Raw genomic sequence first — 57,671 nt, 5'->3', positions numbered from 1 at the left:
CTTCAATCACGATGTCGACTTCTTTAAACTCGTCATAGCTTAAAGTCGGGCGGATACGTGCCAGGGTTTCACCCATTTGCGCCGGTTTCATCTTCTTGCGTTCAACCTGCTTGGTCAGCAGTTTGTTTGCTTCAGACATACCTAAGGCCAGTTGCGGGTTACCAATGTCTTTCATGATAATTGGTGTGCCTTTGCTTGCCGCCTGGTAAGCAATACCACCACCCATAATCCCGGCACCTAAAACAGCGGCCTGGTTAACAGGATGAGCACCTTTTTCATGTTTTTTTGAAGTTTTCTTTACGACCTGGTCGTTCAGGAACAGACCAATTAAGGCACCCGCTTGTGGGGTGACCGCAGCTTTGGCAAAACCTTCCGCTTCTGCTTTTAGGGCATCATTACGGCTCAGGCCAGCGCCGGCTTGTAATGAATCGAGTAACAGTTTTGGTGCCGGATATTGAGCCGGATTGGCTTTGGCCAGTACCGCACCTTTGGCTGTGTTGAACGCCATCATCTGTTCCAGCGGGTTCAATTTCACCGGATCGAGTTTTTCCTGACGCTTGGCTTTCCAGTCCAGACGGCCAGCTGCTGCCTGTTTAGCCAGATCAACCGCTGCTTCAGTCAGTTTGTCTGCGGCAACAACGGCATCTACTGCACCATCTTTTAATGCTGCGGCTGGTTTTTTCGGATTGGCCATTGCCATCCATTCCACCGCATTGTCGATCCCGATTAAACGGCTTAAACGTACTGTACCACCAAAGCCCGGGAAAATTCCCAGTTTGATTTCTGGCAGGCCGACTTGCGCCTGTTCGGACATGACACGGTAGTCACAGACCAGACACATTTCAAAACCGCCACCCAGCGCCATACCATTAATGGCAGCCACTTTAGGAATATCTAAATCTTCAAAGCTGTTGAAGATGTCGTGAACAGGCAAGGCCCATTCTACAATTGCTTGTTCGCCTTGTGCGAAGTTTTCACCAAACTCAGTGATATCTGCACCCACGATGAAGGTCGATTTACCTGAAGTGACCACCAAGCCTTTAATTTCACTATTGGCTTTGACAGCGTCAATTGCAGCTTTAAAATCTTCAATCGTTGCACGGTTAAATTTGTTGACCGACTCACCTTGTAAGTCAAAGCGGAATTCTGCAATTCCGTCCGAAAGCATTTGGACGGTAATGGCATTGCCAGCGTGGATCATGCCTGATCTCCTTTATTTTGGAGGATTTCTAAGTTGATGTTGTGAAGCGAGTGTGCATTTCCCGCACACTTCTATGCCTCGCTAATCTTACGATAACTATATCGAAAAAGAACATAACAAGTTGTATCAAGCCGTGACGCTAGGGTCATCAATTTTTCTATGCCCAATCAAGGTCTTGTTCCCTTTCTTCTCCTGCTTATTTCGCTTAAAAGCCAATGAAGTACTTGTTTCGGTTTTACTTTTTTGGCGCAGTTGCCCTCTGTTTATAACGGAAAAAGCTGGCGCTGCCCATGCCGGAGTTGTGGTGTTTTGGTCAAAAAAGTCAATTCGTGTGAATGGGCAGGGCAGTACAGGTACCTGAACAGCGCCAGTTTTGCAACGCTGTGTCTTAAACGACCGGCTGATTGGCCTGGCTAAATTTGTTATGCTCGCCGATATTTTGGCTTGTCTGTCGTACCTGTACAGGGCGGCAATTTCCCGGATGTTGCTATGCTTAAGTGGATTATTCTGGCCATCTTTGTCATTTCAGCGTTTTATATCCAGCAACGCGGCAAAGTTCGGCATTCGTTTTATCGTCAGTTCTTTGACCATTCGACCCTGTTCGCCCCGATTAATTTTCTGATGTACCGTTTTTCACGCGTACCGAATCAGCCCTACATCGACACCCAGCATTTTCAGGATTTAAAAGTGCTGGATGAACATTGGGAGATGATTCGCGATGAGGCCAAAGCGCTGTATGAACAAGGCGGCATCAAGGCCTCCAGCAAATATGATGATCTGGGGTTTAACTCTTTCTTTAAAACCGGCTGGAAACGCTTTTACCTGAAATGGTATGACACCGCGCATCCTTCTGCGGCCGAGCTGTGCCCGAAAACCACGGCTTTATTAAAAACCTTGCCAAGTATTAAAGCGGCAATGTTTACCGAACTGGCACCGGACAGCCGCCTGGTCCGGCATCGCGATCCTTATGCCGGTTCGCTGCGTTATCATTTGGGCTTAATGACCCCGAATGATGAGCGCTGTTTTATTGATGTCGATGGCCAGCGCTATTCATGGCGTGATGGTGAAAGTGTGGTATTTGATGAAACCTATATTCACTATGCTGAAAATGGCACTACGCAAAACCGGATTATTTTCTTTGCCGATGTCGAGCGGCCGTTAACTACCCGTTGGATGCAAAAGTTTAATCACTGGTTTGGTAAAAAGGTGATGACGGCAGCCAGCTCGCCCAATGAAGTTGGCGATCGTACCGGCGGCCTGAATAAAGTCTTTGCCTATGTTTATCAGATCCGGATTCAGGCCAAGGCCCTGAAAGCTAGAAACCGGACCCTGTATTACATTTTAAAATGGGTGCTGATGCTGGGGCTATTCTTCCTGATTTTTATCCGGCCTTATCTGTTTTAAGATGACATGCTGATCTTTTGCACTCCAACCCAAACGCCCACATGGGCGTTTTTTTCTGCACGGCCGAATACAGCAGCCCCCATAAATTTTGTGTAAGATACAGACAGTAAAGGGGAAAATAATGCAGAAATTTCGTTCCAAAATTGACTGGTGGGTGCTGGCTTTTCTGATCTGTATGACTGGGCTGCTGGTGCAATTGTTGCTGACCATGCAGGCCAAAGGTACCATGCAAGCGTATCCGGTGCATACTGCGGTGTATCTGCTGACCATTGTGGTGATCTGGTGGCCGGTGTGGAATACCCGCTATCGTGTGAGCGAAGACTGCCTGACCATCCGCTGCCTGTTTTTAAGCTGGCGCATCCCATTGGCGCAGATTCAAAAAGTATCATCGACCAATAACTCGGTGGCATCTCCGGCCATGTCCTTAAAACGCTTAAAGATTGACTATCAGCAAGATGGCGTGAACAAGTTTGTGCTGGTGTCGCCGCGGCATCCGGAGCAATTCTGCGCCGCGATTAAACAGCCTTTATCGTCCTGATTCAGTGCTGGTCGCTGGGTCCGGCTGAATCAACAGCTGCTGATCCTGACAGTCCAGACACAGACTAAGCTGCTCTGGATGACTGAGGAAATACAGCGCCAGAATCGGTTCCAGTTCGGTGCGCATGCGGCGGCCCAAATGCCGGGCGCCATAGCGAATATCATGTCCTTGATAAAAATAAGCCTTGGCGGCATCGGTCAGCTGTACCTGACGCTTCTGATGCTGCAGGCGTTTGTTCAGTTTTTCCAGTTCAATCTCGACCAGTTGCGGCAGGGCATTTTCCTGGACCGGCGCATAATGCAGGGTCCGGTCAATCCGGTTGAGAAATTCCGGATCAAAACGGCGCTGCATCACCTTTTCAATAATCTGTCTGGCCGGCAGACGTTTTAGACAGAGGTCCTGCATTTTTTTCGGGAACAGATTCAGCTTGTCCAGATATTGCTGCGCAGCTTGGGCACCGACATTACTGGTCATGAAAATCATGCAATTGCGAAAGTCGATGGTTTTGGTGCCAGAAGTCAGGGTCAGTTTGCCGGTGTCCAGCACATTCATTAGCCCGCGCAGTACTTCAGTCGAGGCTTTTTCCAGTTCATCAAACAGTACAATGCCGGGGCGGGTGTGACTGCCTGCAATCGCAGTTTCATCAAACAGGCTATGGCCTTCTTTGGAGCCAACATAGCCCGGCGGTGCACCGGTGAGTGCTGCTGCATAATGTTCCTGTGCCAGCGTGTTCATATCAATCCGGCAAAAAGCATCCGGGCGGCCATAAATCGCTTCACTGATCAGCCGGACAGTTTCAGTTTTACCGACGCCAGTTGGCCCCAGCATTAGCGTCACTGACAGCGGACGTTCCGGGCTGGAAAAATCTGCCTTGACCACATGCAGCATTTTTTCAATTTCATTTAAGGCTGCGTCCTGTCCAATAATCCGGGTTCTAAGCAGCTGCATCACTTCACGTGGTTCAAAATGAAAGCGCGGTTTGCCAATCAGGCGGTCTTTTTCCGATGCCGCATGCATTGAGGTGGCCGGCTGAATAATATGCATGGCAGAGTGGGCGGTGTGCATAAACTGAATCCTGAACGGGACAAGCTGTTCAGCATAGCAAAATTTGCCTGTGGCACTAAGACTTTGTAGCAATCATGTCATTTCTGCCGGCATGCTTGCGCGGCAATGCTTGAAAATAGCAGAATCACCATCACATCATGCTAGAGCAGACGAGATCGATAAATAGGCTGAATGTGAACGAAAACGCACGCGAACATATTGTCAAAATTCTGGCCAATATGACCACCTTGCCCGGTATTTACCGCATGCTGGGTAAAGATGGGGAACTGTTATATGTGGGCAAGGCCAAGAATCTTAAAAATCGCGTGTCCAGCTATTTCGTAAAAACCATCGAACATCCGAAAACCCAGGCGCTGGTGGCGCGGATTTATGATATTGAAACGCTGGTGGTACGCTCTGAAACCGAAGCCTTGCTGCTGGAACAGAACCTGATCAAGCTGCATCGGCCGCCGTATAACATCATGCTGCGCGATGACAAATCTTATGTCTATATTTTTGTCTCCAGTGACAAGCCTTATCCGCGGATTGCCAGTGGCCGTGGCAAAGGCAAGCATCAGGTCGGTAAATTTTTCGGGCCTTATCCAAGTGCCTACAACGCCCGCGATACTTTAATCGTGCTGCAAAAGCTGTTTAATGTGCGCCAGTGCGAAAACAGCTATTTTTCCCAGCGCAAACGTCCCTGCCTGCAATATCAGATCAAACGCTGTTCGGCGCCTTGTGTCGGGCTGATTTCACCGGAAGCCTACCAGGAAGATGTGCAGAACTCGATCCGCTTTTTACAGGGCGATACCCGTGAACTGAATCAGGAACTGATTGCCAAAATGGAAGCCGCGGCGGAAGCACTGGAGTTTGAAAAAGCGGTGTTTTATCGGGACCGGATGGCCTTGCTGCGCGATGTACAGGCACAACAGGCCATTTATAAGGTCAAAGGCGAAGCCGATATTCTGGCAATTGCCTATCAGGCCGGGGTGACCTGTGTGCAGATTATGCATGTGCGCAATGGCAAGATGCTGGGCGGGAAAAGCTATTTCCCGGATATGCTCGGAGATGATCAGGGCCAGATGTTGTCCGATTTTATCGCCAACTTCTATTTTCAGGTCGCCGATGAAGTACCGGCCGAGCTGATTGTGAATGTGGAACTGCCAGATGTCAAAGAGCTGGAGCAGGCGCTACAGCAGCAGTTTCAGCAGAAAGTCCAGATCAAGCACAAAGTCCGCGAAACCCGGGCCGAATGGCAAGAACTGGCACAAATGAACGTGCAACACGCGATTAAAGGCAAGCTGGCCAATCACTTCGAGTTGAATGAGCGTTTTCATCAGCTGGAGCAGGTGGTGGGGCGTCCTATTGACCGGATTGAATGTTTTGATATTTCCCACACCATGGGCGAAGCGACCGTGGCGTCTTGTGTGGTGTTTGATTCGGGCGGTGCGCGCAAACGCGATTATCGCCAGTTTTCCATCAATGACATTACCGAAGGCGATGACTATGCCGCAATGCGTCAGGCCCTGACCCGACGCTATAAAAAAGCCATGCTGCCGGATTTACTGCTGATTGATGGCGGTAAAGGCCAGCTGCATATGGCGATGGAAGTGATGCAGGAACTGGGACTGGAAGCCTTTATGGTCGGCGTGTCCAAAGGCGAGGGGCGTAAACCTGGACTGGAAACCCTGCATTTTACCGATGGCAGCAAAATCCAGCTGCCGGAAGACCATAAAGCCCTGCATCTGATTCAGCAGGTACGGGATGAAGCGCACCGTTTTGCCATTACCCGGCATCGGGCCAAACGTGATAAAAAACGTGGCAGTTCGGTGCTGGAAGTGATTCCCGGCCTGGGACCAAAACGCCGCCGTGATTTGCTGACCCATTTTGGCGGGATTCAGGGCGTGCTAAAAGCCTCGGAAAAAGACTTGATGCTGGTACCGGGACTGGGGCAGGTTATGGCGCGGACCATCTATAAAATTCTGCACGAATAAGTCCGGCATATTTGACCTATTGGCAAAAATAGTCACTGGCCAGTATACGATTGACCATTCACATCCACACTGAAAAGCTGCAAGATGAAGCGCACTCAATAAAAAGGAAAATATATGTCGCTGCGTTCTGTATTTGCCGCAATCGAGCAGGATGAATGGATTCAGATTCCAACAGGCTGGTTACAGGGCCGAACCATCTATGGCGGACTGGTGGCCGGACTGATGATGCAGAAAGCCCTTTCGGTGATTGCCGACCCGGATAAACGCCTGCTCAGTGCATCGGTGACCTTTGTCGGGCCGGTACGGGAAGACCGGGCCAGAATCAGTGCAGAAATTTTGCGACAGGGCAAGTCGGTGACCACGCTGGAAGTGCGCTTATGGCAGGATGATGCGGTACAAAGCATCTTGCTGGCCAGCTTTGGCGCGGCGCGTGAATCCAGTATTCAGGTACAGCAGGAACCGCTGGCGCCGGATTATCCTGCACCAGCGCAGCTTAACTATTTACCAGTGCATCAGCTGATGCCGGAATGCTATCAGCAGTTTGAAGTGTGCTGGGCCGAAGGCGATTATCCGTGTACCGGCAGCCAGCAGTCCGATTTTGGTGGCTGGTGCCGCTATACGCCAGAAAAACATGCCAACCGCGACTTTACTGTGGCCGATCTGGTCACACTGATGGACATTTGGCCACCGGGTGTACTGCCTTTATTTAAAACCTTGTCACCGGCCAGTTCGCTGACCTGGCATATTACTTATGTGCATCCGATCCGCCACCAAGTGCATGATTGGTTTAAATATAAAGTGATTACCGAGCATGCGGCAGATGGCTATTCTACTGAAACGGCGCATCTTTGGGATGCTGAAAACCGGCTGATTGCCATTTCGCGGCAAACCGTAACGGTCTTTGCCTAGTGACACTTTCTGCCATTTCGTATAAAGTGAAGCCTATTAACGATGGATAAACCCTCAAAAAATATGTGCATTTAGCTCGTGCATAACGGGGAAGCATTGGCGGTGTCTATGACAACAGGTCGAATCCTGAACATTCCAAATATTTTAACTTTAGCGCGTATAGCCTTAATTCCCGTATTTTTATTGGTGGCCTACTGGCCGCCTGCCATGGGAATCCATGATCATGATGCAGGGATGACCCGGCATCTGATTCTGACCGCTATTTTTGTGATTGCTGCCGTCACTGACTGGTTTGATGGCTATCTGGCACGAACCTTAAACCAGACCTCAGCCTTTGGCCGTTTCCTGGATCCGGTGGCGGATAAACTGATGGTGGCAGCCGCCCTGATTGTCTTGGTGCAATGGCAGCCGACCATTTCCATGGCCTTTGCCGCGATTGTAATTATTTCACGTGAAATTACCGTGTCGGCCTTGCGTGAATGGATGGCAGAACTTGGCGCGCGTACCAGCGTGGCGGTCTCTACCGTCGGGAAATATAAAACTGCATTTCAGATGATTGCGATTTCCGTGTTCTTGCTGAACTGGGAGCCACTGGAATTGCTTGGTTATGCCTTACTCTATACTGCGGTGGTGCTGACTTTGTGGTCGATGTTTATTTATTTAAAAGCCGCCTGGCCGTATTTAAAACAGCCTTAAGGCAAAAAAGCTCCTGTACAGGAGCTTTTTTTATGGATTAAAAAATACAGAATCATTCCTTCATCTTTAACCGGATTGCGGTTTAACTATGGGTTTCTTCTTCTGCGTCATCTTCAAAGGTTCGGGCAATCTTTTCAATATTCAGGCTTTTGGCCATCGCATCAAAAATTTCTTTATAGACACCGTCCTGATGGTACAGCGTGTCATGTTCGCCGTGTTCGGCAATCGCGCCTTCTTTCATGACATAGGTGTAATCGGCATCAATAATCTGCGACAGACTGTGTGAGATAATCACCACGGTACGGCCCTGTTTAATTTCATCCAGACTCTGCTTGATCTGCTCGGTGGCAATGGCATCCAGACTGGCGGTTGGTTCATCCAGAAAAATAATCGGTGGATTTTTCAGGAACATCCGCGCCAGTGCAATCCGCTGCTGCTGACCGCCCGAGAGCATCAGGGCATCACTGTCATAGCCTTGCGGGAGCTGCAAAATCTGCTCATGAATCGAGGCTTTCTGGGCGGCCTGTATCACTTCTTCCTGAGAAGCATCGGTTTTGCCATAGCGGATATTGTCAAAAATACTGCCCTGGAAAATATGGTTTTTTTGCAGCACCAGTCCGATATGGTCACGCAGGTATTGGGTGTCGATGTCTTTTAAATCCACTCCATCTAACTGAATGCTGCCCTGCTGTGGTTCATAGAATTTATCCAGCAGGCTGATCAGGGTCGATTTCCCTGCACCGGACAGGCCGACCAGCGCGGTAATCTTGTTGGGCTGAATGCACATCTCAATATTTTTTAAGGCATGATGCCCGTTCGGATAATAAAACTCGACTCCGCTTAAATTAAATTGCCCGCGAATTGCCGGTTTTTGTGCACCGCTGGCTTCAATTTCATCATCAGCCTCCAGAATCTGGAAAAAGCTTTCCGAGTAGATCATGGCATCATTCACTTCATCATAAATCCGGTGCAGTGAACGGATTGGTGCAGATACGTTATTAAACAGCAGCACGTGATACATGATCATACCGATACTCATCTGGCCATCCAGCACAAAATAGGCAGTCAGGATAATAATCAGCACAATCCCGATCTGTTCAATAAAGGTTTTCAGGCCATCAAACAGGAAGCTGGTCTGCCGGGTATGCATCTGGTTATCGGTCAGTTCCTTTTGCAGTTTTAGCTGTTTGTCCGATTCGATATGTTCCCGGTTAAAGGATTTGATCACGGTAATCGAGTTGATAATACTCAGAATGCCCTGGCTTTTCCGTTCACGGCCATCACGTAAATTGCGGCGCCAGCTGCCAAGTTTCTGGGCCTGTTTATAGGTCAGCCAGAAATAAATGGGCACAATGGCCGAGGCTACCAGCCCGACATAGAAATTGGCCCAGTACATCAGCCCTAAGGCAATAATCGCACTGGTAAATAACGGTAAAATATCAATAAAAAAGATTTGTACCAGCCGGGTGAGGGAGCCAATGCCGCGATCAATCCGGGTTTGCAGCTTGCCGGCCTGATTGTTGTCCTGATTAAAAAACGCCAGCCGGTAAGTCAGGAACTTTTCAATAATACCTTGGGCCAAATCCTGCGACACAAAAATCCGCAGTTTTTCACCATAAAATTTCTGCCCGAATTGGACAAAGGCATTAATGATTTCCTTGCCCAGTAAAATGGCGCTAATGGTTATCAGAATCTGCCAGCCTTCAGCCAGCCCCTGACCAGCTTCTACCAGCCGGTTAATGCTGTCGACGGCATATTGCAGGGTCAGGGCATTGACCTGTGCGGTCAGAGAACCAATTAAAGTCAGAATCAGCGTGGCAATCACCAGCAGCCGATACGGCCGCACAAAGGGCTTGAGCTTCTGAAAGAGCTGCCATAAGTTCATAAGCAATTATTTTTTATTCTAAAACCTGTTTTTCAGTCTATGTCGATTTGGCGTGGCTCACAAGCACAGAGAATGTTTTGATTTGTGAAGCCGTTTTGGGTTTAAACTGAAGTTCCGCTTCGCAGGAAAACGCCACAATGAATCTGGAACTGTTTCCGCCTGAGCCGCGGCAGAATCTGTTGCCCTATGAGGGGATCGTGCAGGATTATGGGCTGATTCTGTCCGCTGAGGACAGTCACGCTTACTTGCAGCAATGTTTACAGCAGCTGGCCTGGCAAGCCGATGAAGTCACCTTATTTGGCAAACATTATGTCACCGCGCGGAAAATTGCCTGGTATGGTGATGAGTATTATCAGTATCGTTATTCGGGCAGTTTGAAGCAGGCGCAGCGTTGGCATCCGGCTTTGTGGCAGTTAAAACAGCAGATTGAACAGATCGTGGGACATCCATTTAATTCCTGTTTAGCCAATTTATATGCAGATGGCAGTCAGGGACTGGGCTGGCACAGTGATGATGAACCGAGTCTGGTCGCAGCTCCGGGTGCAGAAACGGTGATTGCTTCTTTAAGTCTGGGTGCAACCCGTAAATTTAGCTTTAAGCACAAACACAGCGCAGCAAAAGTTGAACTGCTGCTACAGAGTGGCCAATTAATTGTGATGCGCGGGCAGACCCAGCGCTACTGGAAGCACAGCCTGCCCAAATCCAGCCGTGTGGTGACGCCGCGAATCAATTTAACCTTTCGCTATTTTTATCCACTCTAATGCTGGTTGTGATCCAAAGGCCGGGCAGGGCAGAGATTTATCTCACCACGCTGATCTTAACAGCTGTATTTTGATAAAGATCAAGTTAAGCGTGTGGATTCAGACTTTCAACTTTCTGTTCAATCAGCGCGGCATTTTCCTGCAAAATGGCAATCAGCTTTTCGACATTGACAAATTCAAAGCGGTTTTTGGAGGCCAGTAAGGTCAGGGTGAATGGTGCTGTTTTATTGGAGAGTCTGATCGGCACCGACAAGCCGGCCAGTTGCGGTTCCAGTTCACCACTAGAATAGTAATAGCCCTGTTTTTTGATCTTTTTCATTTTGCTGATGAACTCGGCTTCATCCTGGGCAAAACCGGACTGACGGAACTGCACGGCAAAACGCTGATAATAATTCAGCATTTTCTGTTTTGGTAAATGCGCCAGCATGATTTTCGGTGACGAACCCATATACACCGGACGTGGGCAGCCGCGGCCATAGGACAGCAGATTCATATGCTGGAATACTTCATCATGCAGGTCGATACAGGCATCCTGATTCAGATAGGTCAGTACGCAGCAAAATTCGGTACGCTGCACAATATCCTGCATAAACGGAATGCTGATTTGCACCAGTGGATCGGTGGTGCGGGAAATATAATCCAGCACTGCAATTTTCGAGCCGAGGGTGTAATCGCCCGAAGTCCCACTTAAACGCTGCAATAATTCGGCCGAAACCAGTTCTTTTAAATAGCGGTAGCTGGTCGGTTTGGACAGGCCCAGTTCTTCACTGATCATATCGACATTAATCACCGGACGTGACACTGAAAATAAATTCAGAACCATCAAAATTTTGCCAAAACTCGATATTGCCATCAGCGATTACTCTACAACGTGAAAAAAGATCAATGAAAAAATCCGGTACTGACTATCATAACAGACCGGATTGAGCTGAAAACCAAGAGAAAGGGGATTTGGACGTCAACAGCGAGATTTTAAGGCTGGACGCCTTGCGGATAACGATACCAGCTTTCAATGAACAGGGCGGCCGCAATACTGTCGGCGGCAATTTTTTTACCACGTCCCTGGGCCTGATAATGATCCAGTTCATCACGGGCTTCACGCGTGGTCAAACGTTCATCTACCATCAGGGTTTCAATATTGGTCTGATGACGCAGACGTCGGGCAAACTTGCGCGCCCGGGTCGACAGCTCTGACTCGCTATCATCCATGTTCAGTGGCAAGCCAACCAGAAATAAATTTGGCTGATACTGTTTCACCAGTTTCAGCAGTTCATCCCAGTTTGGAATACCATCTTTCATGGGAAACAGGGCCAGCGGCGTGGCGCTTTCAATCAGGGATTGACCCACCGCCATGCCCATTTTCTGGGTGCCAAAATCGAAGGCCATAATCAGGTGTACAGCAGACTCAGGCATGGCCAATCTCTGATGCAAGCCAGGTGCGGTCAATTCCGATTTTCCGGTAGGCGGCATCCCAACGGTCGCTATAGGGCAGGTTAAAAATCAGGTCCATATCTGAATCACAGATCAGCCAGTCACCACGCGAAATTTCTTCTTCCAGCTGGTTTTTACTCCAGCTGGCATAGCCGAGGGCAATCTGGTAACGGCCTACGCCTTCGTTATGGGCAATGGCATCCAGAATATCTTTGGAAGTGGTAATACAGACATTTTCACCAACCGCAATGGATGAATGCCAAGTTGGCTGGCCAGTATGCAGCACAAATCCGGCTTCCGGACGCAGCGGCCCGCCTTGCAATACTTCATGTGGATGGACATGATCGGCTTCAATATCCAGATCATTCAGTAACTCTTTAATTTGAATCCCTGCCGGACGATTGAGAATAATGCCTTGCGCCCCGTCTTCATCATGACGCGCCAAATAAATGACAGTATTCGCAAAAAAGTCATCATTTATCTCGGGTGGCGCAATAAGACAGCGATGTGTCAGATATTGTTTGGTCACCTAAGCCTTTCTCCTAAAATGTATGTTCTGATATAGATATAGGTCTTAATCATCACGTTACAAGAGGATTGCTATTTCACCAAACATTTTTTGTGGTTTTTCAGTGATTTTATGCGCCAGATTGAAACTTGAGCTGACGCAACTGCTTGGCATGCTGCAAGGTGGTTTCGTTAATTTCGACGCCACCGGTCATCCGCGCCAGTTCCAGAATCCGCTCTTCTTCTTGCAGCATTAAAATAGTACTGCTGGCCGGATCGGTCTGCTGTTTTTTCACCAGCAGGTGCTGGTCAGACTGAGCCGCAACCTGCGCCTGATGGGTAATACACAGAATTTGTACATGCTGTCCCAGACCGGCCAGTAAACGACCCACAATTTCCGCCGTACCACCACTAATCCCGACATCAATTTCGTCAAACACCAGCACTTCTGCTTCGGTTTTTTCAGCATTCATGACCTGCATCACCAGCGCAATACGTGACAGTTCACCGCCCGAAGCGACACGCGCCAGTGGTTGTGCTGGAATGCCTTTATTGGCTGTAAACAGCAGCTGGATAAAGCTTAAGCCTTCACTCGATGGCTGCTCTAAAGGCTCAAATTTAAATTCAAAATGTGCTTCTGGCAAGGCCAGCTGTTTCACCTGTTCGGTCAGCTGTTTGGCCAAAGGTCCGGCAGCTTCACGTCGAATCTGGTCTAAATGTTCGGCCTTGGCCAAAAAGTCCTGATAGGACACTTCGACCTGTTCGGCCAAGGTTTCCGGATCTTCCAGCTGATGCAGCTGTTCCAGCTCGGCCTGCCAGTTGTCATATTCGGTTTTCAATAATTCTGGCTGGGTGCGATATTTACGGGCCAGACGATGGAAAATTTCCAGTTTGGAATTCAGTTCTTCCATCCGCTCCGGATCGAAACTCTGCCGGTCAATAAAATGACGCAAACTGGCGGTGGCATCTTCAATTTCACTTTGCGCATTCAGCAGGGAAGTATAAATTTCTGACAGCTGTTCACTACGGCCGGCATGGCTTTCCAGACGCCGTAAAATCGAGGACAGTTCCTGGCTCAGGTTTGGCTCTGCTTCATCCAGCCCGTTCAGACTATAGGCACAATCCTGCATAATCGCTTCATGATGGCTTAAGCGATCAAATTCCTGTTCAATATCGGCATAATCGACCTGGACCACTTCTTCTAATTCTTCCAGCTGCAATTCCAGTGTGTCGATGCGCTGTTTACGCGTCGCCTGGGCATCCAAAGCCGCCTGATGCTGGCGAATATCTTTTTGCCACTGGCTATAGGCATCGCGTACGGCCTGGGCTGGCGCATAAAAATTGCTATAACGATCCAGCCAGTGTTTTGGATAAGGCGGTTCTAACAGCTGCTGCTGGCTGTGCTGGCTATACAGCTGCACCAGCAAACGGCCAATTTCTTTGAGCTCAGACAGACTGCTCGGACGGCCGTTAATCCAGGCCTTGCTGCGTCCGGTGGCGAAAATTACCCGGCGTAAATGGATTTCACCCGATTCATCATCCAGTTCCTGCTGTTTCAGCCACTCGGCTTCCGGACTGCCGTCATGATAACTGAAGGTGGCAGTGACATCGGCCTTGTCTGCGCCATAACGGACATAATTGGTGTCGGTGCGTTCACCTAGACAGGCCGAAAGCGCATCCAGCAATAATGATTTTCCGGCACCTGTTTCCCCGGTCAGGACGTTAAAACCAGATTCAATATCAATGGCTAAACGGTCGGCTAAGGCAAAATTGATCAGGGTTAAATGTGTCAGCATAAACGCATCCAGGCTGCGAAAAGTTTGAGTTGAAGAGTGTCAGGTTGGGCAGTGCAAAGCATCGCCCTTTATTTTAAGCAACTGAAAAAACACGATCATTCTAGCTTAATTTTTGCAGAAAAATAAAACTTCTCGGTACAGAATATTCAGCGGCATGCTGTGAGCAGAGGTTCTACATCCACCATGTAGATCAAGTCGCTACTGTTGCAATCGAAAGATCAGCTGTTATCTTCATCTGAAACAGAAAACTGTGTCCAGTTTCATGTGCTTGCAATACAGCGCCGGCAGAATGGTGCATAACTTTATCTGCCAATCATCAATTTTTTGTGATTATCAGACAAGCTGAAGACGAGCAGGAAGGTGCTCACTATATTTAGAGATTCAGATGAAAATCAGTCAGATGCATAACCCGAATTGAACCAGTTCGGCGCAGGATTTGTCAGGCTGAAAATACAGATGGTCGGAGAGTGCAATGGGGGCGTTGAACTTTAGTTCATCTGCGATTAAAAGGTATTTGTACTTGCCTGAAAGTTGATTTAGACTCTCGCAAAAATGAGGTGAATTTATTCGCGTGCCAGGCAAAATGACTTGCCTGAAACGACAGGAAATAGAGTGATTTACCTTAGATGAAGATTGATTGATTAGTTCAGTAGGCAGCATTACACTACCTCAATCATAAAATATAAAAACGCGTTAGCTGGAGAATACGCATGTCAGCTCAGTTTGATCATGTATCAGTGGTAAAAAAATCCAATGTTTATTTTAGCGGGCTCTGCATTAGTCATACGGTACAATTTGAAGATGGCACCAAAAAGACGCTAGGTGTGATTTTACCGACTGAACAAGCCTTAACTTTCGAAACGCATGTTCCTGAACGGATGGAAATTATTTCAGGTGAATGTCGTGTGCAAATCGCCGATAGTGAAGAAAGTGAGCTTTTCCGTGCCGGTCAGTCCTTCTATGTACCGGGCAACAGCCGTTTTAAGATTGAAACTGATGATGTACTGGACTACGTTTGTCATTTAGAAGGCTAAGCATTTTTAGCTCAAATCGGTTAAACTAGGCCGACACAGAAATCCTGTAAAGTTTCCTTTGCAGGATTTTTCTTTTGGATTTACAGCACAGCGTTGAGGTCATTCATGGCAAAACCAGAATATTATTATGGCGTTCATTCGGTAGAGTCATTGTTAGAACTTGAACCGGAGCGTGTATTAACCCTGTTTACCCTCAAAGGTCGTGATGACCAGCGTTTACAGCGTATTCTGGAACTGGCAGAGCCGTTTGGTATTAGCGTACAAAAAGCCAGTCGTGACAGCCTGGAAAAACTGGCCGGTTTGCCATTTCATCAGGGCGTGGTGGCTGCGGTGCGTCCGCATCCAACCTTAAATGAAAAAGATTTGGAACAGCTGTTGCAGCAGTCCAATCAGCCACTGTTACTGGCTCTGGATCAGGTCACCGATCCGCATAATCTGGGCGCCTGTATCCGTACGGCAGCAGCCATGGGTGTAGAAGCGGTGATTGTACCGCGTGACCGTTCAGCCAGCCTGACCCCAACGGCGCGTAAAGTGGCTGCTGGTGGCGCCGAGAAAGTTAAATTTATTCAGGTTACCAATCTGGCCCGTACTTTGGGGCAAATCAAAGAGCAGTTTAATGTGCGCGTGGTCGGCACCATGCTGGATGAAAAAGCCTTGCCGATCCAGAAGTTTGACTTCACCGGTACGGCGGTGTGTGTGGTGATGGGAGCCGAAGATACCGGTTTGCGCCCAATCACCCAGTCGCAGTGCGATCAAACCGTATATATCCCGATGATGGGCAATCTGCAAAGCCTGAATGTTAGTGTGGCCACTGGTATGGCGCTGTATGAAGCCTGCCGTCAGCGTCAACCGGCTTAAGCGCTCTTTCCATCTTAATGATCAACGCACGCCAGCAAGGCTATCTGTTACTGGCCATCACCATGTGTATTTGGGGTGGCTTTACCCTGAGTACCCGTTTAAGTGCCCTGTGGGGCATTAGTGCTTGGGATCTGGTGGCCTTGCGTTTTATGTTGGCCTTTTGCCTGCTGATGCCGGTTTTGCTGTATCGCAAAGATACGGCATTTTTATGGACCCGACAGTCCTTTATCCTGGCGATGATTGGCGGTGTCGGTTACTGCCTGACGGCTTATAGTGCATTTCATTTTGTGCCAGCGGCGCATGCGGCGATTTTCTTGAATGGCTGTATTCCCTTATGTACTGCACTGGCGGCCTGGTTGCTGTTTCGACAGCCCTTTGACCGGCATACCTGGATCAGCGTATTGATCATGCTGCTGGCGATTGCTGCCATGAGTCTGCTGATGTATCAGGAAACCGGTGTCGCTTTCGGTTTTGGCGATCTGCTGTTTTTCCTGAGTGCCTTGTGGTGGGGCGTCTTTACGGTGCTGTTGCGGCAATGGAAGCTGTCGGCCTGGCATTCTATGGCCAGTGTAGCCATCTGGTCAGCTTTGGTGTATGTACCTATTTATTGGCTATTTTTTCCGAAAAACCTGAGTGGTCCTGAACCACTGCATTTAATTGGTCAGACCCTGTTTCATGGAATTTTTGTGGTGATTATTGCCACGCTCAGCTATGTCGAAGCGATTAAGCGTTTAGGTGCTTTTAAGGCTGGCAGTATTGTGACCTTGGCACCGTTTATTGCCGCTATTCTGGCGGTACCGTTACTGAATGAGCCATTGAGCCTGGCGATTGTCTGTGGTCTGCTTGGTATGGGCATTGGGGCGTTACAGCCTTGGCGCTGGTGGGGCCGGAAAGACAGCTTAAGCCAGCAAATCGAACGACAAAACAAGCCGTCTTAAACCGACTGCTGCTGTTGCGCCAAAGTCATATAGTGTTGATGTAAGGGTTGAAGCTGGGCATAGAGATGCTCCAGATGACCATCATTCAGCACAATATCATCTGCCCGCTGGCGTTTGTCTGCGCGTGACATCTGTACCTGAATAATCTTGCGAATTTGTTCAATACTTTGTCCATCGCGTTGTGAGGCGCGTTGAATCTGCAGTTCTTCAGAGGCATCAATTAACAGGTTGCGCTGGGTCAGTTCATGCTGGTTGCTTTCAAATAACAGTGGAGACACCAGCACCACATAGGCACTGCGGGCTGCCTGTAACTGCTGGATGATCGACTGGCGAATGGCCGGATGGGTAATCGCTTCCAGGGTTTTGCGTGCTGCCGGTTCTTTAAAAATATGCTCGCGTAAGGCACGGCGGTTGAGCTCGCCATTGAGCAGGACCCAGTCGCCAAAGGCCTGATGAATCTGGGTCAGGGCCGGCTGGCCTGGCTCAACCACTTCACGTGCCACCACATCTGCATCGACCACCACAATGCCTTGGGTTTCAAACCAGTGACTTGCTGCCGATTTACCGCTGCCAATGCCGCCAGTTAAACCCAAAACAAATGTCATCCTGTTGTCCTTATTGACCTAAATAAAGCTTCATGATTGCATCACCCCACAAAAAGGCGATCCAGCCGGCAATGGCAATATAAGGGCCAAAGGCAAAAGGCTGGTTCTCTTTGCGGATTTTCAGCAAAATAATGCCAATGATTGCACCAACCAGAGAAGATAGCAACACAATCAGCGGCAGCATCAGCGGGCCCATCCAGGCACCTAAGGCGGCCAGCAATTTAAAATCGCCATAGCCCATACCTTCTTTGCCAGTCACCAGCTTAAACAGGTAATACACCACCCACAGACATAAAAAGCCAATGATATATCCCCAAATGGCAGAGCTAGCGGAGGTGTACAGGGCATAGCTGTTCACCCCCAAGCCGAGTGCAGCCAGGGGGAGGGTATAGCGGTCAGGCAGCAGCTGGGTGTCAAAATCAATAAAGGTCAGGGCAATTAACACATAGGTCAACACCAGGCCAAACAGCATTTGCAGGGTCGGGCCAAAAACCGCGACTACGGTTAAGGCACACACTGCGGTCAGCAGTTCAATAAAAGGATAACGAATACTGATCGGGTTTTGGCATTGGCCACATTTGCCACGTAGAAGCAGCCAGCTGATTACTGGAATATTCTGATACCAGCGAATCGGGCTGTGGCATTTCGGACAGGTCGAGGCTGGCTGACTGAGGCTGATTTTGCTTTCATCAATGATGGCCTGTTCAGGATGCAGCAGCATTTGACAGTCATTGCGCCATTCCTGTTCCATCATTTTTGGCGTGCGGTAAATCACCACATTCAGAAAACTGCCAATACATAAACTAAAAATCCCAACTACGAAATACAGCGCAGTTGGGTGTTGAATCAGATAATGAATGAATTCTTGCATTAAACCACAGAGCCCATTTGGAAGATTGGGAGATACATCGCGACCACCAGACCGCCGACCAGAATCCCGAGAACGGCCATAATCAGTGGTTCCATCATCGAGGTTAAGCCATCGACGGCGTTATCGACTTCGTTTTCGTAGTGGGTCGCGACTTTATCCAGCATCGCATCCAGCGCACCGGATTCTTCACCAATCGCAACCATCTGCACGGCCATCGAAGGGAATTTATCCGTGACCCGCATGGCAAACTGCAACTGCTGACCGGTGGCGACATCTTCACGGATTTTCATTACCGCTTCTTCATAAACCACGTTGTTGGTGGCGCCGGCAGTGGATTCCAGTGCATCAATTAAGGGAACACCGGCAGCAAAGGTGGTGGCCAGGGTACGGCTATAACGCGCAATAATCGCTTTATAGACCAGATCACCAAAAATTGGCGCTCTCAGGGCGGCTTTGTCCAGCAGGTCACGGAATTTCTTGCTGCGTTTCTTGGCTTCCAGAAAAGCTGCAATGGCAAAGCCGATGACAATAATCAGCACAAACCAGTATTTCTGGGTCCACTGCGACATATTTACCACCATTTTGGTGAAGGCCGGTAAGTCGGCACCAAAAGAGGTGAAGAGTTCTTCAAATACCGGTACCACTTTGACCATCAAAATAATCGTGACAATCACGGCCACCACAATCACCGTTGCCGGGTATTTCATGGCTTTCTTGATTTTTTGTTTGAGTAATTCGCTCTTTTCTTTATAGATCGCTACCCGGTCCAGCATAGTTTCTAGAGCACCCGACTGTTCACCCGATTCAACCAGCGAGCAAAACAGATTATCGAAATGTTGCGGATATTTACGCAGTGCACCAGCAAAGGTATTGCCCCCTTCGACTTCGCCTTTAATCCCCAATACCACTTCACGCATGGCCGGGTTTTCCAGACCTTCAGCCACAATTTCAAAGCTTTGCACCAGCGGTACACCGGCTTTCATCATGGTCGCCAGCTGGCGGGTAAAAATCGTGATGTCCAGGGTCGAGACTTTTTTCTTCATCAAGCCTTCAAGAATATTTTTCTTCTTCTGGCGGATGGTTTTGATGGTGATCCCTTGCTTGCGCAACGTGACCTTGGCCAGCGCCATATTACGTGCTGGCAGTTCCCCTTTAAGTTTTGCCCCTTTGCGGTCAATCCCTTCATAAATAAAGGTGGGCATCATCTGTGCTTTTTTGACAGCCATGCGTGTTTATCCTTATTTTAAATGCTTCATCTATTCGCTGGTCACACGATTCACTTCCTGTAAAGAAGTGACCCCCTGCATGACCTTGATTAATCCTGAACGGCGTAAATTGTTAAACCCGGATTTTGCCGAGGCTGCTGCAATCTGCAAGGCATTGCCATCTTCCATAATAATGCGTGAGATTTCCGGGGTGACTTTCATCACTTCATAGACCCCGACACGGCCTTTATAACCTTCACGACATTCCGGGCAGCCAACCGGCTGATACAGCTGGAACTCTGGCTGGTTTAAATCTTCTTCGGTAAAGCCGAGCTCCAAGAGGCTCTGGCGTGGAATCTCCACCGGGGCCTTGCATTTCTGACACAGACGACGTGCCAGACGCTGGGCAATCACCAGGTTCACCGAGGTGGCGATGTTAAATGAGGGGACGCCCATGTTGCGTAAACGGGTCAGGGTTTCGGGTGCACTGTTGGTGTGCAGCGTCGACATGACCATGTGACCGGTTTGTGCAGCTTTAATAGCAATTTCTGCAGTTTCCAGATCACGGATCTCACCGACCATAACAATATCCGGATCCTGGCGCAGGAATGATTTTAGTGCTGCGGCAAAGGTCAGACCCACTTTCGGATTGACGTTGACCTGATTAATCCCTTCCAGGTTAATTTCCACCGGATCTTCGGCGGTAGAAATATTGGTGTCTTCGCGGTTGAGGATATTTAAGCCGGTATATAAAGACACGGTTTTACCGGAACCGGTCGGACCGGTAATCAGTAACATGCCTTGTGGTTTGTCCAGCGCCTCCATAAACAGCTCTTTTTGCTCCGGTTCATAACCAAGTGCATCAATCCCCAGCATGGCGCTAGATGGATCGAGAATACGTAGTACAATTTTTTCTCCAAACAGGGTCGGCAATGAGTTGACACGGAAGTCGATGGCTTTGTTTTTTGACAGCTTGAGCTTGATCCGGCCATCCTGCGGAATACGTTTTTCTGAGATGTCCATTTGTGACATAACTTTTAAACGTGAGGCGAGGCGTGTGGCCAGCTGTAACGGAGGATTGGCAATCTGGCGCAAAACGCCGTCAATCCGGTAACGGACCCGGTAGCTTTTTTCATAAGGCTCGAAGTGCAAATCCGAGGCGCCCATACGGATTGCATCGACCAGTAACTTATTAATATATTTGACGATTGGGGCTTCATCGCCTTGTGGCTCATCGTCATCTTCTTGTGTTTCGGGAGCGTTGTCGCCAACTTCCAGATCAAAGTCTTCATCAAAGTCAAAGGTGCTGTCTTCGGTAAAGTTCTGTTCAATCAGCCGTTCCAGCTTGTCATGCTCAACAATCACCACTTCAATATTCAGCTTGCTGTTAAAGCGGATCGCATCAATGGCTTCGATATTGGTTGGGTTACTGGTAGCAATATAAAGCTGATTGTGACGTCGGAAAATGGGCAGAATCCGGTATTTGGTGAACAGTTTTTCATCCAGACCTTCACGTACAATCAGACGCGAATCGTACACGGCTAAGTCAAAAATCGGCTCACCAAATTCATAGGAAATTTTTTCAGCAATAGTCAGCGGTGAAATCTGCAACTGCTGAATTAAATACGGCACAATATCGGTCTCAGCTTTTCTTGCCGCGACAATGGCTTGCTGCATATTTTCAGCCGTCACAAGCCCTTCTTCGACCAGTCGCCGAATAAAACCTGTAAATCTAGGCATTGCTTGTTGTACTGACATTCCCCAACGTCCTTAAAAAAAATCAAAAAAGTTTGTTTATAATTGGTATCACAAAATTATACTTTTGTTGCATAAAAATACCATATCTGAAAATGATGTCACCACCTAAGTATCCCCTAAAAGCATGAACCAGTCGCAATTAATCGGCAAAGATTTTTGTTAAGCCGGTGTTCGGATGGGCCTATTTAGACTGCAAATCTAAAAATGCCGCAACAAATTGTTCTGTCCTGAACCGATTTACGTGTAGAATGTGCGCGATTGAAACATAGGTATTTGAATAGGTATTGTATGTCGGGTTCGGCGATTACGCCTTGGGTGATTGGCAATTGGAAAATGAACCCAGTGCAAGCAGAAGCGCAACAGCTGGTTTCAGAATTTAAAACATTATTAGAACAGCAGGCCATTGATGCCGCACAGTGTCATTTAGGGGTTGCACCGGTTGCAATCGCATTGGGCAGTGTTCAGGAGCAGCTGAAAACTGCGGTACGTCCGGTGTATACCGTGGCACAAGATGTTTCACGTATTGCCGGTTTAGGTGCTTATACTGGTGAGGTGAGTGCCGAGCTATTAAAAGACAGCCAGATTGGCTTTGTACTGGTCGGTCACTCAGAACGCCGTGAAATTTTTGCTGAAAATCTGCAAATTCTAAATGCAAAAATTCAAAATGCACTGGCAGCCGGTCTGACCGTAATTTACTGTGTCGGTGAAAGCCTGCAGCAGCGTGAAAGTGGCCAGGCCGAGCAGGTGGTGTTACAGCAGATTTGTGACATTGCGGCAGTGGTCGAGGCAGAGCAGTGGCAGAATATTGTAATTGCCTATGAGCCAATCTGGGCCATTGGTACTGGTAAAACCGCTTCGCCTGAAGATGCGCAGGCCATGCATGCCAAAATTCGTGAAGGTCTGACCCAGCTGACCAGCTATGGTCCGCAAATGGCTATTCTGTACGGTGGTAGTGTTAAGCCGGAAAATGCAGTAGAGTTAGCAGCCTGCCCAGATATTAATGGCGCGCTGGTCGGCGGTGCTTCTTTAAATGCAGCATCGTTCCATCAAATTGCGCAGGCCTTTGCCAATACACAATAATTAGGAGTTCAGCATGCAAACTTTTGTGCTGGTAGTACATATTATTTTAGCCGTCTTGATGATTGTGCTGATTCTGGTTCAGCACGGCAAAGGGGCAGATGCTGGTGCTTCTTTTGGTGGCGGCGGTGCGGCGACCGTATTTGGTGCCTCTGGTTCGGGTAATTTTATGACCCGTTTGACTGGAATTTTAACGGCTTTGTTCTTTATCACCAGTCTGACCCTGGCGGTATTTGCCAAACAGCAAACCACCGATGCCTACAGTTTAAAATCAATTCCGGCGACCACAACTGCGCCGGCAACATTGCCTGATTCTTCACCAACTACACCTCAAACTGGCGAATAATTGCAATTAGGCCTTTATTTTTCGCGGTGATGCGACTAGAATGCGTCACAGCTGCGGTGGTGGTGGAATTGGTAGACACGCTACCTTGAGGTGGTAGTGCTTTCGGGCGTGGGGGTTCAAGTCCCCCCTTCCGCACCAAACTTATAATCCAGAACATAAGTTTGGTGTATGCAGCAAAACTTCTGTTGATGCGGGATGGAGCAGTCTGGTAGCTCGTCGGGCTCATAACCCGAAGGTCGTTGGTTCAAATCCAGCTCCCGCTACCAATCAATCCTTTTTAAAGATGCAAACTTTAAAAGGCGGCTTAAGTTTCTTGAGCTGAGAAGAGTTATTTGTACGCTGATGCGGGATGGAGCAGTCTGGTAGCTCGTCGGGCTCATAACCCGAAGGTCGTTGGTTCAAATCCAGCTCCCGCTACCATTTTTAATGGTTGAGTAATATATTTCATGTTGGTTGAATCTGACGCTTGTTACTCATTCTTCAGCGATAAATAACGCCATATACAGGACATACGATTTTCATTGAAAATTGCGCATATTTTGTATATAATTTTTGCACGTTGATGCGGGATGGAGCAGTCTGGTAGCTCGTCGGGCTCATAACCCGAAGGTCGTTGGTTCAAATCCAGCTCCCGCTACCAAGTTTCTTAAGAGGCTCACAACAAGGTGGGCCTTTTTGCACAGTGGACATTGGTTTTTCTGTGTAATAATAGGGGCGATTTACGCCCTTTTTTATTGGCTATCGTGTAGTGTCGATATGAGCCGGATACGGCATAAACTCAAGTGTCATGTTTCACTACTACTATAGCTTGAATGAGACTGTAGTGGTCAGATCAGGCCATTGAATCGCACCCATATGACGAGAGTAAATGAAGCTATCAAATAAAACCCAGGCACTCCAGGACTTGATTGCACCCGCAGTTGCAGCCTGTGATGTAGATTTGTGGGGAATTGAATTCCTGCCACAAGGTAAACGCTCACTATTGCGTATTTATATCGACAAAGCGGTTGATGAAAATGCCGCACCGGTCCTGAATGAAGACGGTGAACTCGAGCAGGGTCGTGGTGTAGGCGTACAGGATTGTGTGCGCGTGACTCAGCAAGTGGGCGCCATTTTGGACGTTCATGATCCGATCTCAGGTGAGTATGCACTCGAAGTGTCTTCACCAGGTTGGGATCGTCCGTTTTTCCAGCTGGAACAGCTTCCTGCCTATATTGGCCAGACCATCGCCTTGCGTTTGATTAGCGCGGTAGAAAACCGTCGTAAATTCCAGGCGAAACTGGTGGCAGTTGACCTTGAAAATGAAACCATTCAGGTTGAAGTTGAAAAACAGCAAGTGTTGGAAATTGACAGCCACAATATCGATAAGGCCAATCTGGTTTATCAAGATTAATTCAATAAATAAGAATCTAAAATAGGTGACTTATGGCACGCGAAATTCTTACCGTTGTTGAAACGGTTAGTAACGAAAAAGGTGTAAGTCGTGAAGCAATCTTTGAGGCGCTAGAGCAGGCTCTTGTTGCTGCGACGAAAAAGAAATTTTACGAAGGCACAAATGCGGAAGAAGCACGTTTACGTGTAGAAATCGACCGTAAAACAGGCGACTACCGTACTTTCCGTCAATGGGAAGTGGTGGCGGATGAAGATCATGAAATGCCAGCATGTCAGGATGCGATTTCTGATGTCGATCCGGCACAGTGGTCGATTGGTGACATTCGCGAACTTGAAGTGGAATCAATTGATTTCGGTCGTATTGCAGCACAAATTGCCAAGCAGGTAATTGTTCAGAAAATTCGTGAAGCAGAACGTGCGCTTGTTGCCGATGCTTATGAAGCCAAAGTGGGCGAGCTGATTTACGGAGAAGTGAAGAAGCAGACCAAAGATGGCTTTATCATTGATTTAGGTGACAATGCCGAAGCGTATCTGGCACGTGAAGAAATGATTCCAAAGGAAATTCTGCGTCCAAAACAGCGCGTGAATGCCATTTTATTTAACGTTAACCGTGAAGGTCGTGGTGCGCAATTATTATTGTCGCGTGCAAAACCTGAAATGCTGATGGCGTTAATGAAAAAAGAAATTCCTGAAATTTCTGAAGAAATCATTGAAATCAAGGCGGCTGCGCGTCAACCAGGCGTTCGTGCTAAGATTGCAGTGAAAACCAACGATCATCGTATTGATCCGGTTGGTGCATGTATTGGTATGCGTGGTACGCGTATCCAGGCAGTCCAGCAGGAACTTAATGGTGAACGTATTGATGTGGTGGTGTGGTCAGATGATCCGGCACAGTACATTGCCAGCGCTTTAGAGCCGGCTGATGTATCGAGTATCGTGATTGATGAAGATGCACGTACTGCTGACATTATTTTTGCCACCAGCGATCAATTGGCCCGTGCCATTGGTTCACAAGGTCAAAACGTACGTCTGGCATCTGAACTGACCGGTTATAAACTGGACATGATGCTGGAAGAAGAATATTACGCGCGTCAGCAAAATGAAGCGCAGCAATATCTGGATATGTTTGTATCGCGTTTGGACATTGCAGAGGACCTGGCGATGGCACTGGTTGAAATGGGCTTCACTTCACTGGAAGAGATTGCCTATGTACCAGCAGAAACATTTGATGAAATTGAGCTTGATGCCGAGCTGGTTGAATTATTGCAAAGTCGTGCCAAAGAAGTGGCTTTGGCAGATGCGTTAAAACAGCAAGAAAATATTCAGGATCCGAGTGACGAACTTCTGGCAATGGAAGGGATGACACAAGAGATCGCCTATGCGCTTGCTGCTCGTGGTGTAGTGACCGTTGATGACTTGGCAGACCAGGCCACCGACGATATCGCAGATATTGAAGGTCTAGGTGCTGACAAAGCGGGTCAACTCATTATGAAAGCACGCGAATCATGGTTTAACTAGGAGGTAATGTATGACGGACAAGACGATTAAAGAGTTAGCGCTCAGCGTAGGACGTCCAGTTGAGAAACTCCTGGAGCAGATTCGTGATGCAGGTTTACCGCAACGTAAAGCTGACGACATTATTTCCACTGAACAACAAGATACCCTCGTGACCCACTTGAAAAAAGTACATGGTCAAGATGCGGGTAATGCAGGACAAATCACGTTGAAACGTAAAACTACCAGTACTGCTAAAGTGGCAAGTACGTCAGGTAAGGCGAAAACGATTAATGTAGAAGTGCGCAAGAAGCATACATTTGTTAAGCCAGACCCTGAGCAAATCAAAGCAGAAGCTTTGGCCAAAGCACAGGCTGAAGCAGAAGCCAAAGCAGCTGAACAGCAAGCCCGTGAACCGGCGAAGCCAAAAGCTGCGCCAGAAGCGGCCAGTAAAGGCGAATCTAAAGCCAAACAGGCCTTAGAAGCGATGCGTGCTGCTGCGAAACAGGAAACTGCCAAACAGGAAACGTCTAAAGCCGCTGTGGTGGTGAAGCGTAAATCAACCAACAAGCCAGTGGTGAAAGCCCAGGTTAAAGTGGTTGAAACGCCTGAGCAAAAACGCGCCCGTGAAGAACAGGCAGCACAGTTGAAAGCGACTGAAGAAGCTGCACGTCGTAAGGCAGCTGAAGAAGCGCAGCAACGTACCCTTGAGCAAATGCGTAAAATGGCATCGAAGTATTCATCTGATGATGCTGCACCGACCATTCGCGTAATTGATGATTCTCCATTGGCCGCAGGTCTGGTGGGTCAGGCGTATGAAGATTCATTTGCCAAAGAAGACCGTGAAATCAAACGTGGTGGCGGAACCAAAGATACCCGTGGCCAGAAGAAAGGCGGCCGTCGTGGTGAAGAACAGTCATTCCGTGACAACTCGCATAAACGTGGTTTAAAAACCAGTCAGGCCAACAAGCATGGCTTTGAAAAACCGGTAAAAAAACAGGTTTATGATGTAGAAATTGGTGAAACCATTATTGTGGCTGACTTGGCTGCGAAAATGGCAATTAAAGTACGTGAAGTAATCAAGACCCTGATGAAGATGGGTGAGCTGGTCACACAAAACCAGGCCATTGATCAGGATACTGCGGTGCTTGTGGTTGAAGAAATGGGCCACAATCCGGTGCTGGTGTCTGAAACTGCGGCAGAAGACAACCTGCTGGAAGCGGCTGAAGAAGCACGTGGTGAGCAAACTACGCGTCCACCTGTTGTTACCATCATGGGTCACGTTGACCATGGTAAAACCTCGCTTCTGGACCGTATCCGCCGTGCTAAAGTGGCACAAGGCGAAGCCGGTGGTATTACCCAGCATATCGGTGCTTACCATGTGACAACAGACAAAGGTATCATCACCTTCCTGGATACTCCGGGTCACGCCGCGTTTACCGCGATGCGTTCACGTGGTGCCAAAGCGACTGATATCGTGGTGTTGGTGGTTGCAGCAGATGATGGCGTGATGCCACAAACTGCAGAAGCGATTGACCATGCGCGTGCAGCGGGTACGCCAATCATTGTTGCCATCAACAAGATGGACAAAGATTCAGCTGATCCAGACCGCGTACTGAACGAATTAACCACCAAGGAAATCGTGCCTGAAGAATGGGGCGGTGATGTTCCAGTCGCCAAAGTTTCCGCGCATACCGGTGCCGGCATTGACGAATTACTTGACCTGATTTCAATTCAAGCAGAAATGATGGAATTGAAAGCCTCTGAAGAAGGTGCAGCACAAGGTGTGGTGATTGAAGCACGTGTTGATAAAGGCCGTGGTGCAGTGACCTCGATTCTGGTTCAAAACGGTACCCTGAAAGTGGGTGACTTGGTACTTGCCGGTTCATCTTATGGCCGTGTACGCGCCATGACCGATGAAAACGGTAAACGCATCAAGTCTGCTGGTCCATCAATTCCAGTGGAAATTCTGGGTCTGCCAGAAGCGCCAATGGCGGGTGATGAAGTACTGGTGGTCAATGACGAGAAGAAAGCGCGTGAAGTTGCTGATGCGCGTATGGATCGTGAACGTCAGAAACGTCTTGAGCGTCAGTCTGCAATGCGTCTTGAGAACATCATGGCGTCTATGGGCAAGAAAGATGTGCCGATTGTGAATGTGGTACTGAAAACTGACGTACGTGGTACGCTGGAAGCATTACACGTGGCACTGGCCGAGCTTTCAACGGATGAAGTGAAAGTCCGTGTGATTGGTTCAGGTGTCGGTGCGATCACTGAATCTGACGTAACGCTGGCTGAATCTTCAGAAGCGGTACTGCTGGGCTTTAACGTTCGTGCCGACAATACTGCACGTCAAAAAGCCGATGCTGACGGTATCGACATCCGTTACTACTCGATCATCTATCAATTGATTGATGACGTGAAAGATGCGATGAGCGGCAAGCTGGCACCAGAACACCGTGAAACGATTCTGGGTGTGGCTGAAGTCCGTGAAGTATTCCACTCAAGCAAGTTCGGTGCAGCAGCAGGCTGTATGGTACTGGAAGGTACTTTACACCGTAACAAGCCGATTCGCGTATTACGTGATGATGTGGTGGTGTTCCAGGGCGAACTTGAATCTCTGCGTCGTTATAAAGACGTGGTGGAAGAAGTCCGTGCCGGTATGGAATGTGGTCTTGCAGTCAAAGGCTATAAAGACATCAAAGTACAAGACAAGATTGAAGTGTACGATGTCCAACTAATTAAACGGAGTCTTTAATGGCGGGTAGTCAGCGTCTTAAGCGAATGGCAGATACGGTACAACGCGAGTTGTCCGACCTGATCCGCCAGGAGCTGAAAGATCCACGTCTGGGTGGTCTGGTGACCATCTCGGCGGTGAAAGTCAGCCCAGATTTAGGCTATGCCGAAGTGTATGTGACCGTAATGGGTCGTGAACTTGGCGATGAGCAAAGTGAAGCGGCAAACAAGGAAACCCTGGATGTGCTTAACAAAGCCTCCGGTTTCCTGCGCCATGAGCTGAGCCGTCGGATCAAGACCCGGATTACGCCGCGTTTGCGTTTCCATTACGATAAAACCAATGCCTACGGTAACTATATGTTTGGTCTGATTGCAGAAGCAGTAAAAGATTTACCAGCTGCCGATGCAAAAAAAGATGAAGAATAAGTAGGCCAGCAGGTCTATGCAAAAAAAGCCACCTTCGGGTGGCTTTTTTTATGTCATCCGTAATTGCTTAACTTGCTTATCTTCCAGCAGAAACAAGCGCTTTAAGATTGCAATCAGGCAAGGGCAGGGCGGTTGAGACAGCACATAAAAAACCTGACCAGGAACAATCCGGGTCAGGTTTTTTTAGAAGATGACGCGAAGACTTATTCGTCTTTAGAGGGTTTGATTCTGCCTAGTGGTTCACGATCACTAAAGGCACGGCGACGGCTACGCTGCCATGGCAGTGGTCGTTCCAGGGTTTCTGGGACTTCACCACTCATCGAGCGCAGACGTAAATGCAGGGCTGCCTGTGCCATCAGGTTGGCCGATACTGGCGCGGTAATAAAGGCAAACAGGGTAATCAGCACTTCGGCAAAACCGAAGCGACCCAGATAAGCCGAATAAATAATGGCAGCAATCAGGAAGCTGCCCAGACCTAAGGTACTGGACTTGGTCGGGGCATGCAGGCGCATAAACAGGTCCGGCAGACGAATCATGCCAATCCCGCCAACCAGCATAAAGAAGGTGCCGATTAACAGGAAAATTGAGACCAGGATTTCCATCATCAGTTGCATGCTGTTCTCCTAATCAATCACGTGGCCAGAGGTGAAGTAACGGGCCAGGGCAGCGGTTGAAACAAAGCCCAGCATCGCCACCAGTAATGCACCTTCAAACAGTGAAGTGCTGGTCCAGTAAATGCCCAGCACCACAATCAGACAGGTTGCATTTAAAAACAGGGTATCCAGCGCCAGCAGACGATCCACAATTGACGGTCCCATAATCAGGCGAATCAGGCACATAAACATCGAACCGGCAATGGCAATCAGGCAGATGCCAAGCGCATAAGGCAATATCATCATGAGGCCGCTCCTGTCTTGACGTTAAAGATTTCAATCAGCGGCTGTTCATAACGGCTCTTGATCAGGGCAATTTCAGCTTCTTCATCATCGGTACTTAAGGCATGCACCAGAATATCGCCGCGGTCCTGGTCAATACCGGCCGTGACCGTCCCCGGCGTGGTGGTAATGATCATCGCCAACAGGGTATTGACCTGTTCATGCTCGGTCTCCAGCGGTACACGGAACCATTTCGGATGCAGCGCATCGGTGGGTCCCAGCACCTGTTTGGCGACACGGATATTGGACAGGATAATGTCCCAAACCACCACCCAGAACAGTTTAAAGGCTGGCACCCAGTGGATATTCGGGGTGCGGGCAATAAACGGTTTGACCATCAATGGAATCAGGATACTCAGGATCAATGCCATCAGCAGATTGCCGGCAGAAACACTATGTGCCAGTAACAACCAGCTAATGGCCACAATCACCGAAACAAAGGGATGTGGCAGCCAGATATCCCAAAACGATGTCTTTTGCATAGTTATGGCTCCATAGGTTTAAGTTGTGGCAGGTCGTTGCTGGCGGCGTCCTGCTCAATCTGCTGATTGATCTGACGTTGTTTATAGTCCGATATATGCTCACCTTCCAGTGTATTTGGACTGATCACATACGGAATCAGCTTGGCATTCGGGTCCGGTTTTTCACCACTGTATTTGGTTTCTGGCAAATAGTTCGGATCATAAGGCTGGACGCTAATCACCTGACCGGTTTCATCCTGCTTTAACACCGCCATTTCATACAGACGGTTGTTCTGCATTTGCTGGGCTGTGCTAAAGGCATAACGCTGGATTGGGTTGGCAAAAACCACATAAGCCACCAGTGCCGCCAATAACAGGTAAATGGCCTTGTCATTGCCTTTCGGTGCCTTGGCTGGCAGGGCCTGGTAGCTGTGATAGGCGTCATTGTCCGGATCATCTTCCGGACGCGATGCGCGCCAGAACAGGATAAAGCCAACCCGGGTCAGGGCCAGAATGCTGAGTAAACCGACCAGCAGCACCACCGCAATAATAATGCCCTGATAAGGCGCATCAGCGGTGGCCTGTAACAAGAACACCTTACCGAGGAAGCCACTAAAAGGCGGCAGGCCGGCAATCATCAGTGCAATCAGCAGATAGATAATAGACATCACTTTATGCTGTTTCATTTGCGGGGCGATATTAAAGTGATCCTTAAATTCACCGCGCTGCGCCGTGACCCAGCCGCAGAACAGATAGAAGGCCGCGGCAATTAAGGTACTGTGTACCAGATAATACAGCGCTGCTGTCCAGGCCTGGGTGCTAAACAGGGCAATCGCAATCAGGATGGTCCCAATCGACGACAGCATCATAAAACCGACAAAACGGCGTAAGCGTTCTGCCCCAATTGCGCCAATGACGCCATACAGTGAGGTAATCAGGCCAATTGGCAATAACCAGTTGCTGAGAATTTTCTGGCTCAGTTCATCATCAAAGACCGTCCCATTGACCCTTAAAATCGCATAAATCCCGACCTTGGTCATAATGGTAAAGATCGCCGCCACAGGGGTGGCTGCTACGGCATAGGTTTTCGGTAACCAGAAGCCGACTGGCAGCATCGCCGCTTTAATCCCGAACACAATAAACAGGATCAAGCCGCCGACCACCGCCAGACGATGCTGATCTTCTGCCAGCGTCGGTATTAAACGGGCCACATCGGCCATGTTGAGGCTGCCGACACTGCCGTAAATCATGCCCAGACCAATCAGGAACAGCGCTGAAGCCAGCAGGTTGATGGTGACGTAATGCACCCCAAGCTGAAAGCGCGGTTTGCCCTGACTGTGCAGCAACAGCACATACGAGGCCAGCAGCAGTACTTCAAAGAATACGAACAGGTTAAATAGGTCGCCGGTGAGGAAAGCCCCACACAAGCCCATCATCAGGAAATGGAACATGGCATGGAAGTAGCGGCCACGTTCATCCCATTGCTGACAGGCGAACCACAGCACTGGTAAGGCCAGACCGTAAGTCAGCACCAGCATTAGCGCAGACAGCTGATCCAGCACCAGTACAATCCCGAATGGAGCTGACCATTCGGACAGGTTGTAGACGGTAATCTGGCCAGTTTTGGCCAGCATCAGATAGCTGATCGCCAAACCCAGTCCGAGAATAGTGGAAATCAGGCTGATGCCACGACGCCACGGCTGGCGCCAGTCATACGACAGCGAACCCGAACCCGGGTTGCCCAGCAGCACCAGAATAAAACCGGTAAAGGCCGGCAGCAGGATGCTGAGAATAGGAGTGTGTTGCACCCAGAATTGGATAAAGTCATGCATTATGGCTCATCCTCACGTGGGTCAAGTAAAGCAGGATCATCTTTGGCATCCACATGGTCGGTTCCCGATTCATAACGGCTGCGTAAGGCCAGCTGCACCACAAAGGCAGTGGTGGCAAAGCCAATTACAATAGCAGTCAGCACCAGTGCTTGCGGTAAAGGGTCGGTGGATTGTACTGCCGTGGTTAAAATGGCCGGCGCATTCAGCTGAATCCGGCCCATGGCGAACAGGAAAATATTGACTGCATAACCAATCATGGCCAGGCCCAGTACCACCGGAAAGGTACGTGCCCTTAAGATCAGGTACACGCCGGTGGCGACCAGTAAACCTACAGAGGTTGCGACTAAAAATTCGATACTAATCATGCTTACCCCCGAGGAATTGGACCAGACATACTGGAGTGACGCGAGTCGCCCAGCACGGAAATCAGCAACATGGTTGCCCCGACAACGGTAACGTAAACTCCGACATCAAACAGTGCCGCTGAAGCCAAATGCAGTTCACCAATCACCGGCGGATTGACATAAATATGCGCGCTGGTCAGGAATGGACGACCCCAGAACCAGGCTGCAATCCCGGTCAGGCCGGCAATGGTCAGACCGGAACCAATCCAGATTTCATATAAACGTCCGGATTTGGCTTTCAACATTTGCTCGGTTTGGTCCTGACCAATGGCAATGTACTGAATGATCAATGCCATTGACGTGACCAGTCCGGCAATAAAGCCGCCGCCTGGCAGGTTGTGCCCGCGCAGGAAAATATACAGGCTGACCACTAAGGCCACCGGTAAAATCCAGGAAGCAGTCATGCGCAGCATCAGTGGAGATGGATTAAAACGATAGGTCAGACCCTGCGTCATGGTGGTGCCGTGGGCACGCATACCATCCATCAGGCAGAGGGCACCAATGGCAGCAATACCGAGTACGGTAATTTCACCGAAGGTATCGAAGCCACGGAAGTCGACCAGAATCACGTTGACCACGTTGGTACCGCCGCCCAGTGGAATCGACTGCTGGTTAAAGAACCATGAAATCGAGTTGTGATCACGGGTCATGATTAACCAGGCCAGCCAGCTGATGCCAGCACCGGCCAGAATTGCAATTCCGGCATCGCGCCAGCGGCGGGTGCTGCTTGATTCATACGGGGTTAATTGTGGCAGCAGTGACAGGCTCATCAGTAACAGCACGGTGGTCACCACATCGACGGTAATCTGGGTTTGGGCCAGATCCGGAGCCGACAGGGTTACAAAGATCATGGTTACCACCAGACCGACAGCACCACTGATTAATACGGCTTTAATCCGTTCATGATGGAACCACAGCATCATCCAGCAGGCACTGAATAATAATAGCCACAAGACAATGGCAATCGCAGGTGCCTGGGTCAGCTCACGCGTACCGGTACCAATCCCCTGATTCAGCAGCGGCACCGACACCAGTGCAATGGTAAACACCAGAATCCAGAACAGATAACTTTGTAGGGAGCCGTTTTCGGTGAGGCGTTTAAAGCGGCGCGAGTTCAGCAATAGGCCTTTTAAGAACAGGTCAAATAACACCCGTCCCTGTAAACGCCCCAATGCCGGATCGAGATCAATCTCGCGGATACGGCCGCCTTTGGCCAGGGCAAAATACATCACCAGACCGCCCACCAGCGCAATCACACTCATTAGCAATGGCAGGTTCAAGCCGTGCCAGATGGCCAGATGGGTGCCTTCAAAATTCATCAGCTGGGTACTGGTACGGGTGGTGCTATTGACCAGATGCTCAACCAGCAGGGCAGGGAACAGGCCGACCGCAATACATAAAATCGCCAGAATCAGGGCCGGTGCGCGCATGCCCATTGGCGGTTCATGTGCATCTTTATTGGGTACGTCTTTGCCAATCGGGCCATCGAAGAACACGCCATGCACTAAGCGCACCGAATAGGCCACGGCAAAAATACCGGCCAGTGTCGCGACAATTGCCGAGATCACCACCACCGGTCCGCTTAAATTGGCCAGCAGTTCGGTAAAGAACATTTCTTTGGACAGGAAGCCGTTGAACAGAGGCACACCTGCCATCGACGCAGCCGTAATCATGGTCAGCGTACCGGTAAACGGTAACAGCTGCCATAAGCCACTCAGTTTGCGTAAATCACGGGTGCCGGATTCATGGTCAATAATCCCGGCAATCATGAACAGCGCCGCTTTAAAGGTGGCGTGGTTGATAATATGGAAAATGGCTGCAGCCACGGCCAGCGGAGAACCAATCCCGAGCAGGCAGACAATCAGGCCCAAATGGCTGATGGTGGAATAGGCCAGCAGACCTTTCAGATCTTCTTTGAAAATGGCAAAGAAAGCCGCGATACACAGGGTAAACAGACCAACAAAGGTCACCAGATTATGGTACAGCGCTGCGCCGGCAAAAATTGGCAGCAGACGTGCCAGCAGGAAAATCCCGGCTTTCACCATGGTCGCGGAGTGCAGATAGGCCGATACCGGCGTTGGTGCCGCCATGGCATTCGGCAACCAGAAATGGAACGGGAACTGGGCACTTTTGGTAAAGGCGCCGAGTAAAATCAGCAATAAACTGGGTACAAACAGCGCATGGCTTTGAATCTGATCGGTCATGGTCAGAATCTGGTCTAGCTCATAGGTGCCGGTGATCTGTCCGAGCAGGACAAAACCACCGAGCATAGCCAAGCCACCCATGCCGGTAATGGTCAGGGCCATACGTGAGCCGCGTTGAGCCGCTTCGTAATTGCTCCAGTAACCCACCAGCAGGAAGGAGGAAATACTGGTCAGTTCCCAGAACACCAGCAGGATAATCAGGTTATTCGACAATGAAATCCCGAGCATGGCTGCCATAAACAGCATGAGCAGGAGATACAGTTTGCTGAGGGAGTTTTTGGGGCTTAAATAATAATAAGCATAAATAAAGATGAGGGTACCGATACCGGTAATCAGCAAAGAAAATAATAAACCTAAAGCATCCAGGCGAAAGCTTAAATCAATCCCTAACTGGGGTAGCCACGACCATGACTGAATGATGGTGGCGCCATTAAAGACATCCTTTGCTTGAGTCAGTAACAGGATCAGACTGCTTAAACTGACTCCTATCGCCCCTAAAGCCGTTACCCCGCGCGAGAATTGCTTCAGCCACGAGACAAGGGTTGTGCCAAGTACCAGCGGTAGCAATATAATAATCGATAGCACACTCGTATCCATTGTCTTGATAGGTTCAAAACCTAAGGGTGAATCTTATCTTTCAAGGATTACAGGAATGCAAGGAGCAGTCCAAAATACTCAATCTTGAAAGCCGAAAAATAGAATTATGTCTAAATAAACAAGTTGTGTTGCGCAACTTGAGAAACTTATAGAAAATCGGATTTTACTATAAAAATATAAATCTGATTGATTTTATTACATGAATAAAACAACATCAATTTGTTTTTGCGCACACGGCAGACATTATACGCCGCCGAACTTTTTTCAGGATGAAATTGTTAGATCAGACCGGATTTTTTCGGCTGATTTTCCGATATTCCCCTCTATTCAAAGCCGTATTTAAGGCAACGGATGCGGGGTCGAGGTGTCATCATCATTTTGCAGCCGTTTCAGCAAGGCTTCCTGCTGTTCGGCATTTAAATGCTGCTGAATCTGCTGATAGAGGTCCTCCACGCTGGCCGGCTCCTGTACCGCTTCACTCAGGCTTTCATCGCTGCTGCTGGCTTCAGTCTGCATAAACTGGGCATAAATGGCGTCGAGCTGTTCCTGCACCGGTTGCAAATGAATTGGATGCAATTGCTGCTGATCCAGCCTTAAACATTGATAGTCTTCGGCATTTTCCAAGAGTGCCGTGCGGTTACCGGTGGCAATAATCTGCAGTGCCGGAAAAGCCTGATGCAAACGCGCCAGAATTACCGAGGCCATATCCTGATCGAGCTGATGATCGACCTGATCAATCAGCAGAATGCCGTCGCCTTCTAGAGTTGGATACAGACTATAAGGATTCAGCAGACATAAACGCCGCACAATATCGCCGACCAGTGCAATCCAGTTGCGGATACTGTTGGACAGCTGCTGATAGAGCTGGGTTTTGCCCTGATAGGTGACCATCAATTGCAGTTTCGGATGATATTGCAGATAAATCTGGCTCAGTTCCGGCAGCACAATTTGTAGTGCATCGCGCAGGGCCTGCAGACTTGGCGCGTGCATCTGGGCATGTGCCTGCATCAGTTTGTCACGCCGTGGAGGTTCTGCGTCGGGATGCTGCGGATGTAATAACTGTTCAATCAGCTGGGCGCTCTGGGCGTTTTCAATATCGGAAATTTCCCGGAACCACTCAAAGAAGCGTGTAAAGGTGGTGAAGGGGATGGCCGAAATTTCATAGGCATGTGCGGCCTGAAAAATCAGCGGATTGTTTTTACTTAGCAGATTGACTTCATTGACAAAACGTTCGGCCGGGTAATAGGCAATTAATGGCAAGCCTTGTAGCGGGTCCTGTTTTACCGCCTGCTGGTACAGGCTGACCATTTTTTCCAGTTTCTGGGTTTCGGTCTTGCTGACCCCGACGCCGTTGCTGTTCAGGGTTTTGTACAGCTGCCAGTCGCAGCACTGACGGTCCTGCTGCTGGGCATCGCTGCTTTCCGGCAGGCTGCCAATGTCTTTGGGAAAACACACGCACAGGTCAATTTTGGACTGCAGCCGGGTGTGCATAATGTCCTGATCAAGCATGACCAGTCCGGAGGTGCGTAAATCTTTATAGCGGGCAGCAAACCAGGTCAGTGCCTGATAGGTGAAGCGCAGTAGCGAGGTTTTACCGGAACTCTGATTGCCCAGAATTAAGGCCACAGGCTGTTGCTGCGGATGCAGTTGTAGCTGAAGGTCGGTAAAGTGGGTGATGTGCTTGAACTGGACAGACTGAATTTTCATGGGTCACCTGCATGCTTTAACCCACCGCCTTACGCAAGGACACCGGCATCTGCTGTTTCAGCTGTTGCACCAGATCGTAAATATGATGGATATTTAAGCTTACTTTAGCACGTGTGCAGGCCACGTACAGTAATCGTAACTCTTCATCACTAATTTTATGATCGCGTTCATTGACCTTGAACTGATAGTCATCTTCCAGATGCACGCGGTCCCATTCCAGCCCTTTGGCTTTGTGCGCGGTTGAAATAATATAGTCCGCCTGACCAATCGGGGTGATTTTGGCCAGCGCCTTTTTCAGCGGATCGGTACCATGATCATCCACCAGTTTTACCAGCGGCTTAATGTCGCTGCCTTCATTGGTTTCGCAATATTCATGTACATCGTGCCAGGAGTTAAACCAGGCCAGTTCCGGCACATCGGTGACGCGGCGGCCCTGTTTCAGCATACTGGCGGCATCGACAAAGCGGTTCAGTTTGACATGATCGGCCTGCAGGCTGACCTTGTCACCATGTACCAGACCGGCCAGCAGCAATTCCATCGCCCGGGCATTGGTGCGGCATAAAATCGCATCACGCTGTTTGGTATGCGGCTTGTTCACCACTTTGGAATGTAAATCCGGGTTGCCGAGCAGCGGCACGGTTTCATTTAAGCCGCCGAGAATGGCATTGGCGGTCATGGCGATGTCCGGACCAAAACGGAATGAGGTGGTTAAGCGCGACTCCGGCAAAGGCAGTTGCTGCATGGCGTTGATGGCACCGCGCCAGGCATAAATTTGCTGATGGGCATCGCCCACATAAATCACCTGGGTGTTGCGTTGTTTGAGCAGAATCCCCAGCATTAGCGGGTCGGCATCTTGCGCTTCATCAAACAGCACATAATCGGCCGGAATATTCGGTTCCGACAGTGCCCACAGTTTCAGGTAAATATCATGACCGATTCCGGCCTGATGGTTCGGATCTATCGATTCCAGCCAGCGCCGTTCTACTGCCGGATACAAATGTTTTTGCAGCAGCTCGGCATCATCAGGATGTAGCCAGTTCGGTGCCTGAATATGGCGTGGTGCCGGATATTGCGAGCTGGTCGAGCAGAAATAGCCAACTGCATTGGCCACCAGACTGGCCAGCCGTGACGGCATCAGCACATATTTTTCATAGCGGCCGCCCATCATCCGGCGCAGGGTAATCGGCTCGAGACGATATTCCTTGGCAATAAAGCTTGGACTCAGGCGCGGCAGGCGCAGTTTGTCGGTGACTCCACGTGGAACACTACGAAAGGCCAGCGAGTGAAAGGTGCGACAATCGACATTGCGATGAAACTTGTGTTGTGCTTCTGCGGCAATGGATTTGTTAAAGGCCAGATACATGCCACGCCGCTCCGGCATGGCTTCACTGATCATCTGCAAGGTGGTGGTTTTCCCTGTGCCGGCATAGGCAATCACTTTGAACGATTTGCCCAGACGTGCGTTATCAATGGCAGTGGCCTGCTCATAGGTGGCGGTTGGTTTCTTCAGCTCAGACACAGGGCGACAGCTTAAGCCTGAGGACGGTTGGCTTTTTCCACCAGACCGGATAAGCCCTGACGGCGCGCTAGTTCATTCAGAATCAGTTGCGGGTCCAGATTGAAATAGCCGAGCATGACCAGACTGTGGAACCATAGATCGGCCACTTCATAGATCAGGTCATTTTTATTGTCTTCATAGGCTGCAGCCTGATATTCCTTGGCTGCCAGAATGGTTTCTACGCTTTCTTCACCAACTTTTTCCAGAATCTTGTTCAGGCCTTTGTGATACAGTTTGGCCACATACGAAGAATCCGGATCGGCGGCTTTACGTTCAGCCATCATTTTGCCTAAATAGCTCAGAATTTCGACCTGTTCAGATTGCGCAGTGGAGGCATTCATGGCCAGGGTGTGCGGATTGCTGGACTTCTCGCCATAAATCGCATTCGGGTCTTTCAGCTGCGCATCAACAATTTCCCAGCCATTCGGAGTCAGTTTGCGATAGAAGCAGGATTCACGGCCGGTATGGCAGGCAATGCCGCCATGCTGTTCAATTTGCAGGATAATCACATCGGCATCGCAGTCCAGACGGATTTCATGCACGGTCTGGAAATGACCGGATTCTTCACCTTTGTGCCAGAGTTTATTGCGCGAACGGGAAAAATACACCGCCTGATTTTTTTCTGCGGTTAAGGCCAGCGCTTCGCGGTTCATCCAGGCCACCATCAACACCCGACCGGTTTGATGATGCTGTGCAATGGCTGGCACTAATCCCTGTTCGTTAAATTTTACTTCATCGAGCCATTGCAAGTTATTCATGAGTATGTCACCAAAATTTGTCAGAAAAACGAGATTTACGCCAGTGCGCAAACGCTATAGTGTACGGTATCTGACCGGCTTGCAGGAAAAAATCTTTGCCTATTTTCGCTCAGGATGTTACCACCCTAACATTCATTTATCGTCCTGTTTAAAGCGGCTGTAACACCTCCGGCAAACACTGCTTTTCGACCAGTTCTAAAAACTCATCGCCCAGGCGCTGACTTTCCGCAATACATTGCTTCCACAGCTGAATGCGCTGTGCCTGATCCATACCTTTTAAATTAAAGTCTTTGCGGTCGGGTAGGCGGCCCAAGGGTAAAGACTGTAAATATTCGGCTGATGGTGAAATCAGCAGGGTCCGTGCATGATTGTCCGGATTGGCCTTGCGGTGTTTCAGCATTTTGTCGAACCAGCCTGGGGTAATGCTATCGGTAAAATGCGGATACAGCACCAGTCCCTGACTCTGAAACGGCAGGTCAATATGATAGTCAATCAGGCCGCCATCGCGGTAGCTGCCCGGCGCTTCCGGAATATCCCGAATTGCGGACATCACGCCCGGAATTGAGGCCGAAGCCATCAGCCAGCTGGTGACATTGTCCGGCGTTAGCGCATGATAATGGGTAAAGAAATCATCCTGCACCTGAAACTGGTTGCCTTGAGCTGGCTGGCTGATCACGCGCTGCATAAACAGGCGGTTGTGTTTGCGCGCCAGTGCATTGCCGCTGACAATACCAGCCACCGAGGCCAGTAGGGCCAGTGCACGGTCACTCTGGAAAATGTGCTGCGCTTTTACCGAGAGCACGGTCAGATGATAATCCGGATGATCGACCAGCTGCTGTGCCTTGCCATCGACCAGATTCAACAGCATATCGCGGCAGACATGACTGACGTCCTGCCGTGACATTTTTTTATGAAAGCTCAGATTGGTATATAAGTCTGCCAGCCGTTCGGTACCTGCTTTGGCGCCCCAGGCCAGAATGCTGGCAAAACGCCAGCTGCCAATTGAAGAACCAATCAGGGTGCGGCGCTGCGCTGACTGCGGCAAAAACTCGCCAAAAATGGCCTGATCCAGTCCCTGAATACCAATACCTTTTGGACCACCGGCAGCACCCGGAATCATATCGACCTGATCGGGTTGTAGGCCCTGCTCGGCAATCAGCTGCCGGGCCAGATGACCGGCACGAAGGGTGAGGGCAGGTGGACGTTTTTGCAGAATCTGGATCATGGTCACTGGCCTAAAATAAACAGTTGTCTGTATTTTAGGCCAGTGACCAAGGCTCACAAGGGCAGGAATGTTCACTCTCTGACTGCTCAGTCATCCGGTATGTTATCTGCAATTGCAGGCCATAAAAAAACCGGTCATGTGACCGGTTTAAATAATGGAGGAATATAAGGATTCAGGAAACTTCGCCCATTTCGCCTTATTTGGCCACGCGCCAGACTGCCAGAATACTGGCCAGCACAATCAGAATGACTGAGACAAACCACGGTGAAATAATCGCAATCGATAGCAGAATCGCCATTATGCTACCAAAAATCCAGCTGCGTTTTTGCTGATGTTCCATTTGCAGACGCATACTTTGCAGTTCATTCAGCTGTTTGGCATGCCAGGCCGACTGGTTTTTCAGGCCGTTTAAGCTGTCGATCATCAGGGTCGGTAAATCCTGCGCACCCAACAGCAGGTCCGGAATTTTTTGTCCCAGCTCTTTAAGGTTTTTCTGCGGATTCATTTGTGCCTTGACCCAATCGGTGAGGATTGGTTTGGCCAGACTCCAGATGTCCAGTTCCGGATACAGATCGGTGCCCAGCCCTTCAACATGCACCAGCGTTTTGAGCAGCAGCATCAACTGTGGAGGAATTTCCAGATGGAAACGGCGGGCAATATCCATCACTTCAATCAGAATACCGGCAAAGTCCAGCTCATGCATGGGTTTGGAGACCATCGGTCCTACCGTGCGGCGCATTTCACGTGCCAAAGCATCCTGATCAGTGCCCGGTGGAATCCAGCCAGCCTGATGCACAATCTGGATCAGCTGCATAAAGTCGCTGTTCATGACCGCCAGTAACATGCGCGCCACGGTCATCTGGTCGTGCTTGGACAGCTCACCCATAATCGCGCAGTCCAGTGCAATAAAGCGTGGGTTTTGCGGATTGATAGTTTCTACAAACACATTGCCCGGGTGCATGTCGGCATGGAAGAAGTTGTCGCGGAACACCTGGGTAAAGAAGATGGTCAGGCCTTTTTGCGCCAGATCGGCGCGGTCCATACCCAAGCGGTCAAAGGTGGCCACATCGGAAATTGGTACCCCGGTAATCCGCTCGGCCACCATCACATCTTTGCTGTCCATATACACTTCCGGCACATACATCATGCTGGAGCCGGTGAAGTAATGACGCATACGGCGGGTATTATCGGCTTCTAAGGTCAGATCGAGTTCTTTCAGGATAATCTGGCGATAGTCCTGAATAATTTCGGATAAATGCAGCGCGCGTGCCGCTTCAAGACGTTTTTCCAGAAAATGGCCGAGCCATTGCAGAATTTCAAAATCCTGCAGAATCTGCTGGCGGATATTAGGACGGGTGACTTTGACCACCACTTCGCGGCCATCGTGCAGGGCAGCGGTATGCACCTGGGCAATTGAAGCAGCTGCCAGCGGCTGTTCATCAAAACGCGCGAACAGGGTGTTGACATCGGCCTTTAAGGATTCCTGAATCCGCATTTGCGCGACATCGGAACCAAAGGGTTTGACCCGGTCCTGCAGCAAGACCAGCTGCTGTAATACTTCAGGTGGAATCAGGTCACGACGGGTCGATAACAGCTGACCGAGTTTAATCGCCAGCGGTCCCATATCTTCCAGCGCCTGTTTCAGCTTGAGCGGATTTTTCCGTTCCTTACTGGACCAGGCCGCCGGATGCATCCGGATCAGACTCAGAATATGGCGGGCTTTTTCTGGTAATTCTTCCGCAGGGAACAACGTGTCGAGTCTATAGTGCGCAGCAATACGCCAAAGTTCGATTAAACGTGAAACGTGCGGAATCATAAATCTCTTTACCTAGTCGTGTGAATCTGGAGTGTCTTCAAGCTGCTTGCGGAGCTGTTGAATCTTGGCCTCTACGCGGTCGATATTCTGGTTCAGGATGCGGGTATCCTGTTGCAGATCATCCATTTGCCAGCGCGGTGCAAACAGGCCGGAATCTTCTTTCAGGGCATCTTCGGCGAAAAACAGCTGGCTTTGCAAGGTTTTTTTCAGCTGCTTGGGCGCCAGCTGGATTTTACCCAGCTCATGTGCCAGTGTCGGGCCAACCCATGGCGACAGATGCGCGGCCAGATCGGGTTCGGCCTGCTCGATAATACGCTGGATGTCCTGTAGCAGCTTATAGTCGCCTTGTACCGGAATGGTGCCGACATCATCGGCCAGCAGCAGTTTCAGCAGTTCCACCACATTCTTGACCTGCAAGGTGGCGGTGGCTTCACTGAGCTGCTGTTCGCGCTCAAACGGGCGCTGCTCGAAAATAGACGGTTGGGTTGCCTGTCCGGTAACGGTCGGCTCCAGACGCACCTTGTTTTCATCAAAAAATACATCTACCGACAGTTGCGGCGCATCCATCACCACACGCAGGGTTTTGCCCTGTAGCTGGTTCAGCTGGATGCGGGTAATCGCATCCAGATTAATGACATGATGGATGCATCGTTCAACGGCACCTAAGGCCAGAATCGACCACATAGCAGTGTCCTTTTCGGAATTAGAGTTTAAAACCGCGGTGCACCGCCACAATACCACCGGTCAGGTTGTGGTAGTCACAGTTCTGGAAGCCGGCATTTTCCATCATGCCTTTCAGGGTGCGCTGGTCTGGGTGCATACGGATTGATTCCGCCAGATATTTATAGCTTTCAGAATCATTCGCCACCAGTTTGCCCATGATTGGCAGTGCAGTGAACGAGTACAGGTCGTACAGTTTCGAGAACGGTTCAAATACCGGTTTTGAGAATTCCAAGATCAGTAAACGGCCGCCTGGCTTAAGCACGCGGTACATGGCTTGCAGTGCAGCATCTTTATCGGTCACATTACGTAAACCGAAAGAAATGGTCACCAGGTCAAAGCTGTTGTCAGCAAAAGGTTCAAGTGTTTCAGCATTGGCCAGAACGAAATCGACATTGGTACAGCCGGCATCAATCAGACGGTCACGACCGACATTCAGCATCGATTCGTTAATATCTGAAAGGACCACATGGCCGCTTGGACCAACTTCACGGCTAAAAACTTTGGCCAGATCACCGGTACCGCCCGCAATATCCAGTACGTGCTGGCCACGACGCACACCCGACATGTTAATCGCAAAGCGTTTCCATAAACGGTGAATACCAAAAGACATCAGGTCATTCATGATGTCGTATTTGCTGGCCACCGAATGGAACACTTCCGCCACTTTCTGGGCTTTTTCTTCGCTGTTTACGGTCTGGTAGCCAAAGTGCGTGGTCGCGCCGACATTACCGGTATTGGCGCCACGTGGCAGGTTGTATTTTGGAATGCTGCCCGTTACCGGAGTATCGGTTAGGCGCTGTTCTAGAGACTGCTGCTGACCTTGTGGTGCACCTTCCGGTAATGGCGAGGTTAAGAATGGGCTCACTTTGTCTGTGTTGGTTGCCGTTTCTGGATGGGTAGGCTTTTGCTCTTCATTAGACATAGTGTCACTCCTAACATGAAAATCGGGTTGATGTGGCAGTGCAAGCATGATGACAGATTCTTAGGCGTTGTACAGTCATCGGCCTGCAATTGTCAGGAATAAAATACAGAAAATTGAATTGTTATCCTGATGAACGTGAATGCATATTCGTTTTACTGCTGTTTTTGTACCAAATTTTGGCCATCACATGCAAAAAATTATGTGGCTTTATTGAAAGGGCTGCGGATCTCCCCGATGCACTTTGTCAATAATCTGGCGTTCAACTGCGGTAAATTCGCGGACAAATTTTTCTGCAGATTTCAGCGGTTTCATGGCCACAAAACCATCTTGCATAAACTCGTACATGATATCGAAATTGTATTTATGCGCGGCGCCTTTACACATTTTAAAGGCGGTATAAACCATAAAGGAGCGCATGTATTTGTCCAGGCTTTTGCCCAGTTCATCCAGCATGTCCAGCTGTTTTAAACGCGCGGTGCCCTGATCGAGCTTTAAATAGGTCAGGCGCATCATCTCGTCGCTCAATGGCGTCTGCGCCGGATAATCCTTTAACAGCTGAATGGCAACCTGTTCATCCAGTTGCACTGCTAAAATGGCCAGGGCCACCCCGGAGGTGCCGGTTTTAATAGCATTTTCCGGAATCAGTTTTTCTGCTTTATGTGCGTATTTGGTCAGGCGTGCAATCTGTGCGGCCAGCGCATCAAAATCGGGGCCGCCGTATAAACGGTTCAGAAAATATTCGGCCATCAGTACATTATTTTTTTCGGCAAAATGCGGGGCATGGGTACGTTGCATGCGCTGTTTCTGCCACAGCTGCACTTCCTGCAAACGTGTGAAAATTTCCGGCTGGCGATGATATTCAAATTGATTATAAAGTTCTAAAAGGTCATCTAAAACCGCAAGTTTGGACATGGAGCGTCTCAATTGTTTTGACTTAAGCGGCATTCTAAAGCCAGTTACATGCACAGGCCATGACAAATTGGTGACAGATTCAGGATCATCGGGTCAGTTTGCACTAGAAATAGACAAAATCAGACAGACGCGCTATACAAAATCATCAGCCGCCCGGCCAGCAGGCTGGTTATACTGAACGGAACAATAAAACAAGAGTGTGTGCCTATGACCGAGCAGAACCCGCAAACAGAATTTCAGTTAATGGATGAAGATCAGCTGTCTGTCGAGCTGATTGAAGCACAATATGCCCTAAAAGACAGCCGCGGTCAGAGCAATGCCAAAAGTCTGGTGATTCTGGTCAGCGGCATTGAGCTGGCTGGCAAAGGCGAGGCGGTGAAACAGCTGCGTGAATGGGTCGATCCGCGTTATTTGCATGTGAAGGCCGATGCCGCACACCTGTTTGATTTCAAAACCAGTTTCTGGCAGCCCTATGCCCGTTTTATTCCGGCCGAAGGGCAGATCATGATTCTGTTTGGCAACTGGTATAGCGATCTGCTCAGCAGTGCCACCCATGTCTCGAAGCCTTTTGATGACAGCCTGTTTGATGAGTATGTGCAGCGTTTTCGGGCCTTTGAACAGGATTTAAAAAACAACCAGGTCGATGTGGTCAAGATCTGGTTTGACCTGTCCTGGAAAACCCTGCAAAAACGCCTGAACGAGATGGACCCGAGCGAAGTGCGCTGGCACAAGATGAATGGCCTCGACTGGCGCAACAAGAAACAGTACGACACCTTGCAAAAGCTGCGCCAGCGTTTTACCGATGACTGGATTATTATTGATGGTGAAGATGAGCAGCTGCGTGACCAGCAGTTTGCCCAGCATGTATTACAGGCTTTTAAAGATTGCCCGGAGCATCCGAAAACTGTTGAGCAGAGCTGGCAGCAGGCGCCGATTCCCGAGGCCTTGCTCAATCCGGACAATGCCGCGCTGGATGAGGGCGACTATAAAGCCGAACTCAAAAAACTCAGCCGCAAAGTGGCCGATGCCTTGCGTTTTGATGACCGCAACGTGGTGATTGTGTTTGAAGGGATGGATGCAGCCGGCAAAGGCGGCGCAATTAAACGGATTGTGAAAAAGCTGGATCCGCGTGAATACGAAATTTATACCATTGGCGCACCGGAAAAATATGAATTACGCCGGCCTTATTTATGGCGTTTTTGGACCAAGCTGCAACCAGAAGAAAAAATCTGTATTTTTGACCGTTCCTGGTATGGCCGGGTGCTGGTGGAGCGGATTGAAGGTTTTGCCAGTGACCTGGAATGGCAACGCGCGTATGCGGAAATTAACCGCTTTGAGCAGGATTTAACCGAGCATCAGACCGTGATTATCAAGTTCTGGCTGGCGATTAGCAAAGATGAGCAGGAACAGCGTTTTAAAGCGCGTGAACAGACTGCGCATAAACGCTTTAAAATTACTGAGGAAGACTGGCGGAACCGGAACCGCTGGGATGATTATTTAAATGCCGCAGCCGATATGTTTGCCCATACCAGCACCGAGGATGCACCGTGGCATATTATTGCCACCAATGACAAAAACAGTGCCCGGATTGAAGTGCTGAAAACCATCTTGAAACAGCTGAAAGTCGATTAAGCCGGCAGCAACCATGCATGAAACAGCCATAAAAATGCCGGTCACTGGACCGGCATCAGATTGAGGAAAAAGGCTTAGCCATTGACCACCTGGGTCTGTTTCTGCTGGATGCCTTTGGCAATCTTATAGCTTTCTTCTACATGCGCTTCGGCGACTTTTTTCATGACAAAATAGCCCAGACTGGCCGCCACCAGCTGTCCGCCTAAAGGAATAAATTTGGTGACTTGCTTCGTGATCACTTTCGCGGCAACATTGTTCAATGATTTTTTGACGGCGGTACGTGCCACCACCAAACCGGAAAATTCAATGCCGCGTTTACGCAGTTCCTGCCAGTGAATCTGCTTGGTTTCGGGGTCATAGACACTGACCTGTTCCGGCGACAGACCAAAACGGGCATTAATTTCAGGAATCAGTTGTGACAAAATACCGACGTCAATCACGACATCTAAAAATGGAACCGGAATGACCGCTGCGCCTGCGGACACGTAGGCCCGTTTTTTGACCAGCTCCAGGCAGTCAGCACGAACTTGCTCTAAATTTAAATTGGGGTCAATCGAGTTGGGAATCTTGTCTATTTTCATAATATTAAATACCTTAAGCGGTGTATCGATTTTTTTATTGAAGCACTATTAAGGTACGTATTTCAAAGCATTTTTGAATCGAACCATGAGCTAAAAGTGACATAGGCAACTGCAAAAGTATAGTAATGAATCTTTATGGTTTTGTAGATATCATGGCAAAAGTTTAACAGGGTAGAGCGTTATGGGGATTCATGTCATTCAAAGTCAGCGTGTCGATGTACTGGTCGAGGCGATGCTGAAGACAGTCCGTAAACCTGCAGCGCATCCGCTGGAGGTATTAAAAACCCAGCACTTTATTGTGCCGTCCCCTGCGGTGGAAGCCTGGTTAACCCAACGTCTGGCCGAACATCAAAGCATCTGTGCCAATACCGAGTTTCATCACCGGATTCGCGGTTTCCAGTGGAGTGCCTATCAATGGGTGCTGCACGATCAGAAAGACTTGGTCCGTCAAGCCAATATTCCACGAATTATCATTAAATGGCGCGTATTTCAGGCGCTAAAAGAATTTATTCAGCCGGAACAGAATCCGCTAGCAACCAGCCATGCGCTGTTTCCGATTATCCAGCGGATTTATGCCAGTGCTGACCGGCTGGAACAGCCGCTGGAACGCCAGCTGAAAAAACAGAGCATGCTGTACTGGGTGGCCGAACAGGTATCCAAACTGTTTAGCCACTATATGACTTATCGTGGGCATTGCCAGAAAGGCTGTGGCGAGCAGTGCCGCTGTCCGACCAACTGGCTGATGCAATGGGGCTGTGATCAGGCCCTTGATCTGGAGCAGATGTTCTTTAAAACCGACAGCGAAGTGTCGGGCTTTATGCTGCAGCAGGCAGAAGAACTGGAGGCGTGGCAGCGCTGGCTGTGGCAGGCAGTTTTTCATGAAGATTTTGAGCAGATGCAGCAGATTGACCAGCTGTTCTGGCAGGCGCTGGGCAGTCCGGAGCAGCCGGGCAAGGCGCTACGCAAATTACCGAAACAGCTGGTGGTATTTACCTTGCTGGACTTGCCGCCGCAGCAGTTACAGTTCCTGCGCCGTTTAGGTCAGTACATTGAAATTTTTATCCTGCATTACAACCCTTCACAGGAGTACTGGGCCGACAGCGTCGATCCGAACTGGAAGGCACGTTATGATGCGCGGGTGAAACAGCGTTTTCTGGCGCAGCATCCACAGGCCAATGATGCCGAGATTGCCCAGTTTTTCGAACAGTTTACCCTGCATTTTAATGCCCAGAACCGCGAGTCGCGTCATCCCTTGCTGACCCGTCTGGGCAAGCAGGCACGCGATCATTTCTCCTTACTCTCTGCCTTATCTTCCGGTGAAGAAGGCGTCTGGGCCGATCTGTTTATTGATGACTATCAGCCCAGCTTATTGGGCAAGCTGCAGGCCGATATCCTGTATTTAAATGAACCGGCCGCGCATCAATATGCTTTAGAGCAGCATGATGATTCCATCCAGATTCATGTCTGCCATTCCAGTCTGCGTCAGCTGGAAGTGTTAAAAGACCAGCTGCTGCACTGGCTGTCGCAAGGCACAAAAGAGCAGCCACGCCGGCCAAGCGATATTCTGGTTTTAAGTCCAAATTTAAAAGAGCTTGAGCCTTTAATCCGCAGTGTCTTTGCGCCGCCACCGAGTGCGCGTGATCTGGGCAGTCCCTTACATGACAGTAGCCGGTTGGCCCAGCACAGCGTGTATTTGCCAATTCAGATTGCCGGGGTCAGCCAGCTGGATGTCAGCAATGCCTGGCGCGCCGTGGCCGGCCGGATTCGTCTGTTACAGGGCCGCTTTAGTCTGGATGAATTTGCTGACTGGCTGGGACTAGCGGCCAGTTTGCAGCGTTATGAGCTGGACATTACCCAGCTGGAGCGTTTGCTGGAGCTGCTTAGTGCCGCCGGTTTTAAACGCGGTTTTGATGCCGAGCATTTGCAGCGCAGCCTGAGCGCCGATGATCAGGATTATCGCTTCAGTTTTAAATTTGCGCTGGATCGTCTGGCGCTGGGGCTGGCCATTCCGGAACATACCCTGTTTCAGGACACCCTATGTTTTGCCGAGGTAATGCCGGCCGATTTTGAACTGATTGCCAAACTGATCCAGATTTATCAGGACCTGGCCGAGCGCCGGCACTGGATGATTGCGCATGAACGCGGCGAGAACACGCGGGCCGAACAGTGGCTAAAACGCTTAATGCAAGACATTGACGAGTTTAGCGCAGCTGGTGTCACCGCGCTGGAAAACGTCTATAAAATCATTAAAAAGCAATACCGTATGCTGACTTTGGCTAGCTATTATGATGAGCAGGACCGGCATGCACTGGCGGCCTTAAGTCTGCCTTTGCCGTATATATTGGAAGAAATTGAAGCACAGCTGGCAGCACAACTGGAACAGGCTGAACCAAGCGGCCAGATTACCTTTTGCCAGCTGGGCCAGCTGCGTCCGCTGCCGTATAAACTGGTGGTGATGCTGAATCTGGACAGTGGCAAATTCCCGAATCGTAATGTGCAGCTGCCATTCGATTTAATGCAGTTGCTGAAACCGCAACTGGGTGACCGCTCGCGTCTGGAAGATGATCAGGGTGCATTTTTGGATGCACTGCTATTGGCGCAGGACAAGGTCTGGCTGTTTTATAACGGCTTTGATGTCAATGACGGGCAGGTGCGTGATCCGTCCAGCATCTTGCAGGAGCTGATTCAGCATCTGGCGCTGATTGTTGCCGCGCCGCAGCCCGAGTCTGCGCTGAACCAGACCGTGAGTATTGACGGGATTGAGGTGCCGGAGCAGTTGCGTCAGCTGTACTGTGTGCACCGTTTACAGCCGTTTGATCCGCTCGGTTTTGAATCCAGCGAGATCATCCGTTTTCAGGACCAGTGGTATGCAGTGGCACAGCAGATTCGTCAGCCGGGTGGGCAGCGCAGTCACTGGGCCAATCAGCCTTATCCTTTATTGACCCAGGATTTGCAGGTGCTGGACAGCCAGCAATGGATTCAGGACATGATTTTCCCGGCGCGGCTGTATTTAAAAAGTGTCGGGGTGGAAAACCTACGTCCGGAACAGCGCAGCGATCAGGCCGAGCCGTTATTGCTGGATGGTTTGGGTCGCTATACCATCCGCGATTTTCTGAAACAGCAGCACGATACGCCCGATCCGGCACTGTTACAAGACCGCCTGCCGATTGGCAAAATTCGTGAAGGCAGCTGGACCATGAGTCTGGTCGAACAGCAGCAGCTACAGGCCCGCTTGCAGCAGTATGCACCGAGTGAAACGACTATCACCCGACAGGTCTGGAAAGTGCGTCCTGACTTGCACATCCGCCTGACCCTGCCAAAACAGGGCGCCGAGCGCTGGGTCAGTCTGGAAGCGTCCAGTGCGCGTGCCAAACGCCGCACCGCAATCTGGCTGGAATATTTGCTCTGGCTGGCCTATCTGAATCTGGGCGATGGTGGCCAGCAGCATCAGCGGATTGTGGTATTTAGTGATGATACCGTCTGCTGTGAAGGAGTCAGTTCCAATCAGGCCAGACAGTGGCTGGAACACTGGTTTAAGGCTTGGGACTATGGCCAGCGCCAGCCTTTGGTGCTGCCATCGGCCTTGCTGCTGAAAGTGGCGGAAAAAGGCAAGCAGCATGAATGGGAACCCGATGCCGAACAGCGTATGCAGCTGAAAGATCTGGAGGGGCTGTATAAGGACTGGAATGATTCGGGCCAGTTTAGTGCCTTTTCGGTGGCCGACAACGAAGCCTGCAAGCATCATCGTGACTGGCAGTTTATTTTGCAGGAGCAGGATGCCAGTTTATTATTGGCGCATGCCTGTGAACAGTTTTCCTATGATTTATACCAGCCGATTTTCTGGCACCAGCAGACGCTTGAGGAGTAAATGATGGCCGCTACTCCACATTCTTCGCCGCTATCTTTCCAGCCCATTACCGACATGCAGTTCAAGGGGCTGCACTGGATTGAAGCTTCGGCGGGCACCGGCAAGACCTATACCTTATCCAGCCTGATTGTGCGGATTTTTCTGGAAGCCTATTTACCCCATCAGGTGGTGGCGACCACCTTTACCCGTGCCGCCGCGGCCGAGCTGAAAAGCCGGATTCGTGCACGTCTGGTTGAAACCCTACGTTATTTTGAACAGTGCCAGTCCTATACTGAAGCCGAACTGCAAGCCAAGGCCCAGACTGAGTCCGATCCGCTATTGCAAAAAGTGCTGGCGGATTATGCTGCCAAACCGGACTTTGCCCGTGACCGGCTCAAGCTGGTGATTGACCAGCTGGATGAACTGTTTGTGGGTACCTTAGACAGTTTTAGCCAGAAGTTGTTGCGAGAATTCAGTTTTGAATGTGGCAAGATTGAACGCGCCGATATTACTGATGATGCCAAAAGTTATGTGTATCAGCTGATTCATGATGTGCTGCGGCAATGGCTGCAGGCCCAGCCACAGCAGGTGGTGAATTATCTGCTGTTGCAAAAGAAACTCAAGCATGTCGACGCCTATGTGGGTATTGTTGAAAATACCCTGAATTTTGCCTCGGCCCAGTTTCGTGAAGTACCGGCGCCCGAACTGGATTTAAACCAGTTTGAAGCAGCCATTGATGAGTTGTTGCAGCTGGATCTGGCTGATGTCGACAGCCTAAGCGACTATTATCTGGAGCAGGGCCAGTACGCTGCATTGGTTGGGAAAAAGTGGCGCACCAATCAGCTGATGCAACACACCTTATGCGAGGCTTTGCCGGCATTACTAAAGGCGTTGTCCCAGCAACGTGGCTATGCCTTGTTTGCACCACATTTTGAAAAAACCTTAAAGCTGTGTACCGATTTATCCACCAAAAAAGTGCTGAACAAATGTCCGGACGAGGTGCTGACGCAGTTTGAACAGCATGCGGTGATTCAACGGCTAAAAGCCTTCTGCCAGCAGTTGCAGCAACTGCAACTGGATTTAGAGCTGCTGGATGCCTATCTCAAATACTATTTAAGCCGTGAAGTAAAAAAACGCCTGCCGCAGGTGTTGCAGCAAAAAGGTGAAACCACCTTTGCCCAGCAGATCCGCAGCCTGTCGGAAGCCTTGCAGGGCGAGCAGGGACTGCGTTTTGCCCAGTTTGTGCACAGTAAATATCCGCTGATTCTGGTCGATGAATTTCAGGATACCAACCAGGATCAGGACAGTATGCTGGCCAGTATCTGGCGTCATGCCCGCTATTATCAGCAGGGCTGCATGATTATGGTCGGTGATCCAAAACAGGCCATTTACGGTTTCCGCGGCGGTGATATGCTGACCTATAACAAGGCCCGGGCCGATGTGCAGGCCAAACAGGGGCGCCTGTATAGCCTGAAATACAATCATCGTTCTATTCCGGCTTTGGTGGAAGTGGTCGATGCCTTGTTCCAGCGCCAAATAGATTTTGGTGAAGAGGTGCAATATAGCCTGGTAGAAGCCGGACCTCGTCCCCATCCGGCCTTAATTGACGGGCAAGGGGAGAACCGGCAGCCCTTGCGCTGGTTAATGCTAGAAGACAAAAATAATGAAGCATTGCAGGTGGCCTGGAAAATCCGGGAGCTTTTAAATCAGGCGGCGCAGCAGCAAATCTATCTGCACAATGGTCAGGAGCGCAGCCCGCTAATTGAAGATGATATTGCGGTGCTGTCCAAAAACCATGACGGGCTGGACAAGGTGCAGTACGAGCTGGAGCGGCTCGGGATTCGGGTGAACCGTCCATCCAAACGCAGTGTGTTTGACAGCCAGATCGCCAAAGATGTGGGTGCGGTGCTGACCGCAATCATGCATCCTTATGATGAAGCTAAAGTCAAACGGGCCTTGTTAAGCCGCCTGCTGAATTTTAATTTACAGCGCTTACTGGAACTGGAGGCTCATCCGGCCGGCCTGAGCCAGTTTATGGATGATTTTGACTGCATCCGCAGCATCTGGTTTGAAAAAGGCTTTTTAAGTGCCTGGCAATATGCCCTGAACCTGTTTCAGGTCTGGGAGAATCTGGTCGCCCATCACAGCCGTGACAATGAACGGGTGGTGGTCAATCTGCGCCATTTAAGCGAACTGCTTAGCCAGCACAGCGAACATTATCAGGGTGCACAAACCCTGTATCATTGGTATTTAAAACAGTTGCAGGCGCCAAGTGAACGCGAGTGGGAACTGGAGCGAAAACTGTCCAATGCCGCCGGGGTACAGCTGATGACCATCCACCAGTCCAAAGGGCTGGAATTTAAAGTGGTGTTTTTGCTGGGGGCTGATAAGGACTTTCGCGAGGTCAACAAAACCCTGAATTTCTCGACCATTCAGGCGGTCAATCCGCTGACCGGTCAAACCGAGCAGCAGCGTCTGATTACGGTAAATGCAGCAGCCTTGCTCAGTGCAGAGGATCAACAGCAGCATCAGCTTCGGGCCGAAGCTGAGCAACGCCGTTTGTGGTATGTGGCACTGACCCGGGCCAGCCATCGGGTCTATGCCATTTTGCAGGATCAGAGCGGAAAATCCTGCTCCGGTCTGGCCTTCTGGCGCGGTCAGGGCAGCGACGTTTTCCAGCATCCGCATTGTGGCGATGAAGCGTTGCTGACTGAAAAGCCGCCAAGGCTGAAGCTGCAGCAGCATGAGCAGACGCTGCCATTAACGGCAAAGACTTTCCCGCAGCAGCGTTTTTATCCGCGCAGTAAAACCAGTTTCAGTGCTCTGGCCCAGCATTTAAGCCGTAAACAGGCGATTGATGCGCTGGCGGCTCATATTGAGCAGCACAGCAGTGCCTCTGATGAACTGCATCAGCCAGTAGCGGTGGCTGATGTCGACATCCTGAATCAGCCGATTGCCTGGATTAAACGCCAGTTCCCGATGGGTACGCTGGCCGGTAATTTCCTGCATGAGATTTTTGAACACATTGATTTTCAGGATCAGCAGGACTGGCCGCTGGAAATCCAGCGCCGTTTTAAAAATGATTATCCTTCTTTGTGGCAGGAGCTGCAGGACAAGTTTAGTCAGGAATATCCGGAACATACGGAGGAAATCTTGCTGAGCTGGCTGTCGGCATGGCTGCTGGATGTGCTGAGTACACCGCTGCATCCGGGCTTTCAGTTAAAACAGCTGGCGCCCGAGCAGCATCTGGCAGAATTTCCGTTTTATCTGTCCTTGTCCGATCAGGTCTTGGCGATCAAGCGGATTCATCAGCTGTTTGATGAATATGGCATTCAGATGCTGGATTTTCATGATGCCAATTCGGCGCGCTATTTAACCGGTTCGATTGACCTGGTGTATTTTGATGGCCACCGTTACCATATTGCCGATTATAAAAGTAACTTTTTAGGCGCCGATCAGTCGCATTATCAGGCGGCCTCGGTGCAGGCCAGCATGTCACAGTCCAGTTACTGGCTGCAGGCCGGTCTGTATCTGGTAGCCCTGCATCGCTACCTGAAAGTCCATCTGGAAAATTACGATATTTATCAACATTTAGGTGGGGCCAGCTATTTGTATTTGCGCGGCATGAATGGTCAGGCCGGGCAGGGCGTGTACCATTGGAAACCGCCGGTCGAGTTTATTTTGCGACTGGATGCACTGTTGGGGAATCCAACTGTCGATCAACTGGGGAAAATTGCCTAAATCATTTAATAACATTTAAAGAAAGAATGATTTAGCATGTGGATAACTTTGAGGATAATAGTGTGGACAACCAGCGGACAGTTTTAGCAGCAACGCCTGAAACCCAAACCCCGGCATGGTTTGCGCTTTGGAGTAACTATCTTTTACAGGCGCCTTTTTTTCAGGCGGAAAAGCGAGAAGATTCCGCTAAAATCATCGCGCAGTTGCTGGAGGCTACTCTCAATGGTGACAGCTGTATAGCCGCTTCTGCCGAACAGGTGGCAGCGTTGGCCAATCTGGTCGGTTCCGGTTCTGAACCGGGTTCGGTGGCGCCGTTTATTTATGACCAGCAGCATTTATACCTGTACCGTTATTGGGCGCTGGAGTCGGCGCTGGCACAGCAGGTGGCACGCTTAAAACAGCAAGCTGTTACGGCGGTAGATGTGTCGGACTATCTGCATTTATTGGAAGACCAGCACCAGCAGCAGGCGCTCAAAATGACCGCGACTACCGCTTTTAACCTGATTACGGGCGGCCCGGGTACCGGTAAAACCTATACTTTGGCGCGGATTATTGCCGTGCTAAACCAGGCCTTGCCGGAAATCCGGATTGCCATGGCGGCCCCGACCGGAAAAGCCGCGCAGCGTATGAAAGAAGCACTGCAGAATTCCTTTGATGATCCGAAAATTGCCAATCTGGTCAGTGACGATCTCAAACGCCTGACTCCAATTACCATCCACCGGCTTTTGGGCCTTGGCAACCGGCAGCAGCCACGTTTTCATGCTCGGCAGCCTTTACCTTATGACCTGATTGTGATTGATGAAGCCTCCATGCTGGACCTGAATCTGGCCAGTATGCTGTTCAATGCCATTGCTGAACAGACCCGGGTGATTTTACTGGGAGATGCGCAGCAGCTGGCGTCGGTCGATGTTGGTTCGGTACTGGCCGATTTACAGCAGGTGCCGGCACTGGCAGATAATCATGTGCATCTGGTCACCAGTCGCCGTTTTAAAGCCGGTGCCTTAATTGGTGAAATGGCCCGCTTTATTCAGCAGCAAACGGCTGAACATCCGGCCGCGCAAATCTTGCAGCAGTTTGCCGCACAGCTGGTGCAGCCGGGCGAATTACAGGCCGTAACTTTAACGCAGGACATGGCCGATGTACTGCAACTGGAATATTTACCCGATGAAGCCCCGGATCCCATAGCCGGGCAGGGCTATTATGACAAACTGATGCTGGGCTATCAGGGCTATGTGCACAGCCTAAAACAGTATTTACAGGCCGATGATCCGGACGCGGTGGTGGCGCAGGTGGTGAAAGCCTTTGACCAGTATCGGATTCTGACTGCAATTCGTCATGGTGGCTTAGGCCTGCAACAGCTGAATATGCAGATTGAGCAGCGTTTGCTGCAGCAACTGGTTCTGGATGTGGCCAAGCAGGGCGACTGGTATGTCGGCCGGCCGGTAATGATGACCTATAACGACTATCAGCTCGGCCTGTCCAACGGTGATATTGGCCTGTGTCTGCAACGTCTGCGTGAGGGCAACCGGCAGTTTGAAGTGTATTTCCCGAGTCTGGATAAATGGGTGCCAGCCACACGCTTGCCAAAAAATATTGAAACCGCATTTGCTCTGACCATTCATAAATCTCAAGGTTCGGAGTTTCAGCATGTGGCGGTGGTGCTGGATCAGGCCGCGCAGAATCTGCTGAGCAAGGAACTGATCTATACCGCCATTACCCGGGCCAAATCGGTGGTGAGTTTACTGGCCGACCGGCAGGCGCTGGTACAGGCCTTAACCGTGAAAACCAGCCGTAACAGTGGTGTGTTAGAAAAAGTAAATGAACATTTGTCATTATAAAGTTGGCATAAATAAACCCGGCCGTTGTAAGAAAATGCTTACAACGATTCGAGAAATTTGCGCATAGAGCTTTGCCTGAGTTTTTGAGAAGATGACTTCACACAAAAGCTCAACACGGAAAGTTGAGGAAAATCGCAAAACCAGAATAAGAAAGTCGAGAGACAGCGAGCTTACATTGAAGTAGGTGAAAAAAAGAGGAAACTTACAGCCGCTAAGCCTTGTAGTTTTGGGAGAGACTACAGGGCTTTTTTATTGGCAGTTCAAAATCAAAAAAATGAAGCGTCATTCATCGACGTAAGCGAAAACGTACAAGGAGAGAGGTAATTATCTGCTTCTTTCCCCAAGGGCTTGTGGCAAAATCTATCACATAAGGAAAGCCAATTAAAACAGGGAATGTTGATTAGAAGAAGGCCAAAGCCTCGCTATACATCACAATAAATAAAATTAGAACAACGAAAAAAGAAGAAACTACAGCGCAAAAAATAGCCCGGGAATTTATTCCCGGGCTATTTTTATTCCATCTTGGCTTATTTGCGTTTGATCATCTTGGGCTTCTACTCGGTGTTTTATCAAATGGAGCGTAAACCTCTGTCTTTCAGGTCAGAGATATAAGCGACACGACATGAAATGTCGTTTAATTGCTAAAAAACAATATATTAAGCCTAATATGAGCTAATATAAGCCCATGAAAACACTTAAATTACGTATAAAAGACAAACATTGTAAGGTGCTAGACCAATTGGCATCTGAAGTTAATTTTGTCTGGAACTATGTCAATGATTTGTGTTTCAAACACCTACAGCGCAAACAACAATTCTTTTCAGCATACGATATTGCTAAATATACGAAAGGCGCATCAAAGGAATGTAATCTTCATAGCCAAACCATTCAGGCTGTAACAGAAGAATTGGTCACTCGCAGAAAACAGTTCAAAAAATCAAAATTGACATGGCGTGTCAGTAATAAGAAATCAGCAAGAAGATCACTAGGTTGGATACCCTTTAAAAAGGTCGCTATTAAATATGCCGATGGATACGTTCAGTATGGCAAGCATCAATTCAAGCTATGGGATAGT

The 57,671-nt window shown here is 49.6% G+C and carries 45 protein-coding genes, 4 tRNA genes and 1 pseudogene (1 of these 50 running past the window's edge); 24 read left to right on the top strand and 26 right to left on the bottom strand.

The features are described from left to right. On the bottom strand, positions 1–1,201 hold the 5' portion of the coding sequence (fadB, locus tag FTU86_RS10070) for a fatty acid oxidation complex subunit alpha FadB (RefSeq protein ID WP_180036773.1). 953 nt of this gene lie to the left of the window's left edge; only the first 1,201 of its 2,154 coding nucleotides appear in the window; it begins with the start codon at positions 1,199–1,201; its stop codon lies beyond the left edge, outside the window. Positions 1,202–1,690: 489 nt separating this feature from the next. Here fadB and lpxO point away from each other — a divergent pair, with 489 nt between their 5' ends. Together lpxO and FTU86_RS10060 are read left to right on the top strand one after the other, a co-directional pair. After that, positions 1,691–2,605, top strand: a complete 915-nt coding sequence (gene lpxO / locus FTU86_RS10065; protein ID WP_075167599.1) for a lipid A hydroxylase LpxO — start codon at positions 1,691–1,693, stop codon at positions 2,603–2,605. Positions 2,606–2,726: 121 nt separating this feature from the next. Further along, a complete protein-coding gene (locus FTU86_RS10060; RefSeq protein ID WP_163143064.1) occupies positions 2,727–3,143 on the top strand; it encodes a PH domain-containing protein in 417 nt (138 codons plus the stop codon). Here the strand turns inward: FTU86_RS10060 and FTU86_RS10055 are convergent. Further along, positions 3,132–4,208 (bottom strand): AAA family ATPase, encoded by a 1,077-nt coding sequence (locus FTU86_RS10055; protein WP_180036774.1) that lies wholly within the window; start codon positions 4,206–4,208, stop codon positions 3,132–3,134. The genes FTU86_RS10060 and FTU86_RS10055 overlap by 12 nt on opposite strands. A 173-nt stretch (positions 4,209–4,381) precedes the next feature. Between FTU86_RS10055 and uvrC the strand changes: the two genes are divergently transcribed. The 3 genes from uvrC (at position 4,382) to pgsA (ending at position 7,786) form a co-directional block, all read left to right on the top strand. Next, on the top strand, positions 4,382–6,181 hold the full coding sequence (uvrC, locus tag FTU86_RS10050; protein WP_127798515.1) for an excinuclease ABC subunit UvrC: 1,800 nt from the start codon (positions 4,382–4,384) through the stop codon (positions 6,179–6,181). Positions 6,182–6,295: 114 nt separating this feature from the next. Beyond that, positions 6,296–7,090, top strand: coding sequence for a thioesterase family protein (locus FTU86_RS10045; RefSeq protein ID WP_104473326.1), 795 nt, complete (start codon positions 6,296–6,298; stop codon positions 7,088–7,090). Positions 7,091–7,198: 108 nt separating this feature from the next. Further along, entirely contained in the window at positions 7,199–7,786 is a 588-nt protein-coding gene (gene pgsA / locus FTU86_RS10040; RefSeq protein WP_034598126.1) for a CDP-diacylglycerol--glycerol-3-phosphate 3-phosphatidyltransferase, read from the top strand. A gap of 82 nt (positions 7,787–7,868) precedes the next feature. On the opposite strand, the gene FTU86_RS10035 is transcribed toward pgsA, so the two are convergent. Beyond that, a complete protein-coding gene (locus FTU86_RS10035; protein WP_177155272.1) occupies positions 7,869–9,671 on the bottom strand; it encodes an ABC transporter ATP-binding protein in 1,803 nt (600 codons plus the stop codon). A 137-nt stretch (positions 9,672–9,808) separates the two neighbouring features. On the opposite strand from FTU86_RS10035, the gene FTU86_RS10030 reads away from it, so the two are divergent. Then, entirely contained in the window at positions 9,809–10,432 is a 624-nt protein-coding gene (locus FTU86_RS10030) for an alpha-ketoglutarate-dependent dioxygenase AlkB (RefSeq protein WP_104492097.1), read from the top strand. Between the two features lie 85 nt (positions 10,433–10,517). Here FTU86_RS10030 and FTU86_RS10025 read toward each other — a convergent pair whose 3' ends face one another. The 4 genes from FTU86_RS10025 to recN form a co-directional block, all read right to left on the bottom strand. Then, a complete protein-coding gene (locus FTU86_RS10025; protein WP_005181757.1) occupies positions 10,518–11,285 on the bottom strand; it encodes an IclR family transcriptional regulator in 768 nt (255 codons plus the stop codon). A 119-nt stretch (positions 11,286–11,404) separates the two neighbouring features. Continuing rightward, entirely contained in the window at positions 11,405–11,845 is a 441-nt protein-coding gene (ruvX, locus tag FTU86_RS10020) for a Holliday junction resolvase RuvX (RefSeq protein WP_075167604.1), read from the bottom strand. Beyond that, positions 11,838–12,392 carry a YqgE/AlgH family protein gene (locus FTU86_RS10015; RefSeq protein ID WP_005181761.1) on the bottom strand — a complete coding sequence of 185 codons (555 nt, stop codon included), beginning with the start codon at positions 12,390–12,392 and terminating at the stop codon, positions 11,838–11,840. Before FTU86_RS10015 ends, ruvX begins: the two co-directional genes overlap by 8 nt. 109 nt (positions 12,393–12,501) lie before the next feature. Continuing rightward, positions 12,502–14,166 (bottom strand): DNA repair protein RecN, encoded by a 1,665-nt coding sequence (recN, locus tag FTU86_RS10010; protein ID WP_104989178.1) that lies wholly within the window; start codon positions 14,164–14,166, stop codon positions 12,502–12,504. Positions 14,167–14,876: 710 nt separating this feature from the next. Between recN and FTU86_RS10005 the strand changes: the two genes are divergently transcribed. The 3 genes from FTU86_RS10005 (at position 14,877) to FTU86_RS09995 (ending at position 16,996) form a co-directional block, all read left to right on the top strand. Continuing rightward, positions 14,877–15,200 carry a pyrimidine/purine nucleoside phosphorylase gene (locus FTU86_RS10005; protein ID WP_075167606.1) on the top strand — a complete coding sequence of 108 codons (324 nt, stop codon included), beginning with the start codon at positions 14,877–14,879 and terminating at the stop codon, positions 15,198–15,200. Positions 15,201–15,305: 105 nt separating this feature from the next. Further along, complete coding sequence (rlmB, locus tag FTU86_RS10000) at positions 15,306–16,058, top strand: 23S rRNA (guanosine(2251)-2'-O)-methyltransferase RlmB (RefSeq protein WP_005181769.1); 753 nt, start codon at positions 15,306–15,308, stop codon at positions 16,056–16,058. Positions 16,059–16,075: 17 nt separating this feature from the next. Continuing rightward, on the top strand, positions 16,076–16,996 hold the full coding sequence (locus FTU86_RS09995) for a DMT family transporter (RefSeq protein ID WP_016659657.1): 921 nt from the start codon (positions 16,076–16,078) through the stop codon (positions 16,994–16,996). Here FTU86_RS09995 and coaE read toward each other — a convergent pair. The 4 genes from coaE to pilB are packed head-to-tail and all read right to left on the bottom strand — an operon-like array spanning position 16,993 to position 21,435. Further along, positions 16,993–17,601, bottom strand: coding sequence for a dephospho-CoA kinase (gene coaE / locus FTU86_RS09990; RefSeq protein WP_075175011.1), 609 nt, complete (start codon positions 17,599–17,601; stop codon positions 16,993–16,995). The two genes, FTU86_RS09995 and coaE, sit on opposite strands and share 4 nt — an antisense overlap. Before the next feature lie 10 nt (positions 17,602–17,611). After that, positions 17,612–18,472 carry an A24 family peptidase gene (locus FTU86_RS09985; protein ID WP_005181774.1) on the bottom strand — a complete coding sequence of 287 codons (861 nt, stop codon included), beginning with the start codon at positions 18,470–18,472 and terminating at the stop codon, positions 17,612–17,614. After that, positions 18,472–19,698: a type II secretion system F family protein gene (locus tag FTU86_RS09980; RefSeq protein ID WP_160241680.1), complete on the bottom strand. Its 1,227-nt coding sequence runs from the start codon at positions 19,696–19,698 to the stop codon at positions 18,472–18,474. Before FTU86_RS09980 ends, FTU86_RS09985 begins: the two co-directional genes overlap by 1 nt. Positions 19,699–19,728: 30 nt before the next feature. Further along, complete coding sequence (gene pilB, locus FTU86_RS09975; RefSeq protein WP_075167609.1) at positions 19,729–21,435, bottom strand: type IV-A pilus assembly ATPase PilB; 1,707 nt, start codon at positions 21,433–21,435, stop codon at positions 19,729–19,731. A gap of 288 nt (positions 21,436–21,723) precedes the next feature. Here pilB and tpiA point away from each other — a divergent pair, with 288 nt between their 5' ends. The 10 genes from tpiA (at position 21,724) to FTU86_RS09925 (ending at position 28,903) form a co-directional block, all read left to right on the top strand. After that, positions 21,724–22,515, top strand: coding sequence for a triose-phosphate isomerase (gene tpiA, locus FTU86_RS09970; RefSeq protein WP_075167610.1), 792 nt, complete (start codon positions 21,724–21,726; stop codon positions 22,513–22,515). Between the two features lie 13 nt (positions 22,516–22,528). Further along, positions 22,529–22,858, top strand: coding sequence for a preprotein translocase subunit SecG (secG, locus tag FTU86_RS09965; RefSeq protein WP_005181783.1), 330 nt, complete (start codon positions 22,529–22,531; stop codon positions 22,856–22,858). Between the two features lie 53 nt (positions 22,859–22,911). Continuing rightward, positions 22,912–22,996, top strand: a tRNA-Leu gene (locus FTU86_RS09960). A gap of 51 nt (positions 22,997–23,047) precedes the next feature. Next, positions 23,048–23,124: transfer RNA gene (locus tag FTU86_RS09955), tRNA-Met, on the top strand. A 77-nt stretch (positions 23,125–23,201) separates the two neighbouring features. Beyond that, a tRNA-Met gene (locus FTU86_RS09950) sits at positions 23,202–23,278 on the top strand. 143 nt (positions 23,279–23,421) lie between these two features. Beyond that, positions 23,422–23,498 (top strand) — tRNA-Met (locus tag FTU86_RS09945). A 228-nt stretch (positions 23,499–23,726) separates the two neighbouring features. After that, positions 23,727–24,251: a ribosome maturation factor RimP gene (gene rimP, locus FTU86_RS09940; RefSeq protein ID WP_005181784.1), complete on the top strand. Its 525-nt coding sequence runs from the start codon at positions 23,727–23,729 to the stop codon at positions 24,249–24,251. 32 nt (positions 24,252–24,283) lie between these two features. After that, complete coding sequence (gene nusA, locus FTU86_RS09935; protein WP_005181786.1) at positions 24,284–25,768, top strand: transcription termination factor NusA; 1,485 nt, start codon at positions 24,284–24,286, stop codon at positions 25,766–25,768. A gap of 10 nt (positions 25,769–25,778) precedes the next feature. Next, the gene (gene infB / locus FTU86_RS09930; RefSeq protein ID WP_075167611.1) at positions 25,779–28,499 is read left to right on the top strand and encodes a translation initiation factor IF-2; all 2,721 of its coding nucleotides are present in this window, start codon (positions 25,779–25,781) and stop codon (positions 28,497–28,499) included. Continuing rightward, complete coding sequence (locus FTU86_RS09925; RefSeq protein ID WP_005181793.1) at positions 28,499–28,903, top strand: ribosome-binding factor A; 405 nt, start codon at positions 28,499–28,501, stop codon at positions 28,901–28,903. The genes infB and FTU86_RS09925 overlap by 1 nt, the downstream gene beginning before the upstream one ends. Positions 28,904–29,106: 203 nt before the next feature. Here the strand turns inward: FTU86_RS09925 and FTU86_RS09920 are convergent, their stop codons facing one another. From FTU86_RS09920 to FTU86_RS09855, 14 genes are all read right to left on the bottom strand, one after another. Further along, complete coding sequence (locus FTU86_RS09920; RefSeq protein ID WP_005181795.1) at positions 29,107–29,517, bottom strand: Na+/H+ antiporter subunit G; 411 nt, start codon at positions 29,515–29,517, stop codon at positions 29,107–29,109. A gap of 9 nt (positions 29,518–29,526) precedes the next feature. Then, positions 29,527–29,802: a monovalent cation/H+ antiporter subunit F gene (locus FTU86_RS09915; protein WP_005181799.1), complete on the bottom strand. Its 276-nt coding sequence runs from the start codon at positions 29,800–29,802 to the stop codon at positions 29,527–29,529. After that, on the bottom strand, positions 29,799–30,320 hold the full coding sequence (locus tag FTU86_RS09910; RefSeq protein WP_005181800.1) for a Na+/H+ antiporter subunit E: 522 nt from the start codon (positions 30,318–30,320) through the stop codon (positions 29,799–29,801). The genes FTU86_RS09915 and FTU86_RS09910 overlap by 4 nt, the downstream gene beginning before the upstream one ends. 2 nt (positions 30,321–30,322) lie before the next feature. Continuing rightward, positions 30,323–32,131: a monovalent cation/H+ antiporter subunit D gene (locus FTU86_RS09905; RefSeq protein ID WP_180048503.1), complete on the bottom strand. Its 1,809-nt coding sequence runs from the start codon at positions 32,129–32,131 to the stop codon at positions 30,323–30,325. Beyond that, positions 32,131–32,496 (bottom strand): Na+/H+ antiporter subunit C, encoded by a 366-nt coding sequence (locus FTU86_RS09900; RefSeq protein WP_005181802.1) that lies wholly within the window; start codon positions 32,494–32,496, stop codon positions 32,131–32,133. Before FTU86_RS09900 ends, FTU86_RS09905 begins: the two co-directional genes overlap by 1 nt. 2 nt (positions 32,497–32,498) lie before the next feature. Further along, a complete protein-coding gene (locus FTU86_RS09895; RefSeq protein WP_180036776.1) occupies positions 32,499–35,336 on the bottom strand; it encodes a monovalent cation/H+ antiporter subunit A in 2,838 nt (945 codons plus the stop codon). 339 nt (positions 35,337–35,675) lie between these two features. After that, positions 35,676–37,043, bottom strand: a complete 1,368-nt coding sequence (locus tag FTU86_RS09890; protein ID WP_104499594.1) for an AAA family ATPase — start codon at positions 37,041–37,043, stop codon at positions 35,676–35,678. Positions 37,044–37,059: 16 nt separating this feature from the next. After that, entirely contained in the window at positions 37,060–38,562 is a 1,503-nt protein-coding gene (locus FTU86_RS09885) for a UvrD-helicase domain-containing protein (RefSeq protein WP_005181808.1), read from the bottom strand. An 11-nt stretch (positions 38,563–38,573) separates the two neighbouring features. Beyond that, the gene (hisIE, locus tag FTU86_RS09880) at positions 38,574–39,359 is read right to left on the bottom strand and encodes a bifunctional phosphoribosyl-AMP cyclohydrolase/phosphoribosyl-ATP diphosphatase HisIE (RefSeq protein WP_075167616.1); all 786 of its coding nucleotides are present in this window, start codon (positions 39,357–39,359) and stop codon (positions 38,574–38,576) included. Positions 39,360–39,507: 148 nt separating this feature from the next. Further along, positions 39,508–40,584 carry a patatin-like phospholipase family protein gene (locus FTU86_RS09875; protein ID WP_005181814.1) on the bottom strand — a complete coding sequence of 359 codons (1,077 nt, stop codon included), beginning with the start codon at positions 40,582–40,584 and terminating at the stop codon, positions 39,508–39,510. 196 nt (positions 40,585–40,780) lie between these two features. Beyond that, on the bottom strand, positions 40,781–42,400 hold the full coding sequence (locus tag FTU86_RS09870) for an AarF/ABC1/UbiB kinase family protein (protein WP_180036777.1): 1,620 nt from the start codon (positions 42,398–42,400) through the stop codon (positions 40,781–40,783). Between the two features lie 12 nt (positions 42,401–42,412). Beyond that, positions 42,413–43,084 carry an SCP2 domain-containing protein gene (locus tag FTU86_RS09865; RefSeq protein ID WP_104471776.1) on the bottom strand — a complete coding sequence of 224 codons (672 nt, stop codon included), beginning with the start codon at positions 43,082–43,084 and terminating at the stop codon, positions 42,413–42,415. Positions 43,085–43,103: 19 nt separating this feature from the next. Continuing rightward, entirely contained in the window at positions 43,104–44,045 is a 942-nt protein-coding gene (gene ubiE / locus FTU86_RS09860) for a bifunctional demethylmenaquinone methyltransferase/2-methoxy-6-polyprenyl-1,4-benzoquinol methylase UbiE (protein ID WP_005181822.1), read from the bottom strand. A 207-nt stretch (positions 44,046–44,252) separates the two neighbouring features. Next, positions 44,253–44,957, bottom strand: a complete 705-nt coding sequence (locus tag FTU86_RS09855) for a hypothetical protein (protein WP_104499591.1) — start codon at positions 44,955–44,957, stop codon at positions 44,253–44,255. Between the two features lie 207 nt (positions 44,958–45,164). Between FTU86_RS09855 and FTU86_RS09850 the strand changes: the two genes are divergently transcribed. Then, positions 45,165–46,589: a phosphate--AMP phosphotransferase gene (locus FTU86_RS09850; RefSeq protein ID WP_168369778.1), complete on the top strand. Its 1,425-nt coding sequence runs from the start codon at positions 45,165–45,167 to the stop codon at positions 46,587–46,589. 74 nt (positions 46,590–46,663) lie between these two features. Here FTU86_RS09850 and FTU86_RS09845 read toward each other — a convergent pair whose 3' ends face one another. Further along, positions 46,664–47,170: a hypothetical protein gene (locus tag FTU86_RS09845; RefSeq protein ID WP_005181834.1), complete on the bottom strand. Its 507-nt coding sequence runs from the start codon at positions 47,168–47,170 to the stop codon at positions 46,664–46,666. Positions 47,171–47,351: 181 nt separating this feature from the next. Between FTU86_RS09845 and FTU86_RS09840 the strand changes: the two genes are divergently transcribed. From FTU86_RS09840 to FTU86_RS09825, 4 genes and pseudogenes are all read left to right on the top strand, one after another. Then, a complete protein-coding gene (locus tag FTU86_RS09840; protein WP_180036778.1) occupies positions 47,352–51,038 on the top strand; it encodes an exodeoxyribonuclease V subunit gamma in 3,687 nt (1,228 codons plus the stop codon). A gap of 3 nt (positions 51,039–51,041) precedes the next feature. Continuing rightward, positions 51,042–54,758, top strand: coding sequence for a UvrD-helicase domain-containing protein (locus FTU86_RS09835; protein ID WP_180036779.1), 3,717 nt, complete (start codon positions 51,042–51,044; stop codon positions 54,756–54,758). 62 nt (positions 54,759–54,820) lie between these two features. Continuing rightward, complete coding sequence (recD, locus tag FTU86_RS09830) at positions 54,821–56,596, top strand: exodeoxyribonuclease V subunit alpha (RefSeq protein ID WP_180048502.1); 1,776 nt, start codon at positions 54,821–54,823, stop codon at positions 56,594–56,596. Between the two features lie 685 nt (positions 56,597–57,281). Beyond that, a pseudogene (locus FTU86_RS09825) lies at positions 57,282–57,671 on the top strand (RNA-guided endonuclease TnpB family protein); the annotation flags it as partial.

The sequence above is a fragment of the Acinetobacter sp. YH12155 genome, assembly GCF_013418255.1.
GTDB classification, from domain to species: domain Bacteria; phylum Pseudomonadota; class Gammaproteobacteria; order Pseudomonadales; family Moraxellaceae; genus Acinetobacter; species Acinetobacter indicus.
Note: the sequence above shows the minus strand (reverse complement) of the source record. Positions and strands in the feature narration are given on the sequence as shown.

Excerpts from the sequence above, each read along its gene's own strand:
- ubiE (WP_005181822.1), bottom strand. The coding sequence starts at position 44,045 with ATGTCTAATGAAGAGCAAAAGCCTACCCATCCAGAAACGGCAACCAAC.
- FTU86_RS09915 (WP_005181799.1), bottom strand. The coding sequence starts at position 29,802 with ATGATGATATTGCCTTATGCGCTTGGCATCTGCCTGATTGCCATTGCC.
- coaE (WP_075175011.1), bottom strand. The coding sequence starts at position 17,601 with ATGACATTTGTTTTGGGTTTAACTGGCGGCATTGGCAGCGGTAAATCG.
- secG (WP_005181783.1), top strand. The coding sequence starts at position 22,529 with ATGCAAACTTTTGTGCTGGTAGTACATATTATTTTAGCCGTCTTGATG.
- pgsA (WP_034598126.1), top strand. The coding sequence starts at position 7,199 with ATGACAACAGGTCGAATCCTGAACATTCCAAATATTTTAACTTTAGCG.
- FTU86_RS09905 (WP_180048503.1), bottom strand. The coding sequence starts at position 32,131 with ATGCATGACTTTATCCAATTCTGGGTGCAACACACTCCTATTCTCAGC.
- FTU86_RS09895 (WP_180036776.1), bottom strand. The coding sequence starts at position 35,336 with ATGGATACGAGTGTGCTATCGATTATTATATTGCTACCGCTGGTACTT.
- hisIE (WP_075167616.1), bottom strand. The coding sequence starts at position 39,359 with ATGAATAACTTGCAATGGCTCGATGAAGTAAAATTTAACGAACAGGGA.
- FTU86_RS10035 (WP_177155272.1), bottom strand. The coding sequence starts at position 9,671 with ATGAACTTATGGCAGCTCTTTCAGAAGCTCAAGCCCTTTGTGCGGCCG.
- FTU86_RS09980 (WP_160241680.1), bottom strand. The coding sequence starts at position 19,698 with ATGGCTGTCAAAAAAGCACAGATGATGCCCACCTTTATTTATGAAGGG.
- FTU86_RS09985 (WP_005181774.1), bottom strand. The coding sequence starts at position 18,472 with ATGCAAGAATTCATTCATTATCTGATTCAACACCCAACTGCGCTGTAT.
- lpxO (WP_075167599.1), top strand. The coding sequence starts at position 1,691 with ATGCTTAAGTGGATTATTCTGGCCATCTTTGTCATTTCAGCGTTTTAT.
- FTU86_RS10005 (WP_075167606.1), top strand. The coding sequence starts at position 14,877 with ATGTCAGCTCAGTTTGATCATGTATCAGTGGTAAAAAAATCCAATGTT.
- FTU86_RS09865 (WP_104471776.1), bottom strand. The coding sequence starts at position 43,084 with ATGTGGTCGATTCTGGCCTTAGGTGCCGTTGAACGATGCATCCATCAT.
- nusA (WP_005181786.1), top strand. The coding sequence starts at position 24,284 with ATGGCACGCGAAATTCTTACCGTTGTTGAAACGGTTAGTAACGAAAAA.
- FTU86_RS09845 (WP_005181834.1), bottom strand. The coding sequence starts at position 47,170 with ATGAAAATAGACAAGATTCCCAACTCGATTGACCCCAATTTAAATTTA.
- recN (WP_104989178.1), bottom strand. The coding sequence starts at position 14,166 with ATGCTGACACATTTAACCCTGATCAATTTTGCCTTAGCCGACCGTTTA.
- FTU86_RS10060 (WP_163143064.1), top strand. The coding sequence starts at position 2,727 with ATGCAGAAATTTCGTTCCAAAATTGACTGGTGGGTGCTGGCTTTTCTG.
- FTU86_RS09835 (WP_180036779.1), top strand. The coding sequence starts at position 51,042 with ATGGCCGCTACTCCACATTCTTCGCCGCTATCTTTCCAGCCCATTACC.
- FTU86_RS09900 (WP_005181802.1), bottom strand. The coding sequence starts at position 32,496 with ATGATTAGTATCGAATTTTTAGTCGCAACCTCTGTAGGTTTACTGGTC.
- FTU86_RS09855 (WP_104499591.1), bottom strand. The coding sequence starts at position 44,957 with ATGTCCAAACTTGCGGTTTTAGATGACCTTTTAGAACTTTATAATCAA.
- pilB (WP_075167609.1), bottom strand. The coding sequence starts at position 21,435 with ATGTCAGTACAACAAGCAATGCCTAGATTTACAGGTTTTATTCGGCGA.
- FTU86_RS09995 (WP_016659657.1), top strand. The coding sequence starts at position 16,076 with ATGATCAACGCACGCCAGCAAGGCTATCTGTTACTGGCCATCACCATG.
- FTU86_RS10045 (WP_104473326.1), top strand. The coding sequence starts at position 6,296 with ATGTCGCTGCGTTCTGTATTTGCCGCAATCGAGCAGGATGAATGGATT.
- rlmB (WP_005181769.1), top strand. The coding sequence starts at position 15,306 with ATGGCAAAACCAGAATATTATTATGGCGTTCATTCGGTAGAGTCATTG.
- tpiA (WP_075167610.1), top strand. The coding sequence starts at position 21,724 with ATGTCGGGTTCGGCGATTACGCCTTGGGTGATTGGCAATTGGAAAATG.
- FTU86_RS10055 (WP_180036774.1), bottom strand. The coding sequence starts at position 4,208 with ATGCACACCGCCCACTCTGCCATGCATATTATTCAGCCGGCCACCTCA.
- FTU86_RS09840 (WP_180036778.1), top strand. The coding sequence starts at position 47,352 with ATGGGGATTCATGTCATTCAAAGTCAGCGTGTCGATGTACTGGTCGAG.
- infB (WP_075167611.1), top strand. The coding sequence starts at position 25,779 with ATGACGGACAAGACGATTAAAGAGTTAGCGCTCAGCGTAGGACGTCCA.
- FTU86_RS09920 (WP_005181795.1), bottom strand. The coding sequence starts at position 29,517 with ATGCAACTGATGATGGAAATCCTGGTCTCAATTTTCCTGTTAATCGGC.
- rimP (WP_005181784.1), top strand. The coding sequence starts at position 23,727 with ATGAAGCTATCAAATAAAACCCAGGCACTCCAGGACTTGATTGCACCC.
- FTU86_RS09875 (WP_005181814.1), bottom strand. The coding sequence starts at position 40,584 with ATGATCCAGATTCTGCAAAAACGTCCACCTGCCCTCACCCTTCGTGCC.
- FTU86_RS10030 (WP_104492097.1), top strand. The coding sequence starts at position 9,809 with ATGAATCTGGAACTGTTTCCGCCTGAGCCGCGGCAGAATCTGTTGCCC.
- FTU86_RS09890 (WP_104499594.1), bottom strand. The coding sequence starts at position 37,043 with ATGAAAATTCAGTCTGTCCAGTTCAAGCACATCACCCACTTTACCGAC.
- FTU86_RS09870 (WP_180036777.1), bottom strand. The coding sequence starts at position 42,400 with ATGATTCCGCACGTTTCACGTTTAATCGAACTTTGGCGTATTGCTGCG.
- ruvX (WP_075167604.1), bottom strand. The coding sequence starts at position 11,845 with ATGCCTGAGTCTGCTGTACACCTGATTATGGCCTTCGATTTTGGCACC.
- FTU86_RS09925 (WP_005181793.1), top strand. The coding sequence starts at position 28,499 with ATGGCGGGTAGTCAGCGTCTTAAGCGAATGGCAGATACGGTACAACGC.
- FTU86_RS09910 (WP_005181800.1), bottom strand. The coding sequence starts at position 30,320 with ATGCAAAAGACATCGTTTTGGGATATCTGGCTGCCACATCCCTTTGTT.
- FTU86_RS10025 (WP_005181757.1), bottom strand. The coding sequence starts at position 11,285 with ATGGCAATATCGAGTTTTGGCAAAATTTTGATGGTTCTGAATTTATTT.
- FTU86_RS09850 (WP_168369778.1), top strand. The coding sequence starts at position 45,165 with ATGACCGAGCAGAACCCGCAAACAGAATTTCAGTTAATGGATGAAGAT.